Annotated in this window: 48 protein-coding genes and 2 riboswitches (2 of these 50 running past the window's edge); of the genes, 17 read left to right on the forward strand and 31 right to left on the reverse strand. The window is 62.3% G+C overall.

The window, feature by feature from the left end; translation table 11 throughout:
- The 12 genes from BM300_RS02590 to cobW all read right to left on the reverse strand — a co-directional run.
- Window positions 1-239: the 5' portion of a RidA family protein gene (locus BM300_RS02590; protein ID WP_092145622.1), read on the reverse strand. The gene continues 151 nt to the left of window position 1, outside the view; only the first 239 of its 390 coding nucleotides appear in the window; its start codon is at window positions 237-239; its stop codon lies off the left edge, out of view.
- Between the two features lie 25 nt (window positions 240-264).
- Window positions 265-1056 carry an amino acid ABC transporter ATP-binding protein gene (locus BM300_RS02595; protein ID WP_092461933.1) on the reverse strand — a complete coding sequence of 264 codons (792 nt, stop codon included), beginning with the start codon at window positions 1054-1056 and terminating at the stop codon, window positions 265-267.
- Window positions 1053-1715: an amino acid ABC transporter permease gene (locus tag BM300_RS02600; RefSeq protein ID WP_028236639.1), complete on the reverse strand. Its 663-nt coding sequence runs from the start codon at window positions 1713-1715 to the stop codon at window positions 1053-1055. The genes BM300_RS02595 and BM300_RS02600 overlap by 4 nt, the downstream gene beginning before the upstream one ends.
- A 9-nt stretch (window positions 1716-1724) precedes the next feature.
- Complete coding sequence (locus BM300_RS02605; protein WP_018608019.1) at window positions 1725-2387, reverse strand: amino acid ABC transporter permease; 663 nt, start codon at window positions 2385-2387, stop codon at window positions 1725-1727.
- Window positions 2388-2441: 54 nt separating this feature from the next.
- The gene (locus BM300_RS02610) at window positions 2442-3290 is read right to left on the reverse strand and encodes a transporter substrate-binding domain-containing protein (RefSeq protein WP_092223999.1); all 849 of its coding nucleotides are present in this window, start codon (window positions 3288-3290) and stop codon (window positions 2442-2444) included.
- Between the two features lie 322 nt (window positions 3291-3612).
- Window positions 3613-3954: a YdcA family protein gene (locus tag BM300_RS02615; protein WP_063321993.1), complete on the reverse strand. Its 342-nt coding sequence runs from the start codon at window positions 3952-3954 to the stop codon at window positions 3613-3615.
- Window positions 3955-4019: 65 nt separating this feature from the next.
- Window positions 4020-4268, reverse strand: coding sequence for a type II toxin-antitoxin system Phd/YefM family antitoxin (locus BM300_RS02620; RefSeq protein WP_092461935.1), 249 nt, complete (start codon window positions 4266-4268; stop codon window positions 4020-4022).
- Between the two features lie 64 nt (window positions 4269-4332).
- Complete coding sequence (locus BM300_RS02625; protein WP_092461937.1) at window positions 4333-5979, reverse strand: phospholipase D-like domain-containing protein; 1647 nt, start codon at window positions 5977-5979, stop codon at window positions 4333-4335.
- Between the two features lie 53 nt (window positions 5980-6032).
- A complete protein-coding gene (locus BM300_RS02630) occupies window positions 6033-6644 on the reverse strand; it encodes a vWA domain-containing protein (RefSeq protein ID WP_256571518.1) in 612 nt (203 codons plus the stop codon).
- Window positions 6645-6697: 53 nt separating this feature from the next.
- Window positions 6698-7696 carry a magnesium chelatase ATPase subunit I gene (locus BM300_RS02635; protein ID WP_092344479.1) on the reverse strand — a complete coding sequence of 333 codons (999 nt, stop codon included), beginning with the start codon at window positions 7694-7696 and terminating at the stop codon, window positions 6698-6700.
- A gap of 174 nt (window positions 7697-7870) precedes the next feature.
- Window positions 7871-11644, reverse strand: a complete 3774-nt coding sequence (gene cobN, locus BM300_RS02640) for a cobaltochelatase subunit CobN (protein WP_092461939.1) — start codon at window positions 11642-11644, stop codon at window positions 7871-7873.
- Between the two features lie 3 nt (window positions 11645-11647).
- Window positions 11648-12712, reverse strand: a complete 1065-nt coding sequence (gene cobW / locus BM300_RS02645) for a cobalamin biosynthesis protein CobW (protein ID WP_092145606.1) — start codon at window positions 12710-12712, stop codon at window positions 11648-11650.
- A 97-nt stretch (window positions 12713-12809) separates the two neighbouring features.
- Window positions 12810-13026: riboswitch (cobalamin riboswitch) on the reverse strand.
- 198 nt (window positions 13027-13224) lie between these two features.
- Window positions 13225-13448: riboswitch (cobalamin riboswitch) on the forward strand.
- 99 nt (window positions 13449-13547) lie between these two features.
- On the opposite strand from cobW, the gene BM300_RS02650 reads away from it, so the two are divergent.
- From BM300_RS02650 to cobM, 4 genes are all read left to right on the forward strand, one after another.
- Window positions 13548-13736, forward strand: a complete 189-nt coding sequence (locus BM300_RS02650) for a CbtB domain-containing protein (RefSeq protein WP_092145605.1) — start codon at window positions 13548-13550, stop codon at window positions 13734-13736.
- Window positions 13737-13747: 11 nt separating this feature from the next.
- Complete coding sequence (locus BM300_RS02655) at window positions 13748-14443, forward strand: CbtA family protein (protein WP_063322000.1); 696 nt, start codon at window positions 13748-13750, stop codon at window positions 14441-14443.
- On the forward strand, window positions 14440-14844 hold the full coding sequence (locus BM300_RS02660) for a cobalamin biosynthesis protein (RefSeq protein ID WP_092461941.1): 405 nt from the start codon (window positions 14440-14442) through the stop codon (window positions 14842-14844). The genes BM300_RS02655 and BM300_RS02660 overlap by 4 nt, the downstream gene beginning before the upstream one ends.
- A gap of 77 nt (window positions 14845-14921) precedes the next feature.
- The gene (gene cobM, locus BM300_RS02665; RefSeq protein WP_092461943.1) at window positions 14922-15668 is read left to right on the forward strand and encodes a precorrin-4 C(11)-methyltransferase; all 747 of its coding nucleotides are present in this window, start codon (window positions 14922-14924) and stop codon (window positions 15666-15668) included.
- Window positions 15669-15868: 200 nt separating this feature from the next.
- Here cobM and nfuA read toward each other — a convergent pair whose 3' ends face one another.
- A complete protein-coding gene (nfuA, locus tag BM300_RS02670) occupies window positions 15869-16453 on the reverse strand; it encodes a Fe-S biogenesis protein NfuA (RefSeq protein ID WP_003182850.1) in 585 nt (194 codons plus the stop codon).
- A gap of 115 nt (window positions 16454-16568) precedes the next feature.
- A complete protein-coding gene (locus BM300_RS02675; RefSeq protein WP_092461945.1) occupies window positions 16569-18860 on the reverse strand; it encodes a fatty acid cis/trans isomerase in 2292 nt (763 codons plus the stop codon).
- 156 nt (window positions 18861-19016) lie between these two features.
- On the opposite strand from BM300_RS02675, the gene metH reads away from it, so the two are divergent.
- Window positions 19017-22727 carry a methionine synthase gene (gene metH / locus BM300_RS02680; protein ID WP_092412625.1) on the forward strand — a complete coding sequence of 1237 codons (3711 nt, stop codon included), beginning with the start codon at window positions 19017-19019 and terminating at the stop codon, window positions 22725-22727.
- Between the two features lie 167 nt (window positions 22728-22894).
- On the opposite strand, the gene BM300_RS02685 is transcribed toward metH, so the two are convergent.
- Window positions 22895-24367 (reverse strand): reprolysin-like metallopeptidase, encoded by a 1473-nt coding sequence (locus tag BM300_RS02685; protein WP_092461947.1) that lies wholly within the window; start codon window positions 24365-24367, stop codon window positions 22895-22897.
- Window positions 24368-24597: 230 nt separating this feature from the next.
- On the opposite strand from BM300_RS02685, the gene BM300_RS02690 reads away from it, so the two are divergent.
- Window positions 24598-24816, forward strand: coding sequence for a DUF2970 domain-containing protein (locus tag BM300_RS02690; protein ID WP_072347696.1), 219 nt, complete (start codon window positions 24598-24600; stop codon window positions 24814-24816).
- A 54-nt stretch (window positions 24817-24870) separates the two neighbouring features.
- Here the strand turns inward: BM300_RS02690 and BM300_RS02695 are convergent, their stop codons facing one another.
- The gene (locus tag BM300_RS02695; protein WP_092461948.1) at window positions 24871-25998 is read right to left on the reverse strand and encodes an ABC transporter substrate-binding protein; all 1128 of its coding nucleotides are present in this window, start codon (window positions 25996-25998) and stop codon (window positions 24871-24873) included.
- Between the two features lie 503 nt (window positions 25999-26501).
- Between BM300_RS02695 and BM300_RS02700 the strand changes: the two genes are divergently transcribed.
- On the forward strand, window positions 26502-28160 hold the full coding sequence (locus BM300_RS02700; protein WP_092461950.1) for a nitrite/sulfite reductase: 1659 nt from the start codon (window positions 26502-26504) through the stop codon (window positions 28158-28160).
- Complete coding sequence (locus BM300_RS02705) at window positions 28144-28638, forward strand: DUF934 domain-containing protein (protein ID WP_063322008.1); 495 nt, start codon at window positions 28144-28146, stop codon at window positions 28636-28638. Before BM300_RS02700 ends, BM300_RS02705 begins: the two co-directional genes overlap by 17 nt.
- A gap of 122 nt (window positions 28639-28760) precedes the next feature.
- Here BM300_RS02705 and sohB read toward each other — a convergent pair whose 3' ends face one another.
- Window positions 28761-29792 (reverse strand): protease SohB, encoded by a 1032-nt coding sequence (sohB, locus tag BM300_RS02710; protein WP_063322009.1) that lies wholly within the window; start codon window positions 29790-29792, stop codon window positions 28761-28763.
- A 226-nt stretch (window positions 29793-30018) separates the two neighbouring features.
- Between sohB and BM300_RS02715 the strand changes: the two genes are divergently transcribed.
- From BM300_RS02715 to BM300_RS02730, 4 genes are all read left to right on the forward strand, one after another.
- Window positions 30019-30729 carry a histidine phosphatase family protein gene (locus BM300_RS02715; RefSeq protein WP_092145585.1) on the forward strand — a complete coding sequence of 237 codons (711 nt, stop codon included), beginning with the start codon at window positions 30019-30021 and terminating at the stop codon, window positions 30727-30729.
- Window positions 30730-30780: 51 nt separating this feature from the next.
- Window positions 30781-31095 (forward strand): SCP2 sterol-binding domain-containing protein, encoded by a 315-nt coding sequence (locus BM300_RS02720; protein ID WP_063322011.1) that lies wholly within the window; start codon window positions 30781-30783, stop codon window positions 31093-31095.
- 216 nt (window positions 31096-31311) lie between these two features.
- Window positions 31312-33030 (forward strand): hydrogenase maturation protein, encoded by a 1719-nt coding sequence (locus BM300_RS02725; protein ID WP_092223982.1) that lies wholly within the window; start codon window positions 31312-31314, stop codon window positions 33028-33030.
- Window positions 33031-33093: 63 nt separating this feature from the next.
- Window positions 33094-33957 (forward strand): LysR family transcriptional regulator, encoded by an 864-nt coding sequence (locus BM300_RS02730; RefSeq protein WP_003200177.1) that lies wholly within the window; start codon window positions 33094-33096, stop codon window positions 33955-33957.
- Between the two features lie 179 nt (window positions 33958-34136).
- Here the strand turns inward: BM300_RS02730 and BM300_RS02735 are convergent, their stop codons facing one another.
- Window positions 34137-34376 carry a DUF465 domain-containing protein gene (locus BM300_RS02735; RefSeq protein ID WP_072347631.1) on the reverse strand — a complete coding sequence of 80 codons (240 nt, stop codon included), beginning with the start codon at window positions 34374-34376 and terminating at the stop codon, window positions 34137-34139.
- A gap of 217 nt (window positions 34377-34593) precedes the next feature.
- On the opposite strand from BM300_RS02735, the gene BM300_RS02740 reads away from it, so the two are divergent.
- Both BM300_RS02740 and BM300_RS02745 read left to right on the forward strand, forming a co-directional pair.
- Window positions 34594-35115: a DUF4142 domain-containing protein gene (locus tag BM300_RS02740; protein WP_092344463.1), complete on the forward strand. Its 522-nt coding sequence runs from the start codon at window positions 34594-34596 to the stop codon at window positions 35113-35115.
- Between the two features lie 217 nt (window positions 35116-35332).
- Window positions 35333-35986: a Pr6Pr family membrane protein gene (locus tag BM300_RS02745; RefSeq protein ID WP_092461952.1), complete on the forward strand. Its 654-nt coding sequence runs from the start codon at window positions 35333-35335 to the stop codon at window positions 35984-35986.
- Between the two features lie 59 nt (window positions 35987-36045).
- Here BM300_RS02745 and BM300_RS02750 read toward each other — a convergent pair whose 3' ends face one another.
- The 8 genes from BM300_RS02750 to BM300_RS02785 form a co-directional block, all read right to left on the reverse strand.
- Complete coding sequence (locus tag BM300_RS02750; RefSeq protein WP_170862004.1) at window positions 36046-36327, reverse strand: hypothetical protein; 282 nt, start codon at window positions 36325-36327, stop codon at window positions 36046-36048.
- 96 nt (window positions 36328-36423) lie between these two features.
- Window positions 36424-38535 (reverse strand): PAS domain-containing hybrid sensor histidine kinase/response regulator, encoded by a 2112-nt coding sequence (locus tag BM300_RS02755; RefSeq protein WP_092461954.1) that lies wholly within the window; start codon window positions 38533-38535, stop codon window positions 36424-36426.
- A 275-nt stretch (window positions 38536-38810) separates the two neighbouring features.
- Complete coding sequence (locus BM300_RS02760) at window positions 38811-41888, reverse strand: error-prone DNA polymerase (RefSeq protein ID WP_092461956.1); 3078 nt, start codon at window positions 41886-41888, stop codon at window positions 38811-38813.
- Window positions 41885-43306: a Y-family DNA polymerase gene (locus tag BM300_RS02765; RefSeq protein WP_063322019.1), complete on the reverse strand. Its 1422-nt coding sequence runs from the start codon at window positions 43304-43306 to the stop codon at window positions 41885-41887. Before BM300_RS02765 ends, BM300_RS02760 begins: the two co-directional genes overlap by 4 nt.
- A gap of 7 nt (window positions 43307-43313) precedes the next feature.
- On the reverse strand, window positions 43314-43946 hold the full coding sequence (gene imuA, locus BM300_RS02770) for a translesion DNA synthesis-associated protein ImuA (RefSeq protein ID WP_063322020.1): 633 nt from the start codon (window positions 43944-43946) through the stop codon (window positions 43314-43316).
- A complete protein-coding gene (gene lexA, locus BM300_RS02775) occupies window positions 43946-44563 on the reverse strand; it encodes a transcriptional repressor LexA (RefSeq protein ID WP_013692700.1) in 618 nt (205 codons plus the stop codon). Before lexA ends, imuA begins: the two co-directional genes overlap by 1 nt.
- Before the next feature lie 171 nt (window positions 44564-44734).
- Entirely contained in the window at window positions 44735-45706 is a 972-nt protein-coding gene (locus BM300_RS02780; RefSeq protein WP_092145569.1) for a Gfo/Idh/MocA family protein, read from the reverse strand.
- A gap of 91 nt (window positions 45707-45797) precedes the next feature.
- Window positions 45798-46835 (reverse strand): AraC family transcriptional regulator, encoded by a 1038-nt coding sequence (locus tag BM300_RS02785; protein WP_092344455.1) that lies wholly within the window; start codon window positions 46833-46835, stop codon window positions 45798-45800.
- 205 nt (window positions 46836-47040) lie between these two features.
- On the opposite strand from BM300_RS02785, the gene BM300_RS02790 reads away from it, so the two are divergent.
- Window positions 47041-47985, forward strand: coding sequence for a SphA family protein (locus tag BM300_RS02790; protein WP_072347648.1), 945 nt, complete (start codon window positions 47041-47043; stop codon window positions 47983-47985).
- A 216-nt stretch (window positions 47986-48201) separates the two neighbouring features.
- On the opposite strand, the gene BM300_RS02795 is transcribed toward BM300_RS02790, so the two are convergent.
- The 3 genes from BM300_RS02795 to BM300_RS02805 form a co-directional block, all read right to left on the reverse strand.
- Entirely contained in the window at window positions 48202-49500 is a 1299-nt protein-coding gene (locus BM300_RS02795; protein ID WP_170862011.1) for a D-arabinono-1,4-lactone oxidase, read from the reverse strand.
- A gap of 115 nt (window positions 49501-49615) precedes the next feature.
- Complete coding sequence (locus BM300_RS02800) at window positions 49616-49987, reverse strand: c-type cytochrome (protein WP_092461960.1); 372 nt, start codon at window positions 49985-49987, stop codon at window positions 49616-49618.
- A gap of 286 nt (window positions 49988-50273) precedes the next feature.
- Window positions 50274-51158 carry a LysR family transcriptional regulator gene (locus BM300_RS02805; protein ID WP_063322025.1) on the reverse strand — a complete coding sequence of 295 codons (885 nt, stop codon included), beginning with the start codon at window positions 51156-51158 and terminating at the stop codon, window positions 50274-50276.
- Between the two features lie 130 nt (window positions 51159-51288).
- Here BM300_RS02805 and BM300_RS02810 point away from each other — a divergent pair, with 130 nt between their 5' ends.
- Window positions 51289-52932: a GMC family oxidoreductase gene (locus BM300_RS02810; protein ID WP_092461962.1), complete on the forward strand. Its 1644-nt coding sequence runs from the start codon at window positions 51289-51291 to the stop codon at window positions 52930-52932.
- A gap of 135 nt (window positions 52933-53067) precedes the next feature.
- Window positions 53068-54690: an MFS transporter gene (locus BM300_RS02815; protein ID WP_092145559.1), complete on the forward strand. Its 1623-nt coding sequence runs from the start codon at window positions 53068-53070 to the stop codon at window positions 54688-54690.
- A 41-nt stretch (window positions 54691-54731) separates the two neighbouring features.
- Here the strand turns inward: BM300_RS02815 and BM300_RS02820 are convergent, their stop codons facing one another.
- Together BM300_RS02820 and BM300_RS02825 are read right to left on the reverse strand one after the other, a co-directional pair.
- Window positions 54732-57209: a TonB-dependent siderophore receptor gene (locus BM300_RS02820; RefSeq protein WP_092461964.1), complete on the reverse strand. Its 2478-nt coding sequence runs from the start codon at window positions 57207-57209 to the stop codon at window positions 54732-54734.
- Window positions 57210-57306: 97 nt separating this feature from the next.
- Window positions 57307-57671 carry the 3' end of a FecR domain-containing protein gene (locus tag BM300_RS02825; protein WP_092461966.1) on the reverse strand. The gene runs 595 nt beyond the window's last position, so only the last 365 of its 960 coding nucleotides appear in the window; the start codon falls outside the window, past its right edge; the stop codon is at window positions 57307-57309.

Here is a 57671-nt window from a genome sequence, read left to right on the forward strand (position 1 = left end):
AACCACACGCCGCAGCGCACCACGTCCTTGAGGTCGTAACCGGCCTCTTGGAGAATCGCGATCAGGTTCTTCATGGTCTGGTGGGTCTGCTCGACGATCCCGCCGACAATGATCTCGCCGTTCACCGCCGGCACCTGGCCGGACACGTGCAGCCAGCCATCGGCTTCCACGGCGCGGGCGAATGGCCGTGGCTGACCGCCGCCTGCGGAGCTGCCGGTGCCGTAGCGCGTAATGCTCATGGGTGTTTCTCCTTACTGAATAAAATTAAAAACGGGTGTTCTTGAGGAATTCCGCCAGGCGTGGCGACTGTGGCCGTTCGAACAATTCCTTCGGTGGCCCTTGCTCTTCGATGCGGCCCTGATTCATGAACACGATCTTGTCGGAGACCTCGAAGGCAAAGCGCATTTCGTGGGTCACCAGCAGCATGGTCATGCCGTCTTCGGCCAGGCCCTTGATCACGTTCAGCACCTCGCCGACCAGCTCCGGGTCCAGGGCCGAAGTCACTTCGTCGAACAGCATCAGGCTGGGGTTCATCGCAATCGCCCGGGCAATCGCCACGCGCTGCTGCTGACCGCCAGACAACTGGCCGGGAAAGTGATCGCGCCGCTCCAACAAGCCCACCCGCTCCAGCCATTTCTCGGCCAGGGCCACCGCCTCGTCCTTGGGCAGCTTTTTCACTTTGAGCAGGCCCAGGGTGACGTTCTGCAACGCGGTCAGATGGGGAAACAGGTTGAATTGCTGGAAGGCCATGCCGGTCATCGCACGGTGCCGGGCAATGACTTTTTCCGGATGGCGCACACGCTTGCCGCCAACGTCGTCATAGCCGATGGATTCGCCGTCGAGCACGATCTGGCCGCCCTGGAATTCCTCGAGCATGTTCACGCAGCGCAGCAGCGTGGTCTTGCCCGAACCGCTGGAGCCGATCAGCGTGACCACGTTGCCGCGCTGCATGCTCAGGTCCACGCCCTTGAGCACTTCCAGCGGGCCGTATTGTTTGCGCAGGCCGCGAATGTCCAACAGCGGTTGGGTGTTGGAAGGAGTCGAAATATCAGTCATGGCAAGGCCACCCGCTTTTCAATGTGCCGTCCGAGCAATTCGATGGCGTAATTGATGATGAAAAAGAGAAACCCGGCGAACAGGTAAAACTCCAGGGTCATGAAGGTCCGGGCGATGATCTGCTGGGTGCTGAGCAGCAATTCGGCGACGCCGATCACCGACAGCAGGGTCGAGGCCTTGACGATCTCGGTGGAGGAATTGACCCAGGTCGGCAAGATTTGCCGCAAGGCCTGGGGCAACAGCACATAGCCCAGCGACTGGTAGAACGTCAGGCCGATGGCCTGGCTCGCCTCCATCTGCCCACGGGGCAAGGCCTGCAAGGCCCCGCGCACGATCTCGGCCACGTGGGAGCCGCAGAACAGCGTCAAGCCCAGCACGCCGGCCTGGAACGCGCCGATCTGCCAGCCCAGGGCCGGGGCCATGTAGAAGCAGGCCAGCACCAGCACGAACACCGGCGTGCCGCGGATCAGGTCGACGTAGAAGCGAAACGGCGCGCGCATCCAGGTCCGGCCATAGGTCAGCACCAGGCCGGCCACCAGACCGATCAGCGTGCCCAACACAATCGCCAACAGCGAACACTGCACACTGGTCAGGAAACCGGCCCACAGGGTGTCCCGGGCGACCCATAACTCATGCAACCAACTGGGTGATTCGTACATGGGAGACTCCTAACGGCGAATCGCCAGGCGTTGCTCGAAATACCGCAGCACCATGGCAATGAGGTAACAGGCCGCGACATACAGGGCCGTGGTCACCAGCCAGGTTTCGATCACCCGGTAGCTCTCCACGTTGATCTTGCGGGCGTAATAGGTCAGCTCCGGCACGGCAATCGCCGCCGCCAGGGAGGTGTCCTTGAACAGCGAAATGAAGTTGTTCGACAAGGCCGGCAACACGTTGCGCAGCATCACCGGCACGGTGACGTAGGCTTTCACCTGCCACTCGCCAAGGCCGATGGCCAGCCCCGCTTCACGCTGTCCCTTGTGAATGCTCAACAGTCCGCCGCGAAACACTTCGGTCAGGTAGGCCCCGGCGTACAGCGAGAGGGTGATGACGAACGACGGCAGCTTGTCCAGGCGGATGCCCAGGCTCGGCAAGGCAAAGTAGATCAGCAGGATCAACACCAGGATCGGCGTATTGCGGATCACCGTGACATACACCGACGCCAGCACCCGCAAGACCCGATGCTTGCTCAGCAGCGCGAACGCCATCGCCAGGCCGATCACGCAACCGATGGCGATCGACACCAGCGCCAGGGAAAGCCCCAGGCCGAGCCCCGCCAGCAGGGTGTCGAAATCGCGCCAGACGGCGGCAAAGTTCAACTGATAATTCATGGTCGGCAGTACCTTCGACGAAGCGCCCGCAAGGGGCGCCCCGGGCTCACAGGGTCATTTGAATTCAACGGGGAAACCGATCGCTGGCGACGGCAGCTCGACGCCGAACCACTGCTTGAACGACGCCGCATAGGTAGGGAATTCCACGCCGGTCATGGCTTCATGCAAGGTTGTGTTGACGAAGTTCAGCCAGTCCTGGTCGCCGCGCTTGACCGCGCAGGCGTAGGTCTGTGGGCTCCAGGCGTAGGCCGGGCTGCGATAACGGCCGGGGTTCTGCACCATCAGGTATTTGACCGAGGACTGGTCGGTGGCGGCGGCATCGGCGCGGCCGGAGTTCACTGCCTGGTACATCAGGTCGACGCTGTCGTACTGGTCGACCTTGGCCTTGGGCAGCGCCTGGTGCACCAACTCTTCGGCGTAGACGTTCTGCAGCACCGCCACGGTGACGTCATCGCCCGCTGCCTTGAGGTCTTCGATTTCCTTGTACTTGCTGTTGGCCGGCAGCAGCAGGCCCACGCCTTCGCGGTAGTACGGCAGGGTGAACGCCACTTGCTGGGCGCGACTGGCAGTGACGGTGATGAACTGGCAGCTCATGTCGACTTTGTCGGTCAACAGGTTGGGGATGCGCGCATCGGAAGACTGCACCACGAACTCGACCTTCTCCGGGTCGTTGAACAGGCCTTTGGCGACCATCCGCGCGATATCGATATCAAAGCCCTGCAACTTGCCATCCGCTCCCTGGAAGTGCCACGGCGCATTGGTACTGCCCGTGCCCACGATCAATTTCCCCCGCTGCAGCACGCTATCCAGCTTGCTGTCGGCCGCCTGGGCGACACCCAGTGCAGCCGTCGTGGCCGCGAAGAGAAAAACACACGCTTTGAACAAGGAAGGTCGGCGTTGCATGGCAAGCACTCCAGATTGAGTTTATTCCGCTATACCGGAATATGGTATGTAACAACGGAATAGACAGCAGAAAGTGTGCCACAGGCTTGGAGCGGATGGGTGAGAAAAATGGAAAGTCAGGGAAATCAGGGAGATGGGAAAAACAGACCTGCGGGCAGCAGCGTCCGCATTCGAAGGGTGTTGCTACCGTTGGCTACGAGGCACGGGTAACAAGGCCCCAAACCGGGTACCCGGCGCACCGAAACGGAGCCACGCTGGAGTTGTAAATGGATACCCTGTGGGAGCGAGCTTGCTCCCACCATTGTTCGGCGGTGTACCTGGGCTATTTGCGCTTGTAGCTCTTGCTGCCGCCAGGTGTGAGGCAATAGACCCCGCCCCGGGGGCCGACACAGTAATTGCCACTGCCGCACTGGCAACCGTCGGCGGACTTGAGCAACGACTGCGGCCGGGCCTCGTTCCGAAGCCCCAGCACAGCGGAACAGGACTTCTTCGAAGCACTGATCGAGCCGTCGTTGCAGAGGAAGGTATCGCCATCACACCCGGCGATCCCGCCCTTGCGCCCGGAACAAGGTTGATTGGCGGCAAGGGCCGAAGTGCCCAGGACCAACAACAGGATCGCGACACAGGTGCGAAGTAAAGCGGACGTTCCGTGACAGAGGTTCATGGCAGCTTCCAGGCTGATAGATGGCTCTATGCTAGCACTGGAAAGAATTCCACAAACGCTCCAACTCATAGGTCATCGAGAGAAACCTTGATCGTTGGATCGTTTTCACGCTCGCGGCAAAGAGCAGCCAACTCCATGTCCTCAAGCCGGTCCATCACCGCTTCATATTCCCTGGCAGGGACGCAATAGAAAACAGGCTCGTTTCGGTTGAGGATGGCTACAGATAACCCTTCACCGGCAGCAACGGTGCCCATTGGGTTTTTCTTGAGCTCAGAAATGCTGGCAACGACTCGGGAAAGCACGATATGTGTCATGGAATAAACCCTTGAGTACTCTTAATAGCGCAAAAATAGCACTCTAAAACACCCTTACCACTGCTCAGCGCCCGCAAAACCTCACCCTGGACAACATCCGCAAATCCCCCTCGCGGTAATAGTCATCACTCCAGCTGTCATCCACCGCCAGTGGCTTGACCTGCTTGAGGGCGAGTTTTTTCGCAAAGTAGCGAAAGCGGTAATGCTCATAGAAACGCAGCAATTCCAATCCGTAGCGGTCGGCCAGGTCGGTGTCGCCCTGGATGATCAGGTAGTTCTCGTCGTTGCCGCTGCTGGCGGCAGCGCTGAGGTTGTGGCTGCCGCTGATGATGGTCGGCGTGTCGCTGGTGAAGTCGGTGACGATGGCCTTGGTGTGCACCAGCAGGTTGCCCTTCTGGCCTTTCATGTTTTCCTTGAGCCAGCCTTCCAGGCCGGTGTTGAGCAGTGCGGTGGCGGCGAATTCAGCGGTGCGGTCGGCATGGAAGCCGGTGATGCGGCTCTTGGTGTTTTGCAGGCCGTAGCGCAGCACGTCGTCATTGGGTTGGCCGAGCACGGCGTCAAGAATCCGGTCGGGCAAGACGAATGCGGTGACGAACAACAGGTCCTTTCGGGCCGCGTTGATGATGTCGACGAAGCGGTCCAGATCGCCCTCTCCTGTGCGTGGCGAAAAACCGATGAACAACTGTTCCTCCGGGACCATGGGATTGTTCTGATTGATCCACTCACGGGTGGTCCCGACGTCCTGCGGTACGGCCCAGATCTGTTCGAACACCTGGCGATAGCTGTCGCTCACCCGCGGATCGTCCAGCACATGGACCACATTGGCCTGGCGGTAGACGCCGTTGGCGGTGAAGTTGGTACTGCCGCACAACACCGCCTCCGGTTGTAACGCACCGCCGCCATCGACCTTGCTCAACACAATGAACTTGTCGTGGAAAATGTTATGGGTGACCCGCCCACGCTTGTTGGCCGCCGGCAATTTTTCCAGGTTGGCTTCGTTGCGCAGCGTGGTGTCGTCGCCTGGCTCGGCGTGGTAAAGCACGCGAACTTGTGCGCCGCGCGCGTGAGCGGCGTTGACCGCGTCGACGATCACCGGCAATTCGTATTCATAGATGGCGACGTCCAGGGCCCAGTTGGCATCCAGCGCCCGGTCGATGAAACCGGTCAAGCGCCCCAGCAAGCCATTTTCCAACCAACGGCGCGGGGCATCGGGCCAGTCATCGATGGACAGGTTTTTGTTGGCGCTAATCAAAGCGTCCACGTCGGGAAACTTGCGCTGGAACGCCTGGCTGGCGGCCACGGCCCGATTGAAGATCACTCGCTGGTTGATTGGCTGACCGTCGTCGCTGGTGACCGTGACGGCCAGGGATTCCCCCAGCTGTGGCGCGTCGGGACTGCCATAAGCCAGGTGCACACGGTAGTGGATCGTCACACCGGGGTTGACGGCGTAGTCGGCCCAGCGAAATTTCTGCAACGGCGCCTTGTCGCTGGGGGTGGCGTGGAACTGGGGAAAGGTGTGGGCCTTGTCGGGGAAGGTCAGGCTGTTGAACAGGAACAACCAGGGTTTGTCGCCCTGCTGCTTCTCGATGGCAAAGCCCAGCAAGCCCTTGCGCCGGGGTTCGGCCAGGTCCATGGCGAGCAGTACGCCGTTGGTGCCGGCATAGGCCTTGACCCGAAAATCGTCCTGGGCGTTGGTGACGAGTACGCGCATGGTTCACTCCTGTGAGGGGCTGCCTGAGCATAGTGCAGCAATCAATGCTTACCTCAGCCAGGTGACTCTTCATCAATATGCCAATACTCAGCCTGCAACTGCCCCGCCAACTGCCGGGCCCGGCCCAGGCGAATCGGGCCTCTCTCGATGTCGATCAACAGGCATGGGCAATCGAGAAGCGGCGGTGAAAGCCCCTCCTTGACTCGTCCGTCGGTCATCACCAACACCCGTTGCTGCTCCGCCGGGTAGCGCTTGCGGCGCGCCACCAGCCAGCGCCCGGCCTCGTTCAGCGCCGCCAGCAACGGCGTTCCGCCACCGGCACCCAACCCATCGAGCCAGGCGCGCAGGCCCGCCGAGGCCTTGAGCCCTTGCACCTGCCAATTGGGGAGCGTGCCGCTGGCCGTCAACAGCGCCAAGCGCGCGCGTTGTCGGTAGGCGTCGTCGAACAACTGCGCCAGCAGGCCCTTGCCGTCACTCAAGGCGCGATGACGCCGGGTCGAAGCCGACGCATCGACGATGACCAGCCACAGCTCATGGGGCGACCGATGACGACCGTGCCAGCGCAGGTCCTCACGCAGGCGCGGTCGGCCATGGAGCAACGTCCCCGGCCAGTTCACCGCACCGCTGGCCGCGGCTTTGCTGCGGCCCTGGCGTCCTTGCTCCAACTGTCCTGCACGGGGTCTGGCATTCGCCCCCGCCGTTGAACGAGGGCGAATGCCTAGGGCTTTTTTGGCCAGCTCGGCACGTCACGCCGGGCACCGGTCGGCAATGCCCGGGCCGGCAGATCACCCCACTGGCCTTGGCCTTCGTTGGGTTCAGCAGTTTTTTCCGCGCCGGTCGGCGCCTGGGACGGTGCCGGTGCCGAATGCCCGCGCCGCCGGTGCCGCAAGGCAAACTCGGCGACCGCATCGATGTCTTCATCCGCGATGGCATCGGCCCCGCGCCAGGCGGCATGGGCCCGGGCCGCCCGCAGCCAGACCAGGTCGGCGCGCAAGCCATCGACACCGGCGGCAAAGCAGCGCTCGGTGATCTGCGCCAGTGCGGCATCATCCAGCGCGATCCCGGCCAACCGGTTGCGCGCCTGCTGGCAGCGTTCACGCAACTGCTGTTGGGCGCTCTCCCACTGCGCACAGAACGCCGCCGGATCACTGTCGAAATCCAACCGCCGGCGAATGATCTGCCCGCGCTCAGTCGGCGCGGTATGACCGTCGAGGGCCACGTTCAAACCGAACCGATCGAGCAACTGCGGGCGCAGTTCGCCTTCTTCCGGGTTCATGGTGCCGATCAGCACAAAGCGCGCCGGATGCCGATGGGAAATGCCGTCGCGCTCGATCAGGTTGGTGCCGCTGGCGGCCACGTCCAACAGCAGGTCCACCAGATGATCAGGCAGCAGGTTCACTTCATCGACGTACAGCACACCACCGTCGGCCTTGGCCAACACGCCGGGAGAAAACTGCGCGCGCCCTTCCCCCAGCGCTGCGTCCAGATCCAGGGTGCCCACCAGCCGCTCTTCGGTAGCACCGAGGGGCAAGGTGACGAACTGACCGCTGGCCAGCAGGTCCGCCAGGCCCCGGGCCAAGGTGGACTTGGCCATGCCCCGCGGGCCTTCAATCAGCACACCGCCGATTTTCGGATCGATCGCGGCCAGGCACAAGGCCAGTTTCAGGTCATCGGCGCCGACCACGGCGGAGAGTGGGAAATGGGGAGTGTGAGTCATGCTGAAGGTCTCATGAATGTGCGAGGTTCCCCTGTGGCGAGGGAGCTTGCTCCCGCTGGGGCGCGAAGCGGCCCCCAGAACCTGAGGTCCCAGTGCCCTTCCAGAACGACGACTGCTGCGCAGCCGAGCGGGAGCAAGCTCCCTCGCCACAAGTGCGCGCCTGTTGTCCTCATTTCAACCATCCTCTTCAATGTCCAACAACAAATTCTCCAACGCCTCGCGGTACTCCCCCGGCGCCTGCCACATCCCCCGCTGCTGCGCTTCGAGCATGCGCTCGGTCATGTCCCGCAGGGCGTCGGGGTTGTGCTGGCGGACGAAATCCCGGGTGTCCGGGTCGAGCAGGTAGGCATCGGCCAGCAAGGCGTACTGGTGATCGTCGATCAACCGGGTGGTGGCGTCGAAGGCGAACAGGTTGTCCACCGTCGCCGCCAGTTCGAACGCGCCTTTATAGCCGTGACGCTTCACACCGTCGATCCACTTCGGATTCGCTGCGCGGGAACGGATGACGCGGTTGAGCTCTTCTTTCAGGGTGCGGATCTTGGGCAAGTCTGGCTGGCTGTGGTCGCCATGGTAACTGGCCGCCGCGACTCCACCGAGAGTCTCGACCGCCGCCAGCATGCCGCCCTGGAACTGGTAGTAATCATTGGAATCGAGCAGGTCATGCTCGCGGTTGTCCTGGTTCTGCAACACCGCTTGCACCTGGCTCAGACGTCGGGAGAACTGCCCCCGGGCGGCAGTGCCTTCATCGCTGGCGCCGTAGGCGTAACCGCCCCAGTTCAGGTATACCTCGGCCAGATCCTCGCGGCTCTGCCACAAGCGCCCATCAATCGCGCCCTGCACGCCCGCGCCATAGGCCCCGGGCTTGGCGCCGAAGATCCGCCAGCCAGCCTGGCGCGCCGCCGCTTCCGGCTCCAGGCCCGACGCCAACAAGGCTTCGCGTTCACCACGGACCTTGGCCGCCAGAGGGTTCATGTCGTCCGGTTCATCCAGCGCGGCGACGGCCTGCACCGCCGCATCGAACAAGCGGATCAGGTTGGCAAAAGCATCGCGGAAGAACCCGGAGACCCGCAGCGTGACATCGACCCGTGGTCGGTCCAGCAGGCTCAACGGCAGGATCTCGAAATCATCGACCCGCTGGCTGCCCGTGGCCCACACCGGACGCACGCCCATCAGCGCCATGGCCTGGGCAATATCATCGCCACCGGTGCGCATGGTGGCGGTGCCCCACACCGACAGGCCGAGCTGGCGCAGGTGATCGCCATGGTCCTGCAGGTGCCGTTCAAGGATCAGGTTCGCTGATTGGAAACCGATGCGCCACGCCGTGGTGGTGGGCAGGTTGCGCACGTCCACCGAGAAGAAATTGCGTCCGGTGGGCAGTACGTCCAGACGCCCGCGACTCGGCGCACCGCTGGGGCCGGCGGGCACGAAGCGCCCGTTCAAGGCATCGAGCAGGCCACGGATTTCCGCCGGACCGCAGGCGTCCAGGCGCGGGGCCACGACGGAGCGCAGGTTTTCGATGATGCTGGCCACCGTCTCCCAGCCCGGCGCATTGAGCTGCTCGACCCCACCGTCCAGTGCTTGCTCGATCAACTGCGCGGCGAACAATTCCAGGCGCTCGCGCGTATCGCCGGCGGTGCGCCAAGGCTCGGCGCTGACCCGGCGCAACGCCTCGGGACACTCGCCGGTCCAGGGCTCGGCCAAGGCACAATCCAGCGGATCGAAACCCAGCCCGAACGCCTTGGCCAGCGCCCGCAACAGACTCGACTGCGCGCCCTTGCCGTCGCCCCGGGGAATGCGCAGCAACGCCAGCAAGGTGTCGATGCGCAGCCGTCCGCTGGGCGACTCGCCAAAAATATGCAGGCCGTCGCGGATCTGCGACTCCTTCAAGTCGCACAGGTAAGTGTCCAGGCGTGGCAGCCAGATCGCCGCATCGGCGTCGCTGTCGAGCCCGGCATCGAGTTGCAGTTCGCGGTCGATGTGCGTCTCGCGCACCAGGTTGAGGATGTCCCGTTGCAGTTCCCGGGCACGGCGCGGATCGAGCAATTGCGCCTCGTAGTATTCGTCGGCCAACAACTCGAGGTTGCGCAGCGGTCCGTAGGTTTCGGCCCGGGTCAGGGGCGGCATCAAGTGGTCGATGATTACCGCCTGGGTGCGACGCTTGGCCTGGGCGCCCTCACCCGGGTCGTTGACGATGAACGGATAGATGTTCGGTAGCGGCCCCAGCAGCGCGTCCGGCCAGCAACTATCCGAGAGCCCGACGCCCTTGCCCGGCAGCCACTCAAGGTTGCCGTGCTTGCCGACGTGAATCACTCCGTGGACGCCGTAGGTGTGACGCAGCCAGAAATAAAACGCCAGGTAACCGTGGGGCGGCACCAGGTCCGGGTCGTGGTACACCGCGCTCGGATCGACCTGATAACCCCGGGCCGGCTGGATACCGACGAACGTCAGGCCCAGGCGCAGGCCGGCGACCATCAGGCGGCCGTCACGGAACATCGGATCGTTCTCGGGCGTACCCCAACGCTCCAGCACCGCTTGGCGATTGGCCTCGGGCAGCGCGTCGAACATGGCCTGATAGGCATCGAGGGCCAGGCTCTGGTGACATGGCCGCAGGTCGAGGCTGTCCAGGTCGTTGCTGACACCACCGAGCAACTGCTGGATCAACGCGGTACCGCTCCCAGGCAAATCAGGTGGCAGCGGATACCCCTCGGCCTGCATGGCCCGCAGGATATTCAACGCCGCTGCCGGGGTGTCCAGGCCGACGCCATTGCCGATGCGCCCATCCCGGGTCGGGTAGTTGGCGAGGATCAACGCCACACGTTTTTCTGCGTTGGGCAAACGCGCCAATGTTGTCCAGCGCCGCGCCAGCTCGGCGACAAAATCCATGCGTTCAGGCACAGCCCGATAACAGACCACGTCGCTCTGGCTGCGCTCGCTGCGCCAGGCCAGGTCCTTGAAGCTGATCGGGCGGCTGATGATCCGCCCGTCCAGCTCCGGCAAGGCAATGTGCATCGCCAGGTCTCGCGGACCCAGGCCCTGCTCGCTGGCGCGCCAGCCCGGTTCGTTGTCCTGGGCGCAGATCGCCTGGATCACCGCAATGTTGCGACGGAACGGTCGCAGGTGCGGCGCTTCCGGGCTGGATTGGGCGAAGCCGGTGGTATTGAGGATCACCCCGGCCTCCACCGCGTCCAGCCAGTCTTCGACCAGCGCCAGGCAACCGGGCTCCTTGAGGCTCGCCACGGCAATCGGCAACGGATTGAGCCCCGCCGCTTGCAGGCGCTGACAAAACACGTCGATGAACGCGGTGTTCGCCGCTTGCAAGTGGGAGCGATAAAACAGCACCGCCGCCACCGGTTGTCCGGCCTGCCAGTCGGCTTGCCAATCGTCGAGGCTGGCGTTGGTTTTCGCCGGGTGATAGATGGCCGTGCGTGGCAGGACTTGCGGTTCGGCCCACGGATAATCGCGGCCGAACCATTGGCTGCCCAGGTTGTGAAACAGGTCCAGGGCATTGCCCAGCCCGCCCTGGCGCAAGAACTGCCAGAGCCGATCGCGGTCCTCGAAGGGCACGTTGCTCAGGTCGCTGAGTTCCGGGTCCGGACGATCATCCCCCGGCACCAGGATCAGCTTCACCCCCCGCCCGGCCAGTTCCATCAGGCGCTCGATGCCGTAGCGCCAATAGCCGATGCCGCCGTGCAGCGACAACAGGATGACCTTGGCGTGGCGCAGCACGTCTTCGAAATACAGATCCACCGAGGCATGGTTCTGCACCTGCATCGGGTTGGCGAGGCGAAACTGCGGATAATCGCCCGGCAACTGCTTTGCCGCTTCGGCCAGCAGCGCCAGGCTGGAATCGCCGCTGCACAGGATCACCAGCTCGGCGGGGGTTTGCCCCAGGTCGGCAATGTTGTCATCCGACACGAAACCGCCGGGCTGGGTCCTGAGCAGGTGCATGGCTTAGGCGCCGAGGGCGGCGCGCAACTGCGCTTCGAGCAGCGCGGCGTCGAGCGCCTGGCCGATCAGCACCAGGCGGGTGACCCGCGCTTCCTCAGCGCCCCATTGGCGGTCGAAATGCTTGTCGAAACGCGTCCCGACGCCCTGGATCAGAAGGCGCATCGGCTTGTTCGGGATCGCCGCGAAACCCTTGACCCGCAGTACGCCGTGCTGGACCACCAGTTGCGTCAGCGCGTCGAGCAACAGGCTTTCGTCGGCCTGGGGCAGCTCGATGGAGATAGAATCGAAGGCATCATGATCGTGGTCGTCATCGTCGCCGTCATGGTGGTGATCGTGATGGCTGTGGCGGCCGTCGATGTGTTCTTCGGAACCGGCGCCCAGGCCGATCAGTACGTCCAGCGGCAGGCGACCGCTGCTGGCTTCGATGACCTTGACCGCCGGCGGCAGCTCTTCGGCGACTTCCAGGCGAACCTTGGCCAGGTCTTCAGGGCTGATCAGGTCAGCCTTGTTGAGGATCACCAGGTCGGCGCTCGCCAGCTGGTCGGCGAACAGTTCGTGCAGCGGCGATTCGTGGTCCAGGTTCGGGTCGAGTTTGCGCATGGCATCGACCTGGTCCGGGAAGGCCGCGAAGGTACCCGCGGCCACGGCCGGACTGTCGACCACGGTGATCACTGCGTCGACGGTGCAGGCGCTGCGGATTTCCGGCCATTGGAAGGCCTGGACCAGCGGCTTGGGCAAGGCCAGGCCGGAGGTTTCGATGAGGATATGGTCGAGGTCGCCACGCCGGGCCACCAGTTCGCGCATCACCGGGAAGAATTCTTCCTGCACCGTGCAGCACAGGCAGCCGTTGGCCAGTTCATAGACGCGGCCGTTGGCTTCTTCTTCGGTACAGCCGATGGAGCACTGCTTGAGGATCTCGCCGTCGATGCCCAGTTCGCCGAACTCGTTGACGATCACGGCGATGCGCCGGCCCTGGGCGTTGTCGAGCATGTGACGCAGCAAGGTGGTCTTACCCGAGCCGAGGAAGCCGGTGACGATGGTGACGGGGAGTTTGGCCAGTGTTTTCATCGGATGCCCTTTGGCAAGGTGGCGGGCAAACGGGACGACAACCGCTGGCACAGGCGCGCGCGGAAGATTTCGCCACCGGATCACCCCGCCCGGTTGTAGTGAGAATCTGTGTCGAGGCAGGTCTCCTGGCTGACGGCGGGCCAATCTTTCGACTGGCAATTGCTGCGCCTTCCCGTGCGCCCGTTTAAATAAGGGCATGCACAGTGGCCTTGCAGAAACAGCACCGTTCACAGTTGCGGGGGCAGCCGCGGCTTGGACCGCGTTCCCTTCTTAGCTCCGGCACGTGCCGAAGAACCTCGAAGGCGCAAGGCTACGCAGGGTGTGGGGGCGGGTCAATCTCCGCAAGTAAGATGCAGGATGCTGTTGTGGCGAGGGAGCTTGCTCCCGCTCGGTTGCGCAGCGACCGTAAAGAGCCGGGGGCCGCTGCGCTGCCCAGCGGGAGCAAGCTCCCTCGCCACAACAGCCCGCTCGTCGGCCCTTGTACATTGACGCCCCGCCCCTCCCCATGCTCTCCTGTGCGCCTAGTTACGGGTGCCCTTCACAGGGTGAAACGGGAAACCGGTGAATCGTGCGCTTTACTCCAAGGCCACGTCAGTCCGGTGCTGCCCCCGCAACGGTAAGCGAGCGAAGCGTCTGAACCACTGTGTCCCAGGACATGGGAAGGTGACGCTTGCAGGCCAGGCGCAAGCCCCGCCCCTCGCGAGCCCGGAGACCGGCCCATGACTCATGCACCAACAACCCGCGGTGGGCGGGCGCTGTTCGAATCCTGGCGGGCCTTCGCCTGGGGTTTCATTGCGCTCGAATCACCCACTGAACAAGAACAGAGGGAAGCGCCATGTCGACCATCAGCAGCACCGCCCGCACCGCCAGTAGCACCACCACCCTGAGCCAACGCCTGAGCGCCGCGATCTTCGCTTCGATCCTGGGTGCGAGCCTGGTCTATTTTGCCGGGTTCTCTCACATCGAAGCGGTCCACAACGCCGCCCACGATACCCGTCACAGCGCCGCATTCCCTTGCCATTGAGACCTGACGCCATGATCAAGCGTATCGCGCAGACCGCTGGTTTCAGCGGCTTGCTGGCCGCCCTGCTGCTGACCCTGCTGCAAAGTTTCTGGGTATCGCCGCTGATTCTCCAGGCGGAAACCTTCGAGAAGGCCCCGGCGACCGAGGTCCATGAACACGCCGACGGGGCGGCTCATACCCATGATGCCGAGGCCTGGGAGCCGGAAGACGGTTGGCAGCGCGTGCTGTCCACCACTGGCGGCAACCTGGTGGTCGCCGTGGGTTTTGCCCTGATGCTGGCGGGCCTGTACACCTTGCGTGCGCCGACTCGCACGTCCCAAGGCCTGCTCTGGGGCCTGGCCGGTTATGCCACTTTCGTCTTGGCGCCGACGCTTGGCCTGCCGCCGGAACTGCCTGGTACCGCAGCGGCCGACCTGGCCCAACGGCAGATGTGGTGGATCGGCACCGCGGCGTCCACGGCGGTGGGCATCGCCCTGATCGCCTTCGGCAAGCATTGGCTGCTCAAGTTGCTGGGCGTGGCGACGTTGCTGGTGCCCCATGTCATCGGTGCACCGCAGCCTGAAGTCCACTCGATGCTGGCGCCCGAAGCGCTTGAAACGCAATTCAAGATCGCCTCGCAAGTGACCAACGTCGCGTTCTGGCTGGCCCTGGGCCTGATCAGCACATGGCTGTTTCGCCGTGACGGCCAAGCCCGCCACGACGCATGAGCAACGGGCCGATACTGGTGGTCGGCCTTGGCTGCCAACGCGGTTGCCCGGCCAGCACGCTGCGGGCCTTGCTCGACGAAACGCTGCAGGCCCACGGCATCGAACTTCATCGGGTACGGGCCCTGGCCAGTATCGACCTCAAGCGTGACGAACCAGGACTGCTGGATCTGGCCGGGCAACTGGCCCTGCCGCTGACCTGCTTCAGTGTCGAACAGTTGGCCGGCTACGAGCAGCGGCTCAGTCACCGCTCCGAGATCGCCTTCCAACGAACCGGTTGCTACGGCATCGCCGAAAGCGCCGCCCTGGCCTTGGCCGACCAATTGGGCACGACGCCCGCGACGCTGCTGATTACTCGCCAAAAAGGGCCCAAGAGCACGTTGGCATTGGCGGTCGTGGCGTAAATCCCGATAATCGGCGCCCAGGATCATGAGCGATCTTCATCTGGGCGACGCTCACCCACCTTTCACAGGAGCCGGTCATGACCGTTTACTTCATCGGCGCCGGCCCCGGCGACCCGGATCTCATTACCGTCAAAGGCCAGCGACTGATCCGCCACTGCGCGGTGATCATCTACGCCGGTTCCCTGGTACCAACCGCCGTCCTTGAAGGCCATTGTGCCGAACGGGTGATCAACAGCGCCCAGCTGCATCTGGAACAGATCATCGAATTGATCAAGAGCGCCCATCTCAATGGCCAGGACGTGGCCCGGGTGCATTCCGGCGACCCAAGCCTGTATGGCGCCATTGGCGAGCAGATTCGTTGCCTGCGGGAACTGGGCATCCCTTTCGAAATCATCCCGGGCGTGACCGCGACCTCAGCCTGTGCTGCTTTGCTGGGTGCAGAACTGACCTTGCCGGACATCTCCCAGAGCCTGATCCTCACCCGTTACGCCGATAAATCCCCGATGCCTGCCGGGGAAGAACTGGGCAACCTGGCACAGCACGGGGCGACCATGGCGATTCACCTGGGGGTCAATCACCTGGAAAAGATCATCGACGAACTGCGGCCCCACTACGGCGCCGACTGCCCGATTGCGGTGATCCACCGGGCGACATGGCCGGATCAGGATTGGGTGCTGGGTACACTGGCAGATATCGCCGAGAAGGTGCAGGCCAAGGGTTTCCGCCGAACGGCGCTGATCCTGGTGGGGCGTGTGCTGGGCAATGACGTGTTCAGCGAATCATCGCTGTACCGTGCCGGGCATGCGCATCTCTACCGCCCTTGACGCAACCGGCTGGAGCCAACCCGAGTCCCCTGTGGGTCCAGGCTGACGACTGAAACTATTGTGGCGAGGGAGCTTGCTCCCGCTGGACCGCGAAGCGGTCCCCCTGCAACTCATGTGCCCATCACGAAGAGCACATCGGTTGCCTTGCGATTGCTTCGCAATCGAGCGGGAGCAAGCTCCCTCGCCACAGCGAACACCTATCAGTAGTAGGCGTTTTCTTTCTGGGTATGGTCGGTCACGTCGCGTACGCCCTTGAGCTCCGGAATACGCTCAAGCAAGGTGCGCTCGATGCCTTCCTTCAAGGTGACGTCAGCCTGGCCGCAGCCCTGGCAGCCGCCGCCGAACTGGAGCACGGCGATGCCGTCTTCCACCACGTCGATCAGCGAAACCTGGCCGCCGTGGCTGGCCAGCCCCGGGTTGATTTCGGTTTGCAGATAGTAATTGATGCGCTCGTTGACCGGGCTGTCGGCATTGACCATCGGCACCTTGGCGTTTGGCGCCTTGATGGTCAGTTGGCCACCCATGCGGTCAGTGGCGTAGTCGACCACCGCATCGTCCAGGAAGGCTTCGCTGAACGAGTCGATGTACGCGGTGAAGCTCTTGAGCCCCAGAGCGGTGTCTTCGGGTTTTTCTTCCCCCGGCTTGCAGTAGGCAATGCACGTCTCAGCGTACTGGGTGCCGGGCTGGGTGATAAAGATGCGGATCCCGATACCTGGGGTGTTCTGCTTGGACAGCAGGTCGGCCAGGTAATCGTGGGCGGCATCGGTAATGGTAATGGCGGTCATGGAAACTCCTCGCAGGCTTGCCGGCAGTTTACGCCAATCATCGCGCCGGACAAAGTCCCAGTATTTTTGTCAGGAAAGCGTCCGGCGGCACGGAGTTTGCCGCCCGAGCTGTCGATCAGAGGTTCTGGTAGCGATTCATGTCCAACACGCCGCTTTCCAGGGGCTCCGTCTCCTGGATGTACTGGCTCAGGTCGTGGAAGTAGTACCAGAACTGCGGGTGGCTGCGACGAATGCCCCAGCGCTCGACAATCCGCTCGAACGCCGGTGCATCCTGGGCGCCTTGCATGGCCTCGACGAATGCCGGCACTTGCCCGGCCGGAATGTTGAACATGAAGTTCGGATAGCTGCTGAGCACGCCCGGGTAGACCGTGAGTGTGTCCAGCCCCGGCTGGTATCGCGCCTCCTCGCCCAGCAGGAACGCCACGTTGCTGTGGGCTCGGTTGCGCAGCAGGCTGTAGACTTCACGATGACCACTGGCGGTTTCGACGCGCAGCAGAGTCGCTTCCGGCAGTTGGTCGATCACCTTGAGCCCCGCCGCAGGGCGCGACACCAGCCGACTGAGGGCCTGTTCGGCGTTTTGCAGCGCCGGGTCGATGTTCGGGCGCGAGCAGTAGGCGCCGTCGCAGCGGTTGATCGGATCGGGGCGGGCATTCAGCTCGCCGTACCGGGCCAGCAGTTGCTGGGTGAAATCGCCCTTGGGGTCGCGCTCATCAAGCTTGAGGGCGGTCGGTTTGTCATCGTCGATGGCCTCGTAATCGAGCCACATCTTGAATTTGCCGCCGGCCTGGTACCAGTCGTCAAGATAGCCTTCCCGGGAGTCGGCCGGCATCAGGCGCAGGAAGTTCTGCTCCGCACCGTTGCGGATCAGATCGAAATACAGCCGGGTCTGGGCCTGGTGGGACACGTTGCCGAATACATCGAAGTTCACCGCCAATTGGTAATAGGTGCGCTCCAGCAACGGGAAGTCGAACAGCCACATCGTCTGCGGCACTTCGCCGATCAAGCCCTTGTTGACCGAGGCACTGTCGAAGTGCCGGAAAATGCTCAACAATGCATTGTCATTCCCGGCCCACAGCGTCGACCAACTCGGCGCCGGCGCATCGGCATAGACGTCGCGGCGCAAGGCTTCGTACTCGTTGCGCTTGTCCCGGTAGTCGAGCCACAAGCTGAGGACGCTGCCCACGTCGTCGTTCTGCCCCGGCATTGCCAGCAGCGGCGTGGCCTGGCCGCGGTAGTTCGGATCTGTAATGTACAGGTCATGTTCGGGGGCCTGGAACAGCGCCCAGAAATTGTCGCGGATCACGTCCGTGGCAATCTGGCCCCGGCACACCGGCCCGCGAATGAAGGTGCGCACAAAATACTCGGCGTTATCGAGCATGAACTGGTAGCGAGCCTGGGCCGGGATCGCTTCGAAGGTGGAAAATGGATTGGCCCGGCGCTCCGGACCGTAGCCCGGCAACGCGGTCACCTGCCATTTGCCGCTGTAGAACAGGCTCTTGATGCGCCCCATCTTCGCCGCGCTCAAGCCGTAGGTAATATGGGTCTTGTGCACGATCACCCCTTGCACCGGCCAGAGCCGGTAATAGACGCGGGTGCCAGGGTCATCATTCGGACGGCGGGTATTGATCAGGTCGATCGGCTGGCCGGTGGGCGTGCGCGAACGGACCCACTGGAAGAAATGCCCCGGCTCGCCGTCCTTGAAATAGATGTGCGCCAGGAACCAGTGCTCGAACAACCAGCGGCCCACCAGGCTTTCCCGGGCGCCAGGGGCGTTGAGCAGGTTTTCCCATTGCACCACCTGCAAGGCTTCGGCGGCACTCGGGGCCAGGGCCTGCTGATCGATGGGGGCGCCTGCGGCCAGCCAGCGTTGCAGGGTCTGGTATTGCTGGTCGGTCAGGCCGGTGACGGCCAGGGGCATGCCTTCCTTGGGATGGGCGCCGGCGTATTCGTTGAATTGAGCCGGCATCGCGCAGCTGTTTTCGCGATTGAGACCCAGCACGATCTCTTCCGGCAGCTTGGCGTTGGGCTGCAACGGCGTGCGATGGCCCAACTCCAGCATGCGCGCCATCAGGGCAGCCTGGCTGCCTTGGGCATCGAGCACCGAATAGAAGCCCTTGCGCTGCCAGGCGCGCTGGCCGGAGGCGTCATAGAACAAGCGGGTCGGCTCGGCCGCCTGGCGCCGCTCGCCGTCGTACACCGACAGCTTGCTCGCGCCCCGTGCCGCGCCTTCGCCGCTGCCCAGGTTCAACTGGCAAGCGGAGTCGTAGCAGGCATGGCAGGCCACGCATTTTTCCGTGAAGATCGGCTGGATGTCGCGGGTGTAGGAGATCGCTGGAGCGCGGCTCCCGGCGGCTGCGGTAAAACACAACAGCAGCAACAGACTGCCGAATAAGACGCGGTACGGCATGTCTCGGGTCCCTAAGAGATAGTCCGGCGATTCTACCGGGCCAGCATCGCCTTGCAAACATGAGCGATATTCATGCAAAAGCCCATCATGATCAAATCCTGCACAGGTTTGCTATCATCCTGGCCTTCGTAATGGTCTTTTTTTCCAGGTAGTCCTATGTCCGATCGCAGCGCTCGCCTTTATCTTCTCCAGCAAGCCCTCAAGGAGCGCATCCTGATCCTCGACGGCGGCATGGGCACGATGATCCAGAGCTACAAGCTCGAAGAACAGGACTACCGTGGCAAGCGTTTTGCCGACTGGCCGAGCGACGTCAAGGGCAACAACGACCTGCTGGTGCTGAGCCGCCCGGACGTGATCGGCGCCATCGAAAAAGCCTACCTGGATGCCGGCGCCGACATCCTGGAAACCAACACCTTCAACGCCACCCAGGTGTCCCAGGCCGACTACGGCATGCAAGGCCTGGCCTACGAGCTGAACCTGGAAGGCGCGCGCCTGGCCCGTAAAGTGGCTGACGCCAAGACCCTGGAAACCCCGGACAAGCCACGGTTCGTTGCCGGCGTACTCGGCCCGACCAGCCGCACCTGCTCGCTGTCGCCGGACGTGAACAACCCCGGCTACCGCAACGTGACCTTCGACGAACTGGTGGAGAACTACACCGAGGCCACCAAGGGCCTGATCGAAGGCGGTGCCGACCTGATCCTGATCGAAACCATTTTCGACACACTCAATGCCAAGGCAGCGATTTTCGCCGTGCAGGGTGTTTATGAAGAGTTGGGCGTCGAACTGCCGATCATGATCTCCGGCACCATCACCGATGCGTCCGGTCGTACCCTGTCCGGCCAGACCACCGAAGCCTTCTGGAACTCCGTGGCCCACGCCAAGCCGATTTCCGTGGGCTTGAACTGCGCCCTCGGCGCTAGCGAGCTGCGCCCGTACCTGGAAGAGCTGTCGAACAAGGCCAATACCCACGTCTCGGCGCACCCGAACGCCGGCCTGCCCAACGAATTCGGTGAATACGACGAATTGCCGGCCGAGACCGCCAAAGTCATCGAGGAATTCGCCCAGAGCGGCTTCCTGAACATCGTCGGCGGTTGCTGCGGCACCACCCCGGCGCACATCGAAGCCATCGCCAAGGCCGTGGCCGGCTATGCCCCGCGGCCGATTCCAGAGATTCCCCGGGCCTGCCGCCTGTCGGGCCTGGAACCGTTCACCATCGATCGCAGCTCGCTGTTCGTCAACGTCGGCGAGCGGACCAACATCACCGGTTCCGCCAAGTTCGCCCGGTTGATCCGCGAGGACAACTACACCGAAGCGCTGGAAGTGGCACTGCAGCAGGTCGAGGCCGGCGCCCAGGTGATCGACATCAACATGGACGAGGGCATGCTCGATTCGAAGAAGGCCATGGTGACCTTCCTCAATCTGATTGCCGGCGAACCGGACATCTCCCGCGTGCCGATCATGATCGACTCCTCCAAGTGGGAAGTGATCGAGGCCGGCCTCAAGTGCATCCAGGGCAAGGGCATCGTCAACTCCATCAGCATGAAGGAAGGTGTCGAGCAGTTCATCCATCACGCCAAGCTGTGCAAGCGCTACGGCGCCGCCGTGGTGGTGATGGCGTTCGACGAAGCCGGCCAGGCCGACACCGAGGCGCGCAAGAAGGAAATCTGCAAGCGCTCCTATGACATCCTGGTCAATGAAGTCGGCTTCCCGCCGGAAGACATCATTTTCGACCCGAACATCTTCGCCGTCGCCACCGGTATCGAAGAGCACAACAACTATGCCGTGGATTTCATCAACGCCTGCGCCTACATCCGCGACGAACTGCCCTACGCGCTGACCTCCGGCGGCGTGTCCAACGTGTCCTTCTCGTTCCGTGGCAACAACCCGGTGCGCGAGGCGATCCACTCGGTGTTCCTGCTGTATGCGATCCGCGCGGGCCTGACCATGGGCATCGTCAACGCCGGCCAACTGGAGATCTACGACCAGATCCCGGTGGAACTGCGCGACGCCGTGGAAGACGTGATCCTCAACCGTACCCCCGAAGGCACCGACGCCCTCCTCGCCATCGCCGACAAGTACAAGGGCGACGGCAGCGTCAAGGAAGCGGAAACCGAGGAATGGCGCGGCTGGGAAGTGAACAAGCGCCTGGAACATGCCCTGGTCAAGGGCATCACCACCCACATCGTCGAAGACACCGAAGAATCGCGACTGTCGTTCGCCCGACCGATCGAGGTCATTGAAGGCCCGCTGATGGCCGGCATGAACATCGTCGGCGACCTGTTTGGCGCCGGTAAGATGTTCCTGCCCCAGGTGGTGAAATCCGCCCGGGTGATGAAGCAGGCGGTGGCCCACCTGATTCCGTTCATCGAGGCGGAAAAAGGCGACAAGCCAGAAGCCAAGGGCAAGATCCTGATGGCCACGGTCAAGGGCGACGTGCATGACATCGGCAAGAACATCGTCGGCGTGGTGCTCGGTTGCAACGGCTATGACATCGTCGACCTGGGCGTGATGGTGCCGGCGGAGAAGATCCTGCAGGTGGCCAAGGAACAGAAGTGCGACATCATCGGCCTGTCCGGCCTGATCACCCCGTCCCTGGATGAAATGGTGCATGTGGCGCGGGAGATGCAACGCCAGGATTTCCACCTGCCGCTGATGATTGGCGGGGCCACCACCTCCAAGGCCCACACGGCGGTAAAGATCGAGCCCAAGTACAGCAACGACGCGGTGATCTACGTCACCGATGCCTCCCGTGCCGTGGGCGTGGCGACCCAGTTGCTGTCCAAGGAACTCAAGCCGGCTTTCGTCGAGAAAACCCGCCTGGACTACATGGACGTGCGCGAGCGCACATCCAACCGCAGCGCTCGGACCGAACGCCTGAGCTATGCAGCGGCCATCGCCAAGAAGCCGCAGTTCGACTGGAGCAGCTACCAGCCGGTCAAGCCGACCTTCACCGGCGCCAAGGTGCTGGATAACATCGACCTGAACGTCCTGGCCGAATACATCGACTGGACGCCGTTCTTCATTTCCTGGGACCTGGCCGGCAAGTACCCACGCATCCTCACCGACGAAGTGGTCGGCGAAGCCGCCACCGCACTGTACGCCGATGCCCGGGCCATGCTGCGCAAGCTGATCGACGAGAAACTCATCAGCGCTCGCGCGGTGTTCGGCTTCTGGCCGGCCAACCAGGTGCATGACGACGACCTGGAAGTCTACGGTGACGACGGCAAGCCCTTGGCGCGCCTGCACCACCTGCGCCAACAGATCATCAAGACCGACGGCAAGCCCAACTTCTCCCTGGCCGACTTCGTCGCGCCCAAGGACAGCGGCGTGACCGATTACGTCGGCGGTTTCATCACCACCGCCGGCATCGGCGCCGAAGAAGTCGCCAAGGCCTATCAGGAGGCCGGCGACGACTACAACTCGATCATGGTCAAGGCCCTCGCCGACCGTCTGGCCGAGGCCTGCGCCGAATGGTTGCACCAGCAAGTGCGCAAAAATTATTGGGGCTACGCCCAGGACGAGAGCCTGGACAACGACGCCCTGATCAAGGAGCAATACACCGGCATCCGCCCTGCCCCCGGTTACCCGGCCTGCCCGGACCACACCGAGAAAGCCACCCTGTTCCGCCTGCTCGACCCCGAGGCCAGCGAACTGAAGGCCGGGCGCAGCGGTGTGTTCCTCACCGAACACTACGCGATGTTCCCGGCAGCGGCGGTCAGCGGCTGGTACTTCGCCCATCCCCAGGCGCAGTACTTTGCGGTGGGTAAGATCGATAAGGACCAGGTCCAGAGCTATACCGCGCGTAAAGGCCAGGAGTTGAGTGTGACGGAGCGTTGGTTATCGCCTAATTTGGGGTATGACAGCTGATATAAGATCTTGGCCCAAACAGACCGCAGCCTTCGTCAACTGCATGGATACATAATCCTGTCGTTGCCGAAGGCTGCGATTTTCAGGACTCAACTGTCGTCTTTCGAAAGCCCAGCAGCGCTTCCAACGCAAAACACCGCGATAAAATACTGACGCCACCGCTTTATTTACTTCTTCACCGAGACAATTATATTTATCGGTTCCTTCCAATCGGAATTAGCCCTTCGAGCCTCCAACTGCAACAATCCATTATAGTATCCCGCCGGAAGCGCTACGTTATCCCGAACATCGTATTGTATTTCAAGCCCAACCATGGGGCCGAGCGCTCCGAGAAAACGCTTACTGTTCATATTTTCCCGCCAACCATTTTCCTCTTGAACGCGAATCCCCCGTAACTTAACGACCACTTCATTACCTACCGCATTGAACAACTTCACCCTCAGCATCGTGAACTTTTCATCTGTTCCTGGCGCCAGCTCTGTAGGACCCACATCGGCTGACAGAGCAACGATCCCGCCCATGTAAAGTCGCTCTATTCCAGGAATCCGGATGTAAGTAGACGCCTGATTATGGAGACCGCTGACGACCAGCATACGCAGACCTGGCAGTTCCGGCTTGTAACCCGTCAATCGCGCCGCACTCTCACGCCAGACGCGTGCCATGTCGGCCGTCCTTGCATTCCCTATCGGCAAGCCGTAAGTATCATTGACGGCAGGTGTCGAATAGTAGAGGGATCGACTACCGGTACACATATTGGTTTTGGTTTTGCCGTTATTGTAGCCATAGTTGTAGTCCGAACCGTTTGCCTCTTCGCAATGGTCCCCTCCGACGTTATGTCCCATCTCATGGGTAAAAGTGGTGGGTGCATACCAGGCGCTGACGCTTGAATATCCACGAAAATAGGCGCTTCCCTGCTCTTGGCTGGTACCCGTCGCAATGGCCGCGTTCACATCGGTTTTGTACCGGTCCCGATAGGGGCTGAGAAGATCTTGCCAATTGGTCAATCCCTCGTTACTGGTATTGTAAGGCACATCAAAAACGCTGACGGCACCGAGTCGCAATGAAACTTCCCCGACGCGCGAGTTTCGTAAGCTGAGATTGACCATTTCAACCTGTGCAAGCGCGTGAGCAATGGGATCGACCTCCAGCTGATTCAGCGCATTGGCAGAATAAGCGAAGAGCATATCAATATAAGAGTGCCCGTCACTGGCCGCCTCCGGAGGAGCAGGATCTTCCCGTGATTTGACCGTATCGTTTTCCAACAAGTCTTCAGCTGGCTCGGCAATGAATGTAAGGCGCCCCTGGGGGTCAACTTTTAACAAGCCATGCTTATCGGGCTCGTTGACAATCCCAACGACCGCCCCCTCCGGAGACCGAACCACCACCAGCGAGCCTGCCTTCCCATCACGGGCATACAAATTGCCACTTTCAATCGTATAGCCCTGCTCAACGTGTATCGCCGAACGTTCAAAGCGGGCATCGCCAATCGCATTGGCATAAACACTCGCCGACGTCGGTTGAGGTGTGTTCTCTTGGCTTTCGGTTGCCGCATTGCTTACCGGCAACCCCAAGAGGAAAACCAGCGTAGCCGTAGCCCAACGGTAAAAAACCGTGGCCGTGAACGAGCTTCGGACGTTCATGGCTGATATCTCCGCAAGTGACAGGAGTCATCAGCGTGATCCAATCCCACCGAAGCGGATACTGACAGAAGTACCAGTAGCGACACGGGTCAGGAAGGCTTAGGTTGACTGATTTTCTGTCTGCCAAGGCGTTGGGGGAAAACCGGGCGCCAGAGATCCATGACTGAGGCCACCGCGGATCGAGATCTTTTGTCTATGCTTGTCCCACACACATGACAGACGAGGGATTTATGGACGATCCAACCGACAATAAGCCACCCACTCTGTTGCAAATGCTGCACAGCGTGGGGGCGGCGGCCTTTGGCGTGCAAAGCGGGAAAAACCGCGCCCGGGACTTTACCCATGGAAAGCCGAGTCACTTCGTGATCCTCGGCATCCTGTTTACGGTCATTTTCGGGTTGACGTTGTATGGGATCGTTAATTTGGTGTTGTACTTTGCGGGTGTGTGAACACTTAGTATCCACAGATCATTATGGACAGCTTGCCTGCAATCCGGGCCGAGGCTAGCGACGCCCCAGCCCATCGAGCGAAAAGGCATAGCGCTCGCCATCCGGGCGAGACACCAGGCTGAAGCGCTTGAAATCCAGGCGATAGTCCTTGGCAGGATCCATGTTCAGCCACGCTCGAGCGCGGGCCGGATCGAGCGATTGCATCAGGTCGATCTGCTGGTTGTAGCCGCCATGACGCGCGAGGTCAGTGCCCCGGGCGTGATCATGGAGTAGCACCATGGCCCACCCTCCCAAGCTGAAGTGCCCGGTGAACAGCACGCTCAAGCGCCCGTCGATGCGGGCCTGGAGCGCCGCCCTGGAACTGTTCATGGCGCTGAACAACACATCCTTGCCTGGCTGGCGACCCGCCTCCTCGAACGCCTGCATGGCGCCCAGGGCCATCTCATCGTTGGCGGACCACACCAACGCGGTCTGCGGATACCGCTTGGCCAGTTGGCTGGCCTGCTCGTAGGAGCGCTCGCGATTCCACTCGCCATAGACCAACTGGCGCAGGTGTACCTGTGGATGCTCGGCCAGCGCCCGGTACAGACCTTTCTCACGCAGTTGCGCCGAAGGCGTGGACTTCTTTCCGGAAAATGCCAACAGGTCGAGGGTTTGCCCAGGCGCCAGCGGCCCATGCTGGCGCAACAGCTCGGTGAGCATCAGGTAGCCACTGCGCTCGTCGTCGGGCACCAGGCTGCCAAGCAGTTCGGCAGGCGGCGCGCCTTGCTGTGCCAGCAGGCGGGTCTGGTCGCTGGTCAGCGTGTTGTTCACCAGGAACAGCTTGATCCCGCTACCCTGGGCCAATTGCAGGATGCGCGGGGCAACATACTGTTCGTTCACCAGCACCAGGTAGTCCGGACGGTCAACCGACGTGATGACGTCTTGAGCCTGGCGGATCATGCGCTCGGGATCGCGCTCGGCGTACTCCACGCGCAGGCGCAACCCCAAGCCATTAGCCGCGGCCTGCATGAACTCGCTATAGCTGACCCAGAACGTCTCGGTCGAACGCCCCGGATTGAGGAACACCACCGAAGTCGCAGCCCTCACCTGGGCTGAAGGAGAAACAGCGCCGGCGGCGTGCACCGGTAACCAGAATGACAGGCATAACAACGCTACCAGCCTGCAGATAAACTTAAACATCCCGCCCGCCCTGAATAATACGCCACCCAGTATAACGACCCGGGTGGCGAACGGGCACATGAACGCGAGACCTTCATGTAGCTGGCAACGGCTCGAACCTATTGATGACTGACCCAGAACACTGCGGTGCCCACCACCAGGATAATCAGGAACAAAATGGCCCAGGCATCAACGGTACTGTCGCTTTTCCTTGCTTTGGTCGGATTGCTCATTGCATCGCCTCTTGTCGGTTTTGTAGGTGATTGCATAGGGACTCGACCACAGTTAAGACGATGATTGCCCGCACGACAAATGTGGGTTAGGCAATAATCAATCTCATTAGTCGATTTGGTTCTTTACATATACTCAAACATCACTTTTGCGCATAACTCAAAACAGGTATCTTGCACCGGCTCCTCTAGGAGTGCGCGGCCGTGCGCGCAGAATTGCCGAGGCAGAACCCGATTCCAGCGAGCCAACATGCAGCTGTTTCTGATCGGCCCAAGCCTGAGACCGAGACTTATATGTACGTATATGACGAGTACGATCAGCGGATCATCGAGGACCGCGTCAAGCAGTTCCGTGATCAGACCCGACGCTATCTGGCAGGCGAGCTGAGCGAAGAAGAATTCCGCCCTCTGCGCTTGCAGAATGGCCTGTATATCCAGCGCTTCGCCCCGATGCTGCGGGTGGCTGTGCCTTATGGCCAGCTGACTTCGCGCCAGGTGCGCAAGCTGGCGCAAATCGCCCGCGACTACGACAAGGGCTACGCCCACATCAGTACCCGGCAGAACGTCCAGTACAACTGGCCAGCCCTGGAAGATGTGCCCGAGATCCTCGCCGAACTGGCCACCGTGCAGATGCACGCGATCCAGACCAGCGGCAACTGCCTGCGCAACGTCACCACCGACCAGTTCGCCGGTGTCGCAGCCGACGAGTTGATCGACCCGCGCCCGTGGTGCGAGATTGTCCGCCAGTGGACGACGTTCCACCCGGAATTCGCCTACCTGCCACGCAAGTTCAAGATCGCCATCAACGGCTCGACCTCTGACCGTGCGGCCATCGAAGTCCACGACATTGGCCTGGAGACGGTCTACAACGCGGCCGGCGAGTTGGGCTTCCGTGTACTGGTGGGCGGTGGCCTGGGGCGTACGCCGGTGGTCGGCGCGTTCATCAACGAGTTCCTGCCGTGGCAGGACCTGCTGAGCTACCTCGACGCCATCCTGCGGGTATACAACCGCTACGGCCGTCGCGACAACAAATACAAGGCGCGGATCAAGATCCTGGTCAAGGCCCTCACGCCTGAAGTGTTCGCCGAGAAGGTCGAAGCCGAGATGGCTCACCTGCGTGGCGGCCAGACCACCCTGACCGAAGCAGAAGTGCATCGCGTCGCCAAGCACTTTGTCGACCCACAGTACAAAGCGCTGGGCAATCAGGACGCCGAGCTGGCTGCCCTCGACAAGGAACACCCTGGCTTCGCCCGCTGGCGCACCCGCAATACCCTGGCCCACAAGAAGCCGGGTTATGTCGCGGTGACCCTGTCCCTGAAGCCAACCGGCGTCGCGCCGGGCGACATCACCGACAAGCAACTGGACGCCGTGGCCGACCTGGCCGAGCGCTATAGCTTCGGCCAACTGCGCACCTCCCATGAGCAGAACATCATCCTGGCGGACGTTGAACAGAGCCAGTTGTTCACCCTCTGGGGCGAGTTGCGCGAGCAAGGTTTCGCCACCCCGAACATCGGCCTGCTGACCGACATGATCTGCTGCCCGGGCGGCGACTTCTGCTCCCTGGCCAACGCCAAGTCGATCCCTATCGCCGAATCGATCCAGCGTCGCTTCGACGACCTGGACTACCTGTTCGACATCGGCGAGCTGGACCTGAACATTTCCGGCTGCATGAACGCCTGTGGTCACCACCACGTCGGCCACATCGGCATCCTGGGCGTGGACAAGAAAGGCGAAGAGTTCTACCAGGTCTCCCTGGGCGGCAGCGGTAGCCGCGACGCCAGCCTGGGCAAGATCCTCGGCCCGTCGTTTGCCCAGGACGATATGCCTGACGTGATCGAGAAGCTGATCGACGTGTACATCGAACAACGTACCGAAGACGAGCGTTTCATCGACACTTACCAACGTATTGGCATCGACCTCTTCAAGGAACGCGTCTATGCAGCGAATCATTAAGAACAACGAGGTCATCGACGAAACCTGGCACCTGCTGCCCAAGGACGCGACCCTCGATGGCATCTCCAACTGTGACGACCTGATCGTGCCCCTGGCCTTGTGGCGCGATCATGCCCACGCCCTCAAGGCCCGCGACGGCGGCCTGGGCGTGTGGCTGGACGCCGACGAGGAAGCCGAGGAAATCGGCGAGGACGCCAACCAGTTGCAGGTCATCGCCTTGAACTTCCCGGCCTTCACCGACGGGCGCAGCTACTCCAACGCCCGCCTGCTGCGCGACCGCTATGGTTTCAAGGGTGAGTTGCGGGCGATTGGCGACGTACTGCGCGACCAGTTGTTCTACATGCGCCGCTGCGGCTTCGACGCCTTTGCCTTGCGTGCCGACAAAGACCCCTTTGAGGCCCTCGAAAGCCTCAAGGACTTCTCGGTGACCTACCAGGCTGCCACTGACGAACCGCTGCCGCTGTTCCGTCGTCGCTGAGACAGCCCTATGAAAAAGCCCTGAGCCGGGTGTACCGGTTCAGGGCTTTTTCATTTGATGGTCCTACCACCGTGGCGGCCCAGCCCGCTCCACAGGGGTCGTGCGAGGGCGGGCTACGCGGATTACCAGAACCGCTGCTGGGTCAGGCGGCTCCACCAACTGAGCAGCACACGATCCACCGAACCGCTGGCCGCCATGCCGATGCGTTCCTGCAGGCTTTTGCGTTCGGCGTAGTGCAGGTGGTACAGCTCGGCACCCTTGGCGCGTTCGGCCAGGTATTCATCGCTGGTTTTCAGCTCGTCCACCAAGCCCTTGCCCTGCGCCGCGACACCCAACCAGACCTCACCGGTCGCCACTTCATCGATGGCCAGTTGCGGGCGGTAATTGGACACGAAGTTCTTGAACAGCTCATGGGTAATATCCAGGTCTTCCTGGAATTTCTCCCGGCCCTTCTCGGTATTTTCGCCGAACACCGTCAACGTGCGTTTGTATTCCCCGGCCGTCAACACTTCGAAATCGATGTCGTGTTTCTTCAGCAGCCGGTTGACGTTGGGCAATTGCGCGACGACGCCGATGGAACCCAGGATCGCGAAGGGAGCGCTGATGATCTTCTCGCCGATGCACGCCATCATGTAGCCACCGCTGGCCGCGACCTTGTCGATGCAGACCGTCAACGGCACGCCGGCCTGACGGATTCGCGCCAGTTGCGACGAGGCCAGGCCGTAGCTGTGGACCATGCCGCCGCCACTTTCCAGGCGCAGCACTACTTCATCCTTCGGCGTCGCCAGGGTCAGCAGCGCAGTGATTTCATGACGCAGGCTCTCGGTGGCCGAGGCCTTGATGTCACCGTCGAAATCCAGCACGAACACCCGGGGCTTGGCCGCCGGTTTGTCCTTGTTTTTCTTCCCGGCCTTTTCAGCCTTGCCTTCGGCCTTGCGCAGCGCCTTGAGCTGATCTTTGTCCAGCAGCGTCTGTTCCAGGCGCTCACGTAGCCCCTTGTAGAAATCGTTGAGTTTGCTCACCTGCAACTGACCGGTCGACTTGCGCCGCCCCTTGCTGCGCAACGCAGCAAAACTGACCAGCACCACCAGGATGGCGATCACCAGCGTCACGGTCTTGGCCAGGAAACCGGCGTACTCGATGAAAAACTCCACAGCAACTCCTTAAATGCAATGTGCCACTGAACGCAGGCGCGTAACGGTCCCAGCATACCCATGCGGCTGCGTCGCGACCAGTCATGAAACCGGTGGTTACGTTAACGCGAGCGAGGCAGGACAAGGCTGCAACGGGCATTTCAAACAAGCGTATGTTTTTTCATTGACAGCTCACCGCCATCCCCATAACCTCGCCAAACCTTCAACGTACCGGGATGACGCGGACGTGGGCAGTATCTATCTGATTCGACATGGCCAGGCCTCCTTTGGTGCGGACGACTACGATGTCCTTTCACCCAATGGCGTGCGCCAGGCGCAAGTGCTCGGCGGCCACCTGGCGGAGCTCGGTGTCGTATTCGATCGCTGCCTCTCGGGTGACCTGCGTCGCCAACAGGATACCGCCATCGGCGCGCTGGAACAGATGTCCGCCGCCGGGTTACCGGTTCCCGGGCTGGAAACCGACACCGCGTTCAACGAGTTCGATGCCGACGCGGTCATTCGCGCCCTGCTGCCGGACATGCTTCCCCAGGAGCCCGAGGCGCTGCATATCCTGCGCAACGCTGCGCAGAACCGCGCCGAATTCCAGCGCATCTTCGCGCTGATCGTCGAACGCTGGCTCAGCGGCCAGTATGACCCGCCGGGCCTGGAAAGCTGGCTGGGTTTTGTCGAGCGGGTCCACGCGGGCCTGCAGCGCATCCTGGAGCAAGCCGACAACACCCACAAAATCGCCGTGTTCACCTCCGGCGGCACCATCACCGCCCTGCTCCACCTGATCACCCAGATACCGGCCCGACAGGCCTTCGAACTGAACTGGCAAATCGTCAACACCTCGCTCAACCACCTGAAATTCAGGGGCCGCGAGGTGGCCCTGGCTTCCTTCAACAGCCATGCCCACCTGCAACTGCTGAAGGCCCCGGACCTCATCACCTTTCGCTGAGTCCGGATTACTGTAGACCCTTGCTGTACCACCCAAATAAGGATCGAAACCATGACCTCCGTAGCCGACGCCGTACAAGCCATGAAAGCCAAGTTCAACCCAGCCGCCGCTGCCGGCCTGGATCTGGTATTCGGTTTCCGCATCGACGATACCAAGAATTTCTCGCTGGTCGTCAAGGACAACACCTGCGAACTGCAGGAAGGCGAAAACCCGGACGCCCAGGTGACCCTGGTGATGGACGGCGAAACCCTGCAAGGCATCGTCGACGGCAGCACCGACGGCATGCAAGCGTTCATGAGCGGCAAGCTGCGTACCGAAGGCGACATGATGCTGGCCATGAAACTGTCCGAGCTGTTCCCTGGCTGAGACTGCGCTCGCGTTCTTCGCGGGCCTCTGATTGCAAACGAATCCCGCCCCCGTGGCGGGATTCGTGTTTCTGCCCTGCGCTGATTCTGCCTTGCACTCACAACCTTGATCCCTGTCAGTTGTCGCTCCTCCCCCAGCCGCTAATGTAGCGCTTCCATCAAGCCAGGGACGGCTCATCGGGAGCCGGCGCCTGCTCATCTCACGGAAGAGAGACTCATGCCCACACTGAAGATCATTTTGCTGTCGAGTGCCTTCAACGGCTTGACCCAACGCGCCTGGCTGGACCTGCGCGAGGCCGGCTATCACCCCAGCGTCGTGCTGTTCACCGATCCGGCCTCGGTCTGCCGGCAAATCGAAGAAAGCGGCGCCCACCTGGTGATCTGCCCGTTTCTCAAGGACCGTGTACCCGAGCAGTTATGGCGCAATCCGCGGCGCCCGGTGGTGATCATTCATCCCGGAATTGTCGGCGACCGCGGCGCCAGCGCCCTGGACTGGGCGATCACTCGGCAGCCCGAGCGCTGGGGCGTCACGGCATTGCAGGCGGTAGAGGAAATGGACGCCGGGCCAGTCTGGGCCACGTGCGAATTCGACCTGCCCCAAGGCCTGCGCAAATCCGAGCTGTATAACGGCCCGGTCAGCGACGCCGCCATTCGTTGCATCCGCGAGGTCGTGGAGAAGTACCTTGACGGTTTCATCCCGGTGCCACTGGACTATGGCCGTCATGACGTGGTCGGACGCCTGCAACCGAACATGACCCAGGCCCATCGCACCTTCAGCTGGCACGACAGCAGCGCTTTCATCAAGCGCTGCATCGACGCGGCCGACGGTCAACCCGGCGTACTCGCGAGCCTGGCCGGCGAACAGTTTTACCTGTACGACGCCCATCCGGACGTTCGCCACGGCCTGCCCGGCGAACTGCTGGCCGTGCGTGACGATGCGGTGTTGGTGGCGACAGGGGATACAAGCCTGTGGATCGGCGCCCTGCGCCGCAAGCCGCAGCCCGGCGACCGGACCTTCAAGCGTCCGGCGCGCCATGTTTTGTCGAACCGCCTCGAAGGCGTCCCGGTGCTCGACGGCTCCCTGGCCCGCCAGCCGTTCAGCGATGAGTCTTATCAGCCCATTCGCTACCGGGAATGCGGCCATGTGGGAGAGCTGACGTTCGAGTTCTATAACGGGGCGATGAGCACTGAGCAATGCCAACGGCTGGTGGCGGCATTGCGCTGGGCCAAGTCCCGGGACACCCAGGTGCTGTTGATCCGCGGCGGGCGCGGGAGCTTTTCCAACGGCGTGCACCTGAACGTTATCCAGGCCGCCGCCGAACCCGGCCTGGAGGCCTGGGCCAACATACAGGCCATCGATGACGTTTGCCTTGAGTTGTTCAGCGCACGGCAACTGGTGGTCAGCGGTCTGACGGGTAACGCCGGGGCCGGCGGTGTGATGTTGGCTCTGGCGGCCGATATCGTGCTGGCGCGCCGTGACATCGTGCTCAACCCGCACTACGCGACCATGGGCCTGTACGGCTCTGAATACTGGACCTACAGCCTGCCCCGCGCGGTCGGGCCGGACATGGCCTGGAAACTCACCCGGGACTGCCTGCCGATCAGCGCCCTCCAGGCATTGCGCTACGGCATGGTCCAGGAGATCGGACCACGCTGCCCCGACGAGTTCGGCCTGTGGCTGCTGCAACGAGCCAACAGTGCGCTGCTCGATCCGAACTATGAAAGCATCCGGGTTCGCAAGGCCGAGCGGAGCCTGTCAGCGATCCAGGCGTGCCGCGAGGGTGAGCTCGCGCAGATGCGACATGACATGGTGGACAATCGCCACGGCTTCGCCGACAAGTGCCGTGGTTTCGTCTTCAAGCACAAGGCCTGCCGCACGCCAGAACGCCTGGTCGCCCCTTGGGCACGAACGGCACAGGTCCAAGCCGTCCAATAATGTCCGGTATCGGCGAGGCGCGGCAGCTCTTACAATGCCCGCTTCCCCCGTATCGGCCTGAACATGGACATCGATCTCGCCCGCACCTTCCTGGAAATCGTCCGCCACGGCAGCCTCGCTGCAGCGGCCGAAAAGCTGCACGTGACCCAGACGGCGATCACCGCCCGGGTCCAGAAGCTCGAAAGCCAGCTTGGCTGCGCGCTGTTCGTACGCAATCGTGCCGGCGCGCGCTTGACCAGCGATGGCGAGGCGTTTGTGGTCTACGCCAACCAGCTCGTGCAGACCTGGGAAGCGGCCCGTCGGGACCTGCCACTGCCCGAGGGCTATCGCAACGTCTTGCACCTGGGGGGCGAGGTCAGCCTGTGCAATCCCTTGATGCTCGCCTGGGCCGGCGAGCTGCGCCAGAAAATTCCCGGCCATGCCCTGCGCATGGACATCCGCGACGGCGAGAAACTGCTACAACAGCTGGAGCTGGGTCTGCTGGACGCGGCAGTGGTCTATCAACCCGAATACTGGCCGCGCCTGCAGGTAGAACAGCTGCTGGAAGAGAAACTCATCCTGGTACGCCTGGCCGCCCGTCCCGAGCCCTACGTGTACATCGACTGGAGTGCTGACTTCCGGCGCCAACACGACACCGCGCTACCGGACAAGGCCAAGGCCGCCGTGACCTTCAACCTCGGCCCCCTGGCCCTGCAGTACATCCTGGAAAACGGCGGCAGCGGCTACTTCCGCACCCGAGTCGTGCAGAGCTACCTGGACAGCGGCATCCTGGAACGGGTGCCCAAGGCACCGGAATTCAACTACCCCACCTACCTGGTCTACTCCCGCGATCGGGATTCAGCGGCGTTGCAGCAGGCATTCGAGGTGTTGCGAGAGATCGTCAAGACCGGCAGCGACTGGTCGCAGCGCTGGGATCCATTGACCTGATAAATCCCCTTGCCACAAAAGTGTAAAACCTGCCAAAGCGTTTTTCCGGGTGCCCCGTGTCGAATGGTTTTGGGGCTGCTGCGCAGCCCAGCGGGAGCAAGCTCCCTCGCCACGGGTTCATTGAGTTTCGCCCTACACGTTCAGGGCCCTTCAAAAAGGGCCCCTCAGGCAGGCCAGCCTCACGGCTCCTTCAATTTGTCTGCAATCTTATCCTTGAGCAGCAAGCGTTTCTTCTTGAGCGTCTCCAGGACATCGTCGGACAGCCCCGGCGATGATGGTTTTTCAGCGTCAACGACCTCGGCATCAAGTTGGGAATATTTCTGAAGTAACGAGTCGAGCCTCGGATCCTCGCTGCGTTTTTGCTGGATGTGGTCTTTTGTGCAGTTCAGGTCCTGGCACAAATCGTGGGACACCGGCATGGAACACCTCCTTCAGTGGGTCGGTGGAAGACGCCTTTACAGCGCTCATCGATGATCAGGATGGCCTCGTCGACGGGGTTCTGTCGACCGCCAATCCGACCAGCGGTGACCGTTCGTCGTGCCGGATCGCTTGGCGATCAAACCTTTGCCGGTACGTCTCCCTCCATTGAACAGAGACGACAAGAATCGCTCGTTCAACTTGTGTGGAGACTTACCTATGGACAGATTCACCCTGCGTCAACTCGGCCTGGCAGTTGCCCTGAGTACCAGCACGGGCATGGCATGGGCCGCGACTTCCAACGACTTTGTCGATAACGCGGCGGCCGGTGGAATTGCAGAAATCGAGACCAGCAGACTGGCCTTGGAAAAAAGCCAATCGGCGGACATCAAGGCATTCGCCAACAAGATGATCACTGACCACACCAAGGCCAACGAAGAGCTGAAAGCCCTGGCGCAAAAACATGACATCGAGGTACCCGACGACACCACGTTGATGAAAAAAGCCAAGGCGAAGATTCTCGACGTGCGCGATGAGTCTTTTGATGCGGCCTATGCCAACAACCAGGTCAAGGCCCACGAAGAAACCATCGTCCTGTTCAAGAAAGAAGCCGAAACCGTTACCGACGATAAGAAGGCTGGCAATACCGAACTCAAGGCGTTCGCCCAGAAGATGCTGCCAGACCTGCAACATCACCTGGAAGAAGCCAAGAAACTGCAGGCTGCTCATCCGAGCAAGTAATCCTGAGGCACAGAATAAGGGCCGTCTTCATGAAGATGGCCTTATTCAACCCAAGTCCATCGGTGTTCATGGCTACCGCTGGTCAGCACTGTCATTTCTGACAGTAGAATATTGCAACCCACGCTCCTAGGGTCTTGCTCAAGACCATCCTGCTGATACAAGCATCCAACCTCTTGGGGCTTTGCAGTCGCAGGTGCCGCGAAGCAGGAGCCAAGTCATGAGCGATGAACCGGTGTTAACGCAAAGCGGTGGCGGTATCGCGGTGAAAATTGCCGCACTGCTGGGATGGTTCGCATTGATCCTCCAGCTCTACCTGATCCTGACTTCGCGCTGGCAGGGCGGCAAGAGCCTGTGGGGCGGAGTAGACATCTTCTTTAGTTATTTTACGGTGCTGACCAATATCCTGGTGGCAGTGGTACTGACCTGTGCGGCCACCTCAGGGGATTCGGCGCTGCGGCGATTCTTTCTCAAGCCCACGGTCCAGGGCGGTGTAGCCGCTGCCATCATACTCGTGGGGGTGGCGTACAACCTGCTGCTGCGCAATGTCTGGAACCCCCAGGGCTTGCAGTGGGTGGCCGACGAATTGCTGCATGACGTGATGCCGGTGCTGTTCGTGGTCTATTGGTGGTTCTGCGTGCCCAAGGGCACTTTGCAATGGCAAGATGTCTGGCCGTGGCTGATCTATCCGCTGGTCTATTTCATCTACGCCTTGGTGCGTGGTTACTTTGTCGGCGCCTACCCCTATCCCTTTATCGAAGTGGACACGCTGGGTTACCCCCGGGTGTTCCTTAATGCGGTGATGGTACTGCTGGGATTCGTCGTGGTGTCTCTGGTGCTGATTGCCTTGGACCGCTGGAAAGGCAGGCACTGAGGCAGCCCAAGCGCCAAACGACTCATCAGCACCACTGTTCCGACAAATCGGGTTAGCGGTTAACCACCGTCGGTGTCGATATCCGCATCCGTGCTTTCGCCGGACTTCGGCCGATCTGGATCCGGCTCGAAGCCAGGGCTGAAGGTATTGTCGTTGTCCCGATGAAGATTCTTCTGATCGACCTCCGGGGCCGCGCTCTGGGCCTGGTCAGTCCCGGCGGGGCTGACGGACTGGGTGTCCGATGAGTCCGCCGCAAGCTTGGGATCGATCGCCGGGTCATTGCGCGGGGACGGGGTTTGCGTCTGGCCTTGTTGCTGGGTGTTTGCGGGATCGTCGTTCATAGGCACCTCGTTCATGACAGGGCCGGATGGATGACCGGTCTTGAACATTCGAAGGTGACGCGACGGCTTCGGTTCCATTTGTTTGCAGCGCCGCGATCAACCGCCCAGCACACGCCTCACCATCCGGGTCAGCGCGTCCGGGCCGTAGGGTTTGCTCAACAAATGGGTATCGGGGCTCAGTTGATGATTCCGGGAGATGATGTCCCGGGTGTGCCCCGAGGTGAACAGCACCGGGACCGGCGGTTTCTGCACCTTGGCCCAGGCGGCCAGGTCGGAACTCTTGATCAGGCCGGGCATGACGACGTCGGTGAAGATCAGGTCGACCGAGATGCCTTCCAGCAGCAGCTTCATCGCCTCATCGCCGTTGGCGGCCGTGAGGGTCCGATAGCCGGACTGTTCCAGCAGTTCCACCGACGCGCTGCGCACCTCGTTGTTGTCTTCCACCACCAGGATCGTCTCTTGCCTGCCGGACTGAAACACGTCGTGTTGCTCGGCTTCGCCCGCTTCGGGCGCAAGGCTTCGAGGGAAGTACATCCGTACTCGCGTACCCTCGCCCAGGTCGCTGGAGATCTCGATATGGCCGCCACTCTGCTTGACGAACCCGAACACCATGCTCAGTCCAAGCCCCGTGCCCTGGCCATCGGTCTTGGTGGTGAAAAAGGGTTCGAACACCTGCTTCAGGATCTCGGGCGGCATGCCGGCACCGCAGTCGATCACCGACAGCCGGACATAGTCGCCGGCCGAGATCCCCTTGCCGGCACAGAACGCTTGATCGAGCACGATGTTCTCCCCAATCAGGCGGATGGTGCCCTCGCCGCCCATGGCATCGCGCGCATTGATCGCCAGGTTCAACAGGGCGTTTTCCAATTGATTGCGATCGACGTGAATGCACCAGGGCTCCTGGGGCAAGCTCACGTCAATCTGGATGGTTTCGCCCAAGGCCCGTTGCAACAGTTCACCCATGCCATCATAGATGCGTCGTGGGTTGTAGACCGCCGGTGACAATGGCTGGCGCCGGGCAAAAGCCAGCAGCTGCGATGACAACTTGGCCCCCCGCTCCACGGCTTCGATGGAGGCACTGACCCGCCGTTGCACGTTGACGTTGTCCCGTTCGTGGCGGGCCAGCAAGTGCAGGTTGCCGGCAATCACTTGCAGCAGGTTGTTGAAGTCATGGGCCACGCCGCCAGTGAGACCGCCAATGGCCTCGAGCTTTTGCGACTGACGCAACTGCTCTTCTGCCGCCAGCCGCGCCTGCACCTCGTCGGCGACCCGCTGTTCCAGGTCGCGGGTGAATTTGAGCAGCGAAGCTTCGGCTGTCTTGCGTTCATTGATGTCAATCAGCACACCTGGAAAACGCAAGGGCTTGCCCGTGGCATCGAATTCGCAGCGACCGCTGGCCAGCACCCACCGGTAATCACCGCCCACGCGGCGCACCCGATATTCAGCGCTGTAGGGGATGCCCGTGCGCAAGGTCAGTTCGATCCGCTGGTTGACCTCTTCGAGGTCATCGGCGTGGATGCGCTGGCGGGCAATTTCGATGGGCAGTGCGTCCAGTGAACAGTCTGGCGGGTAGTTGAAGGTACGGGCGAAACGCTCATCGCCCGACAGTGTGTCGGCCTGGATGTCCCAGACGAACGACCCCAGCAATGGTCCGGCCGAGAGGGCCAGTTGAATGCGCTCGTTGACGGCTCGGTAACTGCGTTCGGCCTCTTGCCGGGCGCGCTCGGTCAACACGAGCTCGGTGGTTTCCACCACAATCGCCAGCACGCCCGCCGGGGACTGGTCGTCATCGGGCACCGGGCTGTAATAGAGGTCCATCCACACATCTTCAGGCTTGCCATCGCGTAGCAGGACCAGCTCTTTGCTGCGGTAGGACAAGGTGCCGCCGGCCAGGCAGACGTCCAGCACATGCCGATTGAATTCGGCGACCTCCGGCCAACCCAACTCCACTGCACACCCCAGCAGGTAAGGATGGCGGCCACCGGCAAACTCGGCATAGGCATCGTTGTAGATCATGAAGCCCTGGCGGCCCCACAACATCACCATCGGCAGGGGCGAAGCCAGCAACAACTGGACGGCACTGCGCAGGCTGGCGGACCAGTGCTCGATGGCGCCCAACTCGGTCCGGCTCCAATCGAACGCCCGGATACGCCCGGCCATTTCACCGCCCCATCCAGGGCACCCGTGATTTTGGGATAGAAACTGCATGATCGATTCTGAACCTCAAAATGCCTGCAGGGAGTCGGCATCCACAAACCCCTTGGGATCAGAGCTTCGAGCGCTGGGTTGGCGTTTGGTTTCATGCTGGTCGATCCAGGCCCGATCCTGTGGCAAGGGAGCTTGCTCCCGCTCGGCGGCGCAGCCGTCGTAAACCGGCTGATGCGGTGTGCCTGATGGATTGCATAAACCATTTTTTGGGGGGCTGCTACGCAGCCCAGCGGGAGCAAGCTCCCTCGCCACAAAAACGGCGGTGTTGCTGGGGCTCAGCGAAAGTCACGGCTTTGCACCTGGATACCCGCCAACAACTCGGTCAGGTCGCTCAAGCGCCCGGCGATCAGGTGGCGGACCTCGCCGACGCTTTCCCAGCGCCCGTCGACCTTGAGCAGTTGCGAGCCCACCAAGGTCTTGCGCTGGCGTTCGGCCAAGTCGCGCCAGACCACCACATTGAGGTTGCCGAATTCATCTTCCAGGGTGACAAAGGTCACACCGCTGGCCGTGCCCGGGCGTTGGCGACCGGTAACCAGCCCGGCGACGCTGACGTTGCGGCCATGCTCCACCTCTTGCAGCTCCCGTGAGCTGCGGCAGCGCCGTGCGCGCAGTTCGGGGCGCAGCAGGGCCAATGGATGAGGGCCCAGTGTCGTGCCGAGCGTGGTGTAATCGGCAAACAGGTTTTCCCCCAGCGTAGGTTTTGGCAGGGCCACGGGCGGTTCCTCCTGGCAGGGCAAACCGGCGAACAAGCCCAGTTGTTTCTGCACCCCGGCCACTTCCCAGCGGGCACGATGGCGATCACCAGCCAGGCCCTGCAAAGCCCCCGCATCGGCCAATTGCGCCTGGGCCCGGGCATCGAGCTGCGCGCGCTCGCCCAAGTCAGCCACGTCGCTGAAGGGCCGATGCCGGCGGGCCGCTTCGATACGGCGGGCATCCTCTTCGCGAAAGCCCTTGATCATGCACAGCCCCATGCGGATCGCCGGTTGTCGACCGTCCATGGGCTCGAGGCTGCAATCCCAATCGCTGGCGCGCACGTCCACCGGGCGGATCGACAGTTGATGCCGGCGGGCATCCTGGAGGATCTGGTCCGGGCTGTAGAACCCCATGGGCCAACTGTTGATCAGGGCACAGGCGAACGCCGCCGGTTCGTGGCATTTGAGCCAACTGCTGGCGTAGGTCAGCAAGGCGAAACTGGCGGCGTGGGATTCCGGGAAGCCGTAATTGCCGAAGCCTTTGATCTGTTCGAAGATTTGCGCGGCGAACTCAGCGGTGTAGCCGTTTTTTTTCATCCCCTGCGCCAGGCGCTCCCGATGGGGCTCCAACCCACCGTGACGTTTCCAGGCCGCCATGGAGCGACGCAATTGGTCTGCTTCACCCGGGGTGTAATCGGCCGCGACGATGGCGATCTGCATGACCTGCTCCTGGAACAAGGGAACACCCAGGGTGCGGTTGAGCACTTGCTTCAACGCTTCAGAGGGATAAGTCACCGCCTCTTCTTTGTTTCTGCGGCGCAGGTACGGATGCACCATCCCACCCTGGATCGGCCCGGGGCGTACGATGGCCACTTCGATGACCAAATCGTAGAACGTCTTGGGCCTCAGCCGAGGCAACATCGACATCTGCGCCCGGGACTCGATCTGGAACACACCGATGGTGTCGGCGCGACTGATCATTTCGTAGGTCGCCCGATCATCCTTGGGCAGTGACGCCAGGGCGTAGCGCTGGCCCCGATAGCGCTCGATCAAGTCGAAACAGCGACGAATCGCACTGAGCATGCCCAGGGCCAGGATGTCCACCTTGAGCAGCCCGACCGCGTCCAGGTCGTCCTTGTCCCACTGGATGATGGTGCGATCGGCCATGGCGGCGTTTTCCACCGGCACCAGGGTGTCCAGGGGTTGCTCGGAAATCACGAAGCCACCAGGGTGTTGGGACAAATGCCGGGGAAAACCGATCAATTGCCGGGTCAGGCTCAGGACCCGGCGCAACACCGGGCTGTCCGGGTCGAAGCCACCTTCACGCAAACGCTCCACTGGCGGCGCCTCGTCGCTCCAGCGGCCACAGCAATCGGCCAGGGCGTTGACCTGGTCTGGCGGCAAGCCCAGGGCCTTGGCCACATCGCGCACCGCCCCGGCGCCGTGGTAACTGCTGACCACCGCCGTCAATGCCGCACGATGACGACCGTAGCGCTGGAACACGTACTGCAGCACTTCCTCGCGACGGTCGTGTTCGAAGTCGACGTCGATGTCCGGCGGCTCGTTGCGCTCCCGGGACAGGAAGCGTTCGAACAACAGGCTGGTAAGGCTGGGATCGATTTCGGTGATGCCCAAGGCGTAGCACACCGCCGAGTTGGCCGCCGAACCACGCCCCTGGCAAAGAATATGACGGCTGCGGGCGAAGCTGACGATGTCCTGTACGGTGAGGAAATAGCTGTCATAACCCAGCTCGGCGATCAGGCTCAGCTCCTTGTCGATCTGTGCCCACACTTTGTCTGTCACGCCATCCTTCCACCGCTCGCGCATGCCGCGCTCGGTCAGCTCCCGCAGCCAGGACGCCGGATCATGCCCCGCGGGCACCAGCTCACGGGGGTATTGGTAACGCAGTTGGCCGAGGTCGAAGGTGCAACGCCGGGCGATGTTCAGGGTTTCGTCGAGCAAGGCCCGCGGATAGAGATCGGCCAGATCCTTGCAGCTGCGCAAGTGGCGCTCGCCGTTGGGGTGCAGGCGCTGGCCGGCCTCGGCCACCGTGACGTGGTGGCGGATGGCGGTCATGGTGTCCTGCAGGGCACGACGGCCGCGCACGTGCATGTGTACATCACCACTGGCAACGATTGGGAGATCCAAGCGTTCGGCCAGCGCCAACGAGTCTGCCAATCGGCGGCGGTCGTCCTGTGCGCAATGCAACTGGACCGTCAGCCACAGGCGCCCGGCAAAGGTCGACTGGAGCCAACGGCCATGTTCCTCGGCATCCTTGCCCTCGGCTATCCATAACGCCAGCAGCCCCGACAAGGGCTGGTCGAAGTCCTCTCGCACGATGCGATAGTGGCCTTTCTCGCTGCGCCGCCGGGCGCGGGTGATCAGCCGGCACAAGGCTTGATAGCCTTCCAGGTCTTCCACCAGCAACACCAGTTTCGGGCCGTTCTCGACCTGGATCTCGCTGCCGACGATCAGTTGCAGCTCCAGTTCCTTGGCCGCCTGCCAGGCCCGGACGATTCCGGCCAAGGTGCATTCGTCGGTGATCGCCAGGGCCTGGTAGCCCTGCTGCTTGGCGCGACGGCACAACTCCAGGGCACTGGAGGCGCCGCGCTGGAAGCTGAAGTTCGACAGGCAATGCAGCTCGGCATACTCAACGTTCATGCGAACCAGCCCTGCAGCCACAGCGGCCCGCCCTCGCCCACCGTTCGATAGGCCCAGCCACGTTGTCCGCGGCGGGTTTCGATCAGGTAATAGTCACGACGCACATCCGCGCCGTCCCACCAACCGGTCTCGATGCGCTCGGGGCCCATGAGGATGTGCGCCTGACCTTGCGCCAATGCCTGGGGCTCCTCCAGCAGCCAGCCGGGACGCTGCACGCCGTCGCGCACCGGACAAGCCTGGGAGCGGGGTTGGGAGGTCATCTGCCAGGCGCACTCAGGCCGATGGTCGTCGCGAAACCCCAGGCCCTGCACGGCCTCATCCCCCAGCCGGGCCCGCAAGCGTTCGCGCAGTTGCTCCCAGGGCAATGATTGCTGGGGACGTTCGTCGAACAGCTCCAGGCGCTGGGGCACGAAACTCGGCAGGTCCTCGGCACACAAGCGAAAGCCCCGCACCGGGGCCTCGACCTGCACCTGTTCCAAGCGACCGCGGGCCAGTTCGAAGAGCATCGCCGGGGCCCGCTCGGCGCTGAGCAGGCCGACCTTGATCACTGTATCCGGCAACCCGGCATGCTCCAGGTGCAGGTCAAAGCGCTGCACGCCGCTGTCGCGCCCGCAGAGGAAGGCCGACAAGTCACCGGTCAGCCGGCGCAACGGGAACAACAGCGCTTGATGGGATTGCACGTCATAGTTGAGCTCGATGCGCACATCAAAACGGTCCGGCGGCAGGTAGAACGACAGCGCCAGGGTGCGATGGCCCATCAACGCGTCGAGGTGCTTGAGCACTTGGGCCTCGAAGCGCCGCGCCAGGGTCTGCCGGGGCAAGGCCTGGACCTGGCTCAAGCGGCGCAGGCCCATGCGCGACAGCGCCGTGGCGACGTCGGGTTCCAGGCCGATACGCTCCACAGGCATGTCTCCCAGGCACTGTTGCAAGGTCTCGGCGTCGGGCACCACCAGGGCGTCATAGGCATTGGCCAACACCCGTGCCGCCACCGGATTGGGAGCGGCGACGATGCGATGACGAAAGCCCAGCTCGGTCAGCTCGGCCCGCAAGCGCGCCTCGAACACCGGCCAGGGGCCAAACAGGCCAAGGCTCGACTCGATCTCGAACAGCAGCGTACGCGGGTAATGCACGCTGACCTGGGCGCTGAAACGGTAGGCCCAGGCCGCCAGGAACTGTTGCCAGTGTTCGATTTGCGCCGCGTCGTATTCGGCGGTGGCAAAGCCTTTGCTCAAGGCCTGGGCGGCGGTCATGGTCTGGCCAGGACGCAAGCCCAAGGCTCGTGCCGGCGCATTCACCGCTTGCAGCACCCGACGCTGGGCCGGACCGGTCAGCAATGCCAGGGGCTGGTCGGGATCGGGGCGCTGACGCAGCGCGGCGTCCAGCGCCAATTGCGGGAAGAGAATACAGACCCAGCGCATCGCAACCTCAATGCCCGGTTTGTGTGGCGAGCGTGGCAAAGGCAATCGGCGCCGAACGAGCCAACCCGCCGCGGCACTTGAGCACGCGCAATTGCGCCGGCCGGGTATCGATGGCGATGCGCAGCGCCGCTGGCGACGGATTGATGGCCTCCTGGATCGAGCGCCAGGCGAACGCCAGGGTCTGGCCGGTTTCCGCCGCCACTTGCAAACGGCGCAAGGCCCGGTCATCCGCCTGACGGGGCCAACACAGCACCGCGCCACAACTGCCAGAACGCAAGCATTGTTCGGTGGCCCACAGGGCATCGCGCTCATCGGCGCGGATTACCGACAACTGACGCAGGTCGACGCCAGCGTTCTGCCAGGCCTGGGGATAGGGCACGAACGGTGGCGCCACCAGCACGATCCGCTCCCCCGCCGCCGACAGCCGCGCCAGGGTCGGCCACACCAGTTGCAACTCACCCACGCCCGGCGCGGCGATGAGCAGTTCCGTCAAGGCCGCCTCCGGCCAGCCACCACTGGGCAACGCCGCGTCCAGTGCCGCATGGCCGGTGGGTTGCGGGCTGGCGGCTGGCGGCGCAGGCCGGCCCTTCCAGACCTGGCCGCCGTTGAACAGCGTGTCCAGCGCAACGACAGCGCCCATCAGCCTTGCCTCACCAAGCCACAGAACACCCCTTCTATCGCCAGGTCCTGATCGGCCTCGACGATGATCGGCTGGTAAGCCGGGTTGCGCGGCAACAAACGCACCCGCTCGCCAATGCGCTCGAAGCGCTTGATGGTGACTTCGCCATCCAGGCGCGCCACGACAATCTGGCCGTTGGCGGCCTGCGGCGTGCGCTGCACACCCACCAGGTCACCGTCGAGAATGCCGTCCTCGATCATCGAATCGCCCTGGACCCGCAGCAGGTAATCCGGCGCCTTGGTAAAAATCGCCGGGTCCAGCATCAGGCGACTGTGGACCTCGGCATCGGCGCCGATCGGCAGCCCGGCAGCCACTCGCCCCAGCACCGGCACGTCCAGCAGCTCGGGTCGTGGTGGCTGGTTCAGCAAGCGAATGCCCCGGGCCTGGTGCGGATTGACCTCGATGAAACCGGCTTCGGTCAGCGCCAGCACATGCTTGCGCGCCACACTGCGGGAGGCAAAACCGAACGCCTCGCTGATTTCAGCGAGGCTGGGAGGCTGGCCCTGATCGGCGATGCGTTCGCGGATGAAGGTCAGGATGGCGGTGCGGCGAGGAGTGAGAGTCGTCATGGAGTACATTTGTACTCTTTAAGGATTTTTCTGACAAGCGCCGCCAGTCAGTTCACAGTTTGCCTGTACCCATCATTGTGGCGAGGGAGCCTGCTCCCGCTCGGCTGTGCAGCGACCGTGGGAACAGCGCGCCGGTGACGGGACGCCGTTCGACATGAGTTATGCCCGCGCGGGCTCGCCTCAACGGCGTTGGAGAATGCGGTCCATCACCCAGTCGGTCTTCAAGGCCTCTTCGGCCACGGCGGGATGCTTCGACTCACCACGGATATGGGCATTCATGCCGAGTACATGGTGCCACTGGATATGCTCAGGATGATGAGGAATGTCGAGGCTGACGGAGGTATCCGTGCACAGTTGCAACGGCGCCTCATCGAACACCGAGAAGCTGATCCGCCCCTGGCTGCCAATCACCTCCACGCGGTCCTCACGTCGGTCAGCGACGAAGTTCCAACAGCCCATGCCTGTGGCTCCGCAGGCAAAACGCCAATTGGCCACGACCGCATCTTCTGCCTGATACAAGCCGTTCTGGCGAGCGGCGAGACCTGCCACTTCGACGATGTCCCCCAACAGGAACTGGAACAGATCAAGGCCATGGCAGGCCAGGTCCGTGAAATAACCTCCGCCTGCAATCGCCGGATCGGTACGCCAGTTGGTCGCGCCGTTGATATCCGCCAATGACGCGGGCTTAGTCAGCGTCCAGGTCAAATGCCGGATGTCACCGATGCATCCTTGCTCGATCCATTGCCGCACTTTGCAAAAGCGCGGCAGCGAGCGCCGGTAGTACGACACAAACAGCTGCACCCCGGCGCTGTTGAATACGCGCTGCATTTCCCGGCTCTGCGCGACATTGAGGGACATGGGTTTCTCGACACAGCAATGCTTGCCGGCAGCAGCCACCAGCAGGCTATAGCTGAAATGACTGTCGGGCGGCGTCGCAATGTAAACCGCATCGACTTCGGGATCATCGATCAGTGCCTGCGCGTCGGTGTAGAACCTGGCGATGCCGTGGCGTTCAGCATAATCGGACACGGCCTCCAGACGTCGCCCCATCACCGCAACCAGCGCTGAACCGGGCGCCTTGTAGAAGGCCGGCCCACTCTTGCGTTCCGTCACGCTGCCACACCCGATCATGCCCCAGCGTACCGTTTTCATCGTTTGACTCATGGAATCAAGGCCACCGGCTGCGCAATGAAGCCCCTCAAAAAAGGCAGGAGTTTAATCAGCCCCAGGCTGAATGTCTTGGCTACAACGTTTGCCCTTCGTTGCGAAACGCGCTCGGGCTCATGCCTGTCCAGCGCCGGAACGCCCGGCGGAAGCTGCGCACATCGCTATAGCCGACTTCTTCGGTGATGCGCTCGATGGACAGCTCGGGATTGGCCAACAGGTTCAGGGTGCGGCTGCGACGCACCTGTTCGAGCAAGGTCTCGAAGGTCAGGTTGTGCTCACTCAGGCGCCGACGCAGGGTGCGGCTGCTCATGTTGAGATCACCGGCGATTTTCTCGATGTGGCTGCCACGGGTCAGGTCTCGGGCAATTGCCCGTTCCACGGTCTGGATCAGGTCAATCTTCTGGTGAACTTCGATGGCTTCCTGTTCCAGCAAGGCCAATGCCTGGCGCAGGGCCAACGAGTGGTGATTGGGCAAACGCATATCCAGCCAGCGCACGTCGATCAGCATGCGATTGTGTCGGCAACCGAAGTGCACATCCGGTCCCAAGATCCGCTGATATTCCTGGGCATAGGACGGCGCGGCGTGCATGAACTCCACGGCCAGGGGCTTGAAATCGGGCCCCGCCAGGGCCCGGCCATAGACCATCAGGCTGGCGAAGAACTCTTCCACGGCAAACACCTGGATCTCGGCGAAAGGCAGCCGGCAGGTCGCCTCGACCATGATCCGGCCAGTGGCTTCTTCGACGCTGGTCACCGCGATGCCACCGGTGGTGTGCTGGTAACGAACCCCCAGGGCAAAGGCATCGCGCAGGGTTTCGCACAATGATAGGACGTGGCCCAGCAGGCCGAGGGTGCCAAGCACGTTGCGGTCCCCCACCCACAACCCCAGCCCCTGCTCGGGCAACAGCTTGAGCGCCCGTTGAATCATGACCACGGCCTGGCGGTGGGAAATGCGCTGGGCGGGATCTTGCAGATCATCAAGGCCGAACCCCAGGCCGCGACACAGGCTGGCGGCATCGAAGCCCTTGTCCGCCACAACCTCGGCCAGGGTCTGTAGCAGGAATGGCGATACCAACGCCAATTCATAGGTCGGGTCGATGACTTTCATCTGCATGGGCGGGTTCCGGAGGACGTTAGGTGGCGTTTTTGTAACCGGTTATTTCACAAAGTTAGCATGCCCCGGCGGATCGTGGGACACAAAAATCTGGCCGCCCAAGTCCCCTGTATGGCCGCCAATACCCTGCCCTGTTGGCGGCGAACGGCTTATTTGTATGGCTCGGACTTTCGGTGCATCTCCAACAATAATAATGAGCCCCCACATGAACCCGATCCGCACGACATTCGCCTTGCAATTGACCCTCGGCCTGGCCTGCGGCGGTGCCCTGCCCGCCCTGGCTACCGAATCGGGGGTGGACAACATCGGCCCGGGCACCGACGGCTTTTTTGTGTTGCCGCTGGAGGTCGACAGCCTTCCGGACCACATGGTCGCGTTCAACCTCTACTACAACCATTACAAGGCCCGGAAATTCAACATCAGTTCATTGGGCGGCGAACTGCCGGATGTCGAAATCGAATCCACGGCAGTGGTCCCGCGCATCGATTACCTGAGCCCGTTGCGGGTGGCCGGTGGGCGCGCGGGGATCTACATCGCCCAACCCTGGATCAAGCAGGAAGTCTCGGTATTCGGCCTGCACGACACCCGCGAAGGCATGGGCGACACCACGATTTCGCCCATCGTGCTCTGGGACATGGGCAAGAACCTGACCCTGGCCGCGGCGGTGGAAATCACCGTGCCGACCGGCGAATACAGCACCGATCGACTGGCCAATACCAGCAACAATTTCTACACCTACAAGCCGCTGTTTTCCTTCACCTGGCTACCCACGGAAAACACCGAGGTGTCGATGAAAACCACCTACAGCTTCAACCGCAAGAACAAGGACACCGACTACCGCTCGGGGCAGATCTTCCACTTCGATTATTCCGCCAGCTACCGCGTGACCGACAACGTGATGCTGGGGCTCAACGGCTACTACCTCAAACAGACCACCGACGACAAACAGTACGGCCGCACCGTGCAATTTGCCGGGCAGGACGTCGACGACGGCGTACGCGGCCAGGTCTTTGCCATCGGCCCTGCGCTGCACCTGACCTTCCTCAAGTACGCCAGCGCCGAAATCCGCTGGGCCAAGGAGTTTGCAGTGGAGAACCGCACCGAGGGCGAAATGCTCTGGGCCAAGGTCAGTATTCCGTTTGCGTTCTAGAGTGTTTCACAGCACCTGTGGCGAGGGAGCTTGCTCCCGCTGGGCAGCGCAGCGGCCCCAATCGGATAACACTGCTTTCCAGGCAGATCGCGTCAGCCGGTTTACGACGGCTACGCCGCCGAGCGGGAGCAAGCTCCCTCGCCACAGGTTTTGTGCCTGACAGGAATGACTGATGCACCGCCATCGCGAGCAAGCTCGCGCCCACAGGTTCTTCCTTCAGCTCAAACCCAGAATCGATGAAAGATGCCCATTGAGGAACTTGCCGCTGGGGTCCAGCGCCTGGCGCACCTCGGTGAATTCCGTCCAGCGCGGGTACAGCGCCTGGAGTGCCTTGGCGTTCAGGGAATGCAATTTCCCCCAATGCGGACGGCCCTGGTATTTCCAGAAGATCGGCTCGATGGCGGCAAAGAAATTGTGATGGTCCATCTGATAATGCTGGTGCACCGAGATCGAGCAACTGTCCCGGCCTTCGAACATGCTCAGGGCAATGTCGTCGGCCTTCACGTAGCGGTACTCAATGGGAAACCAGGTGCGCAGGTCCTTGTCGCGGATCAGCGCCAGAATCTCCCGCAGGCACGCCGGACCGTATTCGGCCGGCACCGAGTACTCCATCTCGTTGAAGCGCACAGTGCGCGCGTTGGCGTAGATGTCATGGGAGTCACCGACCCGGTCGTCGAAATCGGCCATCAGCCGCAGGCTGTTGAGCAGCGCTCGACGGATCGTTGGAAAGTCGCTGCCGTACTTGTCGAGGTTTTCGATCAGGCTGACGAAATCGTTGCCGCCCTCCTCCTCGGGGCTGATCGGCGGCGTGGCCGGATCCGTGGTTTCGTTCAGGGTGATCGACAACGCATAGTCGGAATGGGTGACGACCTGCATTTCCCAGTGCTGATTGTCCCGGGTGTTGGTGCCCACGTCCTCGAGCAACTCCTCGGTTTTCGCCACCCACTGGTGCTCGCGCAAGCGATAGGCGGCGCGGTTCTGCAGGCGCACGCGAGTCACCAGCCCCAGCGCGCCAAGGGACACCCGGCCGGCCTTGAACACTTCTGGATGACGCTGGGCATCGCAATCGAGGACCGCGCCGCTGGCCGTCACCAGTTGCAGGCCGACCACTTGGGACGCGTACGAGCCGAAGGCCTTGCCAGTACCGTGGGTCGAGGTGGCGATGGCACCGGCCAGGGTCTGGTAATCCACGTCGGCCATGTTCGGCAGTGCCTGGCCGATGGCCTTGAGCGCCGGCCCCATGCGGGACATGGGCGTGCCACCGCCGAACTCGGCTTGCAGGCTGGCGGCATCATGAGCCAACAGGCCGCTGAAAAAACTCAGCGACAACAAGGTGCCGTCAGTGGGCACCAGGGCGCTGAAGGAATGCCCGGAACCCACCGGACGAATCCGCCCTTCGGCGCGCCTCACCACGTTCACCAGTTCATCGAGGTCCTTGGGGGCCAGGCGCGCCGCCGGCAAGCAGCTCTGCGCACCGGACCAATTGCGCCAGGGGATCAGCCGCGGCGCGCGCATCAACTCGGCCAGGGCGCCCTGGCTGCCCAGGGCCGTAAAGGCCGCGACAACGCCGGCTTGTTGCAGCAACCGACGCCGTGAGTAATCCATCGTCATGCCGTAGTACCCGTAGTTATTATTGGAAGTGATGACCGGACATGAAGGCGATCAGGGCCAGGAACTGTTCTTCGGAACAGTGCATGCACAAGCCCATCGGAGGCATGCCGTTGTAGCCGTTGATCGCGTGATCCAGCAGGGTGTCGGCGCCCTGGGCCACCCGTGGCGCCCAGGCGTTCATATCGCCGGTCAACGGCGCCCCGGCACCGGGGTTGGCGTGGCAGAGCTTGCAGCTGCTGTCGTAGACCTGAGCCAACGCCGCGTCGGCGGGCATCGCCGTGAATACCGTGGGCACGGGCGGCTTGGCCTCATCGCCACACGCGGCAAGCAACGCGCCGAACGATACGACGGCAGCGGTTCGAAGCAGGAAGGAAGGCGTGATTGCCGACATAAGGCCCCTCTTGGCGGCGCAAGGGTTGCGCCTTTCTTGTTGTGGGTCTGGCAGTTCCCACACTAAGGCACGCCACCGCGTTGGCTTGAGGTCATTGGGGGCCATAAAAGGGGGCTTGGGCGGCCAGCACTTGCACAGTCCTTGTGGCGAGGGAGCTTGCTCCCGCTGGGGTGCGAAGCAGCCCTGAACCATTCATTGCGGTGGGTCAGGGCATTGCGAACTGAGGTTTGGGGCTGCTGCGCAGCCCAGCGGGAGCAAGCTCCCTCGCCACAGGGGTACTACGTGGTCAGGGCAGCAGCAGCGCCTGCTCGCGCTCGCACAACTGCACCACGTAATCCCACAACACCCGCAGGCGTACGGATTTGTGCAGCTCGCGACGGGTGCTGATCCAGTAGCTGCGGCGGATGGTTTCGTCCGGCAGCAACGGCACCAGCGTCGGGTCGCCGCTGGCCATGTAGCAAGGCAGCACGGCAATCCCCAGGCCGGAGCGCGCAGCCTGTTGCTGGGCGATGACGCTGGTGCTGTGGAACACCACCCGAGGGTTGCGGCAAAAGCTGTTGAGGAACATCAGTTCCTGGCTGAACAAAAGATCATCGACATACCCGATCCAGGCATGGCGGGCCAGGTCCTCGCGGCTGCGCAGCGCTGGCGAGCGGTCCAGGTAGGCCTGGCTGGCGTACAGCGCCAAGCTGTAGTCGGTGAGTTTGCGGGTGACCAGCAGGTCGGCCGCCGGGCGTTCGAGGTGAATGCTGATTTCCGCCTCACGGTTGAGGATGCTGACAAAGCGTGGCACCGCCACCAGTTCCACTTCCAGCCCCGGATAGCGCTGGAACAGCCCCTCCATGCGGCAGGCGAGGAACATGATGCCCAGCCCTTCGGTCACTCCCAGGCGGATCTTGCCCAGGGGCGCACTGGACTGGGTGATGTCCTCCTGGGCCAGCAACGCCACGTTCTCCATGGCTTCGGCGTGCTTGAGCAGCGTCTCGCCGGCCGGGGTCAGTTCATAGCCCTGGGCATGCTGGACAAACAGCGCGGTGCCGAGGCTTTTCTCGATGGCCTCGATGTGCCGTGCCACGGTGGCGTGGGTGGTGTTCAGGCGCCGTGCAGCCGTCAGCAGACGCCCGCTGCGTTGCAGCTCCAGGAAATAACGCAGGTCATTCCAGTCGAACATGAGGCGATCCTTGAACGCGCCTGAAGGCATGACTGTTTATAAACGCACAGCCGCTGCGCAAAAACTAACATTCTTTTGACGAAAACTAACAACTAGGATGGGTCCCACAACAACAAGAATGAGGTCGCGAATGCAACCTGTCGTCGATGAATACGATTACGTGATCGTGGGCGCCGGCCCTGCCGGATGCCTGTTGGCCAATCGGCTGTCGGCCCATCCGCAACACCGGGTGCTGCTGCTCGAAGCCGGCGGGCGCGACAACTATCCGTGGATTCACATCCCGGTCGGCTACCTGTTCTGCATCGGCAACCCACGCACCGACTGGTGCTTCAAGACCGAAGCACAACCCGGTCTGCAAGGGCGTGCCCTAAGTTATCCGCGCGGCAAGGTCCTGGGCGGTTGCTCCTCCATCAACGGCATGATCTACATGCGCGGCCAGGCGGCGGACTACGACGGCTGGGCCGCCGAGGGCAATTCTGGCTGGGCCTGGAACGACGTGCTGCCACTGTTCCGCCAGAGCGAAAACCATTTTGCCGGCGCGTCCGAATTTCACGGCGCCGCAGGGGAATGGCGGGTCGAACGCCAGCGCCTGTCATGGCCGATTCTCGATGCGTTCCGCACCGCCGCCGAACAGAGCGGCATCCCCAACGTCGACGATTTCAACAGCGGCGACAATGAAGGCTGCGGCTACTTCCAAGTCAACCAGAAAGCCGGGGTACGCTGGAACGCGGCCAAGGCGTTTCTCAAGCCGATTCGCCACCGCGCCAACCTCACGGTGTTGACCGACGTCGAGGTCGACCGCGTGTTGCTGCGTGACGACCGCGCCCACGCCCTCAGCGCGCGCTGGCAAGGCAAGGGCATGACCTTCAAGGCCCGCAAGGAAATCGTCCTGTGCGCCGGGGCCGTGGGATCGCCGGGGATCCTGCAACGTTCCGGGATCGGCCCGCGCAGCCTGCTGCAACGCCTGGGCATCGGCGTGACCCATGAACTGCCCGGTGTCGGCGGCAACTTGCAGGACCACCTGCAACTGCGGCTGATCTACCAGCTGGAAAACGCCCGCACCCTGAACCAGATCGCCGGCACCCTGTGGGGCAAGATGGGCATGGGCCTGCGCTACCTGTACGACCGCAGCGGCCCGCTGTCCATGGCCCCCAGCCAACTCGGCGCGTTTGCCCGCTCGGGGCCGGAACAGACCTCGGCCAACCTCGAATATCACGTACAGCCATTGTCCCTGGAACGCTTCGGCGAACCGTTGCACAGCTTCCCGGCGTTCACCGCGTCGGTCTGCGACCTGCGCCCGCAAAGCCGTGGCCGGGTGGACATCCGCTCCGCCGACCCGCACGAAGCGCCGCTGATCCAGCCCAACTACCTGAGCCATCCCGAAGACCTGCGAGTCGCCGCCGACGCCATCCGCCTGACCCGCCGCATCGTCGCGGCCCCGGCCCTGAGCACGTTCAAACCGGTGGAATACCTGCCGGGCCCCAGCCTGCAAACCGAAGAAGAGCTGCACCAGGCCGCCGCCCGGATCGGCACGACGATTTTCCACCCGGTCGGCACGTGCCGCATGGGCCAGGATCGTGACGCGGTGGTGGATGCACAACTGCGTGTCCACGGCATCAAGGGCCTGCGCATTGCCGACGCCTCGATCATGCCGCGCATCACCTCGGGCAACACTTGCTCGCCAACATTGATGATTGCCGAGAAGGCGGCGCAGATGATGCTCAATCCCGCGATGAGGAACACCGACGTCGAAAAAGCACCTGCTACGGTCTGAAGAACAACAGAAACACCTGTGGGAGCGAGCTCCCAAAAGGTGAGGAGTCGATTCAAGGAAAGTGTGTCAAATCAGGAGACGCCACCCCGGCGTCGCAGTGGAACAACAAAAACAATCACTGTGAGGGATACCGCTATGTCCGAGCATGTTCAGCCCCTGGAAGCCACGCGCAGCGTCGGCACCAGCCAGGAAACCCAGAAAGTCATCTTCGCCTCGTCCCTGGGGACGGTGTTCGAGTGGTACGACTTTTTCCTCTACGGCGCCCTGGCGGCGGTGATCAGCAAGCAGTTCTTCGCCGGGGTCAACGACACCACAGCGTTCATCTTCGCCCTGATGGCCTTCGCCGCCGGTTTCATCGTGCGGCCGTTCGGGGCATTGGTGTTCGGTCGGTTGGGGGACATGATCGGGCGCAAGTACACATTCCTGGCGACCATCATCCTCATGGGCGTGGCGACGTTCTGCGTCGGCCTGCTGCCCAACTACGCCAGCATCGGCATTGCCGCGCCGATCATCCTGGTGGTGCTGCGCATGCTCCAGGGCCTGGCCCTGGGCGGTGAGTACGGCGGCGCGGCGACCTACGTTGCCGAGCACGCGCCAATGGGCAAGCGCGGTTTTCATACCAGCTGGATTCAGTCCACGGCCACCCTCGGGCTGTTGTTGTCGCTGCTGGTGGTGCTGGGCTGCCGCTATTTCACTGGCGACCAGTTCGAGGTCTGGGGCTGGCGCATTCCGTTCCTGCTGTCGATCCTGCTGCTGGGCATTTCCACCTGGATCCGCCTGAGCCTGCACGAATCACCGGCCTTCTTGAAAATGAAAGAAGAAGGCAAGAGCTGCAAGGCGCCGATTCGCGAATCCTTCGGCAAGTGGGAAAACCTGAAGGTGGTGTTGATCGCCCTGTTCAGCATCAACGCCGGGCAAGCGGTGACCTTCTACGCCGCGCAGTTCTACGTGCTGTTTTTCCTCACCCAGTTCCTGAAGATGGACCCGGCCCTGGCCAACAGCCTGCTGATTGTCAGCGTGGTGATCGGCGCACCGTTCTTCATCTTCTTTGGCTGGCTGTCGGACAAGGTCGGGCGCAAACCGGTGCTGATGATCGGCCTGCTGCTGGCGACGGCGCTGTACTTCCCGATCTTCAAGACTCTGGCCCATTACGCCAACCCGGCCATCGACCAGGCAAGCCGCCAGGCACCGATCACCGTGATCGCCGACCCGGCCACCTGCACCTTCCAGTTCGACCCGGTGGGCAAGGCGCGTTTCGACAGCCCGTGCGACAAAGTCAAGACCTTCCTGGTCAAGCAAGGCCTGCCCTACAGCAGCGTCGCCGCCCCAGCCGGCAGCACGGTGCAGGTCAGCGTCGGTGACGTGAAACTCGAAGGTTACGACGAAGCCGCCCTGCGCGGCGCGGTGACCCTGGCAGGCTATCCGCAACAGGCCGACGCCCAGCAGATCAACCGGCCGATGATCGTCGCCTTGATCGTGGCGCTGATCATCATCTCGGCGATGTGCTACGGACCGCTGGCAGCGTTGATGGTCGAACTGTTCCCGACCCGCATTCGCTACACCTCCATGTCCCTGCCCTATCACATCGGCAACGGCTGGTTCGGCGGTTTCCTGCCCACCGTATCGTTCGCCCTGGTGGTCTACACCGGGGATATCTTCTACGGGTTGTGGTACCCGGTGGTGATCACCGGGGTGAGCCTGGTGGTGGGCATGATCTGCCTGCGGGAAACCCGGAGCGTGGACCTGGACAAGAACTGAGGAGAAACCGTGGCGAGGGCGCTTGCGCCCTCGCCACCGGATCAGAAGCGCGCTTTCATGGACAGGGTGAAGTTGCGCGGCTCGCCATAATAGTTACCAAAGCCCTCGGTCCCGATGGTGGCGTAGTAGCGCTTGTCGAACAGGTTGTTGCCATTGAGCGCCAACGACCAGGTGTCATCGATGCGGTAGCCGAGGCGACCGTTCCACACCGCATAACCGGCCTGGGTGATCTTCTCGCCCGTCGCTGGCGACACCCGGAAGTTGTCGCTTTGTGCGTTGACGCCTGCGCCGACGCTGAACCGTTCCAATGCCCCGCCGAGGGCATAATCGCCCCACAGCCGCAGCACATGGCGCGGCACATAGCTGTTGAACGAACCACCGTTGAGGCTGGTGTCAATGTCTTCGAGGGTCTTGGTCTGGGTGTAGGTGTAGCCGGCCAGCAGTTGCAGGCGCTCGATGACTTCACCGCTGATCTCGGCTTCGAAGCCTTGGGCGCGCACCTTGCCGGCGTTCTCATAGCAGAAACCGTCCGAGGACGAACAGCTTGAGATGTAGTCGGTCTGGGCCTGGTCCTTCTGCAGCGTGCGGAACAGGTTGAAGGCGCTGTTCAGGCGGCCCTCGAACCATTCGCCCTTGATCCCCAGTTCGTAGCTTTCACCCACCAGGGGCTTGAGTGCCGAACCGCTTTCGGAGCGGTAGTTGCCTTGGGGCGTGAAAATGTCCGAGTAACTGGCGTAGGCCGTCAGGTGTTCGTTGAGGTCCAGCAACACGGCGGCAAACGGAGTGACCTGGCCCGTCTCCGTGCTCTTGGCGTGTTCCGAACCGCCGGTGAGGAACACCGAGTCGGTCTTGGAGCTGTACCAGCTTACCCGGCTGCCCACCACGAACGTCAAGGGATCCGCCAGCTTCAGGCGCAGGGTCGAATACATCCCTTGCTGCTCGGTAACGGTCTTGACCGGACCACCGCGCGTCGAGTTTTCGATGAAATAACTATCGTCCGGTTCGGGAATATGACGGTCCGGATCGAACACATTCTGTTTCTCTGGCAGCAGTGCCACCGAGAAAAAGTCATCTTTGTCCGAGCGACTGGCGTTGAAGCCGATGACCCATTCGTGCTGCTGCCCAAAGGCATCGAACTTGCCGTCCAGATACGCATCGAGGCCGTAATCGACCTGGTCGTAATCGTACATGCTGCCCAGCATGTTGGTGGTCGAGATGCCTGGCGTCACCGAGCCCGATGCAAACGCGTATTTGATGTCCTGGGTGTTTTTCGTATAGACACCGGCCACCTTCACGGCCCAGTCGTCGTTGAGCTGATGCTTGAGATCGCCGAACACCGTAGTCCGCTGGCTACGCCAGGTATTCCACGACGGATCCAGGCAAGTGGAGCGGCTGAGCTTCAGATCGCTGCCATCCCTGTAGCGAGGCAGCCCGCCCCAGCAGGGGCTTGCATCGACGTCTTCATAGGCAACGCCCAGGCCGAGCGTCGTATCGGGGCTCAGGTCGAAGTCGAGCGCGCCGTAATAGATCTGGTCCTTGCGACGGGCATCGTCATAAAAATAATGCCGGCTCTGCTCGGCGATCACCGCCCTGCCCCGCACAGTACCGGAATCATTCAGTGGGCCACCGGTGTCGATCTGCCCACGGTAGTTGTCCCAAGTACCGCCCGAGAGGCTGAGTTCGGTCTGGGCCGTGGCCAGGCCGCGTTTGCGGACGAAATTGACGCCGCCGGAGGTGCCGCCCGAGCCCTTCATCATCCCGGCCGCACCGCGCAGGACTTCGACACGGTCGTAATACGCCATGTCACTGCTGAAACTATCGGCCTGGACATAGCTGCTGCCCATGTCCAGCGGAACGCCGTCATATTGATACTGGCCGGACATCCGGAACCCACGGGAATAGAAATATTTCCCGCCCATGGTCGAGTCGTAGACGGTAATGCCGGGCGTCTTTTCCATCACTTGATCGATGGTGTTCAGGTTTTGGTCATCGAGCATCTTGCGGGTGATCACCGTCACCGATTGTGGCGTTTCGCGCAGCGAGTGCTCGCCTTTGCCAATGGTGACCGCCCCTGTCGTGTAGGAGCCACTGTTCTCGGTGGTCGCGCCGAGCCTCTGTCCGTCGATGGTGGTGACGCCCAGTTCCATGGCCGAACCGTTGCCGGGCACGGGGCGCAGCACATACGTACCGTTGGCCTGGAAGTCGGCTTGCAGGCCGCTGCCACCCAGAATGCGCGCAAATCCGTCAACCACGCCAAACGAACCGCTCAGGCCAGGCGATCGCAGGCCCTGGAGTTGCCGGGCATCGAACGAAATGGCGACCCCGGCAGCGCTGGAAAAACGGGTCAGGACATCCACCAGGCTGCCGGCTCCGATATCGTAGACCTGCACCCAACGCTGCTGCGCCGAAGCCTCTGGAACCGGGCTGGCATTCACGGCCCCGGCGCTGCCCGTAGCGGCTGCCAGCAGGCCGATTTTTACTGCAAACACCAGACGACCTGGCGCGCTCACCCAAGACATGCTTCCCCTCCCCAAAACGGTCGTTAAAAACTCACTGAGGAAGAGCCGAACGATGCGGATGAAAAGTGCAGAACAATTTTTTTATCGCGCCGTAGCGTCAGCGTCGGTCGCCACTCGATACCTGGACCCAGAAACGGCTGTATCGGGTCACTCGCAACGAAAAACCACTCTCCAGTGCCGCCAGGGCGAGGTCCGTGTCATCGACGGGAAACACACCCGACACCTTCAAGTCGCCAATGGCCGGATCACAACGCAGCACGCCGTTGCGATAACGCGAAAGTTCCTCCAGCAGCGCCGCCAGGGGACGGTCAATGGCAATGATGCTTCCCTTCTGCCAGGCACCCACCGACACATCGTTGCCACGCAGCGTACCCAGTGACCGATCATTGAAGTCCAGGCGTTGGCCGGCTTCGACCCGCCGCCTTGATCCGATCGCCGGCAGACTGACCTCGACCGCTTTCT

The organism is Pseudomonas sp. NFACC46-3, assembly GCF_900114515.1.
Classification (GTDB): Bacteria; Pseudomonadota; Gammaproteobacteria; order Pseudomonadales; family Pseudomonadaceae; genus Aquipseudomonas; species Aquipseudomonas fluorescens_Q.

Excerpts from the sequence above, each read along its gene's own strand:
- BM300_RS02595 (WP_092461933.1), bottom strand. The coding sequence starts at position 1,056 with ATGACTGATATTTCGACTCCTTCCAACACCCAACCGCTGTTGGACATT.
- BM300_RS02600 (WP_028236639.1), bottom strand. The coding sequence starts at position 1,715 with ATGTACGAATCACCCAGTTGGTTGCATGAGTTATGGGTCGCCCGGGAC.
- BM300_RS02605 (WP_018608019.1), bottom strand. The coding sequence starts at position 2,387 with ATGAATTATCAGTTGAACTTTGCCGCCGTCTGGCGCGATTTCGACACC.
- BM300_RS02610 (WP_092223999.1), bottom strand. The coding sequence starts at position 3,290 with ATGCAACGCCGACCTTCCTTGTTCAAAGCGTGTGTTTTTCTCTTCGCG.
- BM300_RS02615 (WP_063321993.1), bottom strand. The coding sequence starts at position 3,954 with ATGAACCTCTGTCACGGAACGTCCGCTTTACTTCGCACCTGTGTCGCG.
- BM300_RS02620 (WP_092461935.1), bottom strand. The coding sequence starts at position 4,268 with ATGACACATATCGTGCTTTCCCGAGTCGTTGCCAGCATTTCTGAGCTC.
- BM300_RS02625 (WP_092461937.1), bottom strand. The coding sequence starts at position 5,979 with ATGCGCGTACTCGTCACCAACGCCCAGGACGATTTTCGGGTCAAGGCC.
- BM300_RS02635 (WP_092344479.1), bottom strand. The coding sequence starts at position 7,696 with ATGACTCACACTCCCCATTTCCCACTCTCCGCCGTGGTCGGCGCCGAT.
- cobN (WP_092461939.1), bottom strand. The coding sequence starts at position 11,644 with ATGCACCTGCTCAGGACCCAGCCCGGCGGTTTCGTGTCGGATGACAAC.
- cobW (WP_092145606.1), bottom strand. The coding sequence starts at position 12,712 with ATGAAAACACTGGCCAAACTCCCCGTCACCATCGTCACCGGCTTCCTC.
- BM300_RS02650 (WP_092145605.1), top strand. The coding sequence starts at position 13,548 with ATGTCGACCATCAGCAGCACCGCCCGCACCGCCAGTAGCACCACCACC.
- BM300_RS02655 (WP_063322000.1), top strand. The coding sequence starts at position 13,748 with ATGATCAAGCGTATCGCGCAGACCGCTGGTTTCAGCGGCTTGCTGGCC.
- BM300_RS02660 (WP_092461941.1), top strand. The coding sequence starts at position 14,440 with ATGAGCAACGGGCCGATACTGGTGGTCGGCCTTGGCTGCCAACGCGGT.
- cobM (WP_092461943.1), top strand. The coding sequence starts at position 14,922 with ATGACCGTTTACTTCATCGGCGCCGGCCCCGGCGACCCGGATCTCATT.
- nfuA (WP_003182850.1), bottom strand. The coding sequence starts at position 16,453 with ATGACCGCCATTACCATTACCGATGCCGCCCACGATTACCTGGCCGAC.
- BM300_RS02675 (WP_092461945.1), bottom strand. The coding sequence starts at position 18,860 with ATGCCGTACCGCGTCTTATTCGGCAGTCTGTTGCTGCTGTTGTGTTTT.
- metH (WP_092412625.1), top strand. The coding sequence starts at position 19,017 with ATGTCCGATCGCAGCGCTCGCCTTTATCTTCTCCAGCAAGCCCTCAAG.
- BM300_RS02685 (WP_092461947.1), bottom strand. The coding sequence starts at position 24,367 with ATGAACGTCCGAAGCTCGTTCACGGCCACGGTTTTTTACCGTTGGGCT.
- BM300_RS02690 (WP_072347696.1), top strand. The coding sequence starts at position 24,598 with ATGGACGATCCAACCGACAATAAGCCACCCACTCTGTTGCAAATGCTG.
- BM300_RS02695 (WP_092461948.1), bottom strand. The coding sequence starts at position 25,998 with ATGTTTAAGTTTATCTGCAGGCTGGTAGCGTTGTTATGCCTGTCATTC.
- BM300_RS02700 (WP_092461950.1), top strand. The coding sequence starts at position 26,502 with ATGTACGTATATGACGAGTACGATCAGCGGATCATCGAGGACCGCGTC.
- BM300_RS02705 (WP_063322008.1), top strand. The coding sequence starts at position 28,144 with ATGCAGCGAATCATTAAGAACAACGAGGTCATCGACGAAACCTGGCAC.
- BM300_RS02720 (WP_063322011.1), top strand. The coding sequence starts at position 30,781 with ATGACCTCCGTAGCCGACGCCGTACAAGCCATGAAAGCCAAGTTCAAC.
- BM300_RS02725 (WP_092223982.1), top strand. The coding sequence starts at position 31,312 with ATGCCCACACTGAAGATCATTTTGCTGTCGAGTGCCTTCAACGGCTTG.
- BM300_RS02730 (WP_003200177.1), top strand. The coding sequence starts at position 33,094 with ATGGACATCGATCTCGCCCGCACCTTCCTGGAAATCGTCCGCCACGGC.
- BM300_RS02735 (WP_072347631.1), bottom strand. The coding sequence starts at position 34,376 with ATGCCGGTGTCCCACGATTTGTGCCAGGACCTGAACTGCACAAAAGAC.
- BM300_RS02740 (WP_092344463.1), top strand. The coding sequence starts at position 34,594 with ATGGACAGATTCACCCTGCGTCAACTCGGCCTGGCAGTTGCCCTGAGT.
- BM300_RS02745 (WP_092461952.1), top strand. The coding sequence starts at position 35,333 with ATGAGCGATGAACCGGTGTTAACGCAAAGCGGTGGCGGTATCGCGGTG.
- BM300_RS02750 (WP_170862004.1), bottom strand. The coding sequence starts at position 36,327 with ATGAACGACGATCCCGCAAACACCCAGCAACAAGGCCAGACGCAAACC.
- BM300_RS02755 (WP_092461954.1), bottom strand. The coding sequence starts at position 38,535 with ATGCAGTTTCTATCCCAAAATCACGGGTGCCCTGGATGGGGCGGTGAA.
- BM300_RS02760 (WP_092461956.1), bottom strand. The coding sequence starts at position 41,888 with ATGAACGTTGAGTATGCCGAGCTGCATTGCCTGTCGAACTTCAGCTTC.
- BM300_RS02765 (WP_063322019.1), bottom strand. The coding sequence starts at position 43,306 with ATGCGCTGGGTCTGTATTCTCTTCCCGCAATTGGCGCTGGACGCCGCG.
- imuA (WP_063322020.1), bottom strand. The coding sequence starts at position 43,946 with ATGGGCGCTGTCGTTGCGCTGGACACGCTGTTCAACGGCGGCCAGGTC.
- lexA (WP_013692700.1), bottom strand. The coding sequence starts at position 44,563 with ATGTACTCCATGACGACTCTCACTCCTCGCCGCACCGCCATCCTGACC.
- BM300_RS02780 (WP_092145569.1), bottom strand. The coding sequence starts at position 45,706 with ATGAAAACGGTACGCTGGGGCATGATCGGGTGTGGCAGCGTGACGGAA.
- BM300_RS02785 (WP_092344455.1), bottom strand. The coding sequence starts at position 46,835 with ATGCAGATGAAAGTCATCGACCCGACCTATGAATTGGCGTTGGTATCG.
- BM300_RS02790 (WP_072347648.1), top strand. The coding sequence starts at position 47,041 with ATGAACCCGATCCGCACGACATTCGCCTTGCAATTGACCCTCGGCCTG.
- BM300_RS02795 (WP_170862011.1), bottom strand. The coding sequence starts at position 49,500 with ATGCGCGCGCCGCGGCTGATCCCCTGGCGCAATTGGTCCGGTGCGCAG.
- BM300_RS02800 (WP_092461960.1), bottom strand. The coding sequence starts at position 49,987 with ATGTCGGCAATCACGCCTTCCTTCCTGCTTCGAACCGCTGCCGTCGTA.
- BM300_RS02805 (WP_063322025.1), bottom strand. The coding sequence starts at position 51,158 with ATGTTCGACTGGAATGACCTGCGTTATTTCCTGGAGCTGCAACGCAGC.
- BM300_RS02810 (WP_092461962.1), top strand. The coding sequence starts at position 51,289 with ATGCAACCTGTCGTCGATGAATACGATTACGTGATCGTGGGCGCCGGC.
- BM300_RS02815 (WP_092145559.1), top strand. The coding sequence starts at position 53,068 with ATGTCCGAGCATGTTCAGCCCCTGGAAGCCACGCGCAGCGTCGGCACC.
- BM300_RS02820 (WP_092461964.1), bottom strand. The coding sequence starts at position 57,209 with ATGTCTTGGGTGAGCGCGCCAGGTCGTCTGGTGTTTGCAGTAAAAATC.